The 55,319-nt window shown below is 61.6% G+C and carries 56 protein-coding genes (1 of these 56 running past the window's edge); 31 read left to right on the top strand and 25 right to left on the bottom strand.

Features of this window, described 5'->3' with window-relative positions; translation table 11 throughout:
* The 9 genes from proC to AAEZ10_RS23545 form a co-directional block, all read left to right on the top strand.
* On the top strand, nt 1-334 hold the 3' end of the coding sequence (gene proC, locus AAEZ10_RS23585; protein ID WP_073471036.1) for a pyrroline-5-carboxylate reductase. The gene continues 485 nt to the left of window position 1, outside the view; 334 of the gene's 819 nt are visible here — the last part of the coding sequence; its start codon lies off the left edge, out of view; it ends in the stop codon at nt 332-334.
* Nucleotides 335-345: 11 nt separating this feature from the next.
* A complete protein-coding gene (locus AAEZ10_RS23580) occupies nt 346-936 on the top strand; it encodes a YggT family protein (protein WP_016772729.1) in 591 nt (196 codons plus the stop codon).
* Between the two features lie 254 nt (nt 937-1,190).
* Nucleotides 1,191-2,330: a homoserine O-succinyltransferase MetX gene (metX, locus tag AAEZ10_RS23575; RefSeq protein WP_064364749.1), complete on the top strand. Its 1,140-nt coding sequence runs from the start codon at nt 1,191-1,193 to the stop codon at nt 2,328-2,330.
* Between the two features lie 7 nt (nt 2,331-2,337).
* Nucleotides 2,338-2,958 (top strand): methionine biosynthesis protein MetW, encoded by a 621-nt coding sequence (gene metW, locus AAEZ10_RS23570; protein WP_024014659.1) that lies wholly within the window; start codon nt 2,338-2,340, stop codon nt 2,956-2,958.
* 26 nt (nt 2,959-2,984) lie between these two features.
* Nucleotides 2,985-3,419: a DUF4426 domain-containing protein gene (locus AAEZ10_RS23565; protein WP_071172222.1), complete on the top strand. Its 435-nt coding sequence runs from the start codon at nt 2,985-2,987 to the stop codon at nt 3,417-3,419.
* Entirely contained in the window at nt 3,416-4,012 is a 597-nt protein-coding gene (rdgB, locus tag AAEZ10_RS23560; RefSeq protein ID WP_243243040.1) for an RdgB/HAM1 family non-canonical purine NTP pyrophosphatase, read from the top strand. Before AAEZ10_RS23565 ends, rdgB begins: the two co-directional genes overlap by 4 nt.
* The gene (gene hemW / locus AAEZ10_RS23555) at nt 4,009-5,214 is read left to right on the top strand and encodes a radical SAM family heme chaperone HemW (RefSeq protein WP_350571214.1); all 1,206 of its coding nucleotides are present in this window, start codon (nt 4,009-4,011) and stop codon (nt 5,212-5,214) included. Before rdgB ends, hemW begins: the two co-directional genes overlap by 4 nt.
* A 22-nt stretch (nt 5,215-5,236) precedes the next feature.
* Complete coding sequence (locus AAEZ10_RS23550) at nt 5,237-5,560, top strand: DUF3392 domain-containing protein (RefSeq protein WP_008083808.1); 324 nt, start codon at nt 5,237-5,239, stop codon at nt 5,558-5,560.
* A 139-nt stretch (nt 5,561-5,699) separates the two neighbouring features.
* Nucleotides 5,700-6,248, top strand: coding sequence for an RNA 2'-phosphotransferase (locus tag AAEZ10_RS23545; RefSeq protein WP_350571212.1), 549 nt, complete (start codon nt 5,700-5,702; stop codon nt 6,246-6,248).
* A gap of 129 nt (nt 6,249-6,377) precedes the next feature.
* On the opposite strand, the gene trmB is transcribed toward AAEZ10_RS23545, so the two are convergent.
* The 4 genes from trmB to AAEZ10_RS23525 form a co-directional block, all read right to left on the bottom strand.
* Nucleotides 6,378-7,103: a tRNA (guanosine(46)-N7)-methyltransferase TrmB gene (trmB, locus tag AAEZ10_RS23540; RefSeq protein ID WP_350571210.1), complete on the bottom strand. Its 726-nt coding sequence runs from the start codon at nt 7,101-7,103 to the stop codon at nt 6,378-6,380.
* 9 nt (nt 7,104-7,112) lie between these two features.
* Nucleotides 7,113-7,907: a thiazole synthase gene (locus tag AAEZ10_RS23535; protein ID WP_007964131.1), complete on the bottom strand. Its 795-nt coding sequence runs from the start codon at nt 7,905-7,907 to the stop codon at nt 7,113-7,115.
* Nucleotides 7,908-7,967: 60 nt separating this feature from the next.
* Nucleotides 7,968-8,168, bottom strand: a complete 201-nt coding sequence (thiS, locus tag AAEZ10_RS23530; RefSeq protein ID WP_038861193.1) for a sulfur carrier protein ThiS — start codon at nt 8,166-8,168, stop codon at nt 7,968-7,970.
* A 71-nt stretch (nt 8,169-8,239) separates the two neighbouring features.
* Nucleotides 8,240-8,620: a DUF423 domain-containing protein gene (locus tag AAEZ10_RS23525; RefSeq protein ID WP_122506141.1), complete on the bottom strand. Its 381-nt coding sequence runs from the start codon at nt 8,618-8,620 to the stop codon at nt 8,240-8,242.
* Between the two features lie 74 nt (nt 8,621-8,694).
* On the opposite strand from AAEZ10_RS23525, the gene mtgA reads away from it, so the two are divergent.
* Nucleotides 8,695-9,417, top strand: coding sequence for a monofunctional biosynthetic peptidoglycan transglycosylase (gene mtgA / locus AAEZ10_RS23520; protein WP_024014666.1), 723 nt, complete (start codon nt 8,695-8,697; stop codon nt 9,415-9,417).
* 181 nt (nt 9,418-9,598) lie between these two features.
* Here mtgA and rpoH read toward each other — a convergent pair whose 3' ends face one another.
* The 4 genes from rpoH to ftsY all read right to left on the bottom strand — a co-directional run bounded on the left by rpoH (nt 9,599) and on the right by ftsY (nt 13,725).
* Nucleotides 9,599-10,453, bottom strand: coding sequence for an RNA polymerase sigma factor RpoH (rpoH, locus tag AAEZ10_RS23515; protein WP_016772717.1), 855 nt, complete (start codon nt 10,451-10,453; stop codon nt 9,599-9,601).
* A gap of 115 nt (nt 10,454-10,568) precedes the next feature.
* Entirely contained in the window at nt 10,569-11,594 is a 1,026-nt protein-coding gene (gene ftsX / locus AAEZ10_RS23510) for a permease-like cell division protein FtsX (RefSeq protein WP_016772716.1), read from the bottom strand.
* Entirely contained in the window at nt 11,591-12,262 is a 672-nt protein-coding gene (gene ftsE, locus AAEZ10_RS23505; protein WP_016772715.1) for a cell division ATP-binding protein FtsE, read from the bottom strand. Before ftsE ends, ftsX begins: the two co-directional genes overlap by 4 nt.
* On the bottom strand, nt 12,259-13,725 hold the full coding sequence (gene ftsY / locus AAEZ10_RS23500; RefSeq protein WP_350571205.1) for a signal recognition particle-docking protein FtsY: 1,467 nt from the start codon (nt 13,723-13,725) through the stop codon (nt 12,259-12,261). The genes ftsE and ftsY overlap by 4 nt, the downstream gene beginning before the upstream one ends.
* On the opposite strand from ftsY, the gene AAEZ10_RS23495 reads away from it, so the two are divergent.
* From AAEZ10_RS23495 to AAEZ10_RS23475, 5 genes are all read left to right on the top strand, one after another.
* A complete protein-coding gene (locus AAEZ10_RS23495; RefSeq protein WP_016772713.1) occupies nt 13,724-13,918 on the top strand; it encodes a hypothetical protein in 195 nt (64 codons plus the stop codon). The genes ftsY and AAEZ10_RS23495 overlap by 2 nt on opposite strands.
* A 151-nt stretch (nt 13,919-14,069) precedes the next feature.
* Nucleotides 14,070-15,425, top strand: coding sequence for a M16 family metallopeptidase (locus AAEZ10_RS23490; RefSeq protein WP_350571203.1), 1,356 nt, complete (start codon nt 14,070-14,072; stop codon nt 15,423-15,425).
* Nucleotides 15,418-16,908: a M16 family metallopeptidase gene (locus AAEZ10_RS23485; RefSeq protein WP_350571201.1), complete on the top strand. Its 1,491-nt coding sequence runs from the start codon at nt 15,418-15,420 to the stop codon at nt 16,906-16,908. The genes AAEZ10_RS23490 and AAEZ10_RS23485 overlap by 8 nt, the downstream gene beginning before the upstream one ends.
* Nucleotides 16,908-17,522 carry a 16S rRNA (guanine(966)-N(2))-methyltransferase RsmD gene (rsmD, locus tag AAEZ10_RS23480; RefSeq protein WP_016772711.1) on the top strand — a complete coding sequence of 205 codons (615 nt, stop codon included), beginning with the start codon at nt 16,908-16,910 and terminating at the stop codon, nt 17,520-17,522. Before AAEZ10_RS23485 ends, rsmD begins: the two co-directional genes overlap by 1 nt.
* Before the next feature lie 65 nt (nt 17,523-17,587).
* A complete protein-coding gene (locus AAEZ10_RS23475; RefSeq protein ID WP_350571199.1) occupies nt 17,588-18,583 on the top strand; it encodes a hydrolase in 996 nt (331 codons plus the stop codon).
* A gap of 118 nt (nt 18,584-18,701) precedes the next feature.
* Here the strand turns inward: AAEZ10_RS23475 and AAEZ10_RS23470 are convergent, their stop codons facing one another.
* Together AAEZ10_RS23470 and AAEZ10_RS23465 are read right to left on the bottom strand one after the other, a co-directional pair.
* Nucleotides 18,702-19,556 (bottom strand): sulfurtransferase, encoded by an 855-nt coding sequence (locus tag AAEZ10_RS23470; protein ID WP_110644438.1) that lies wholly within the window; start codon nt 19,554-19,556, stop codon nt 18,702-18,704.
* 31 nt (nt 19,557-19,587) lie between these two features.
* Nucleotides 19,588-20,259: a TetR/AcrR family transcriptional regulator gene (locus tag AAEZ10_RS23465; RefSeq protein ID WP_016772708.1), complete on the bottom strand. Its 672-nt coding sequence runs from the start codon at nt 20,257-20,259 to the stop codon at nt 19,588-19,590.
* A gap of 147 nt (nt 20,260-20,406) precedes the next feature.
* On the opposite strand from AAEZ10_RS23465, the gene AAEZ10_RS23460 reads away from it, so the two are divergent.
* From AAEZ10_RS23460 to AAEZ10_RS23440, 5 genes are all read left to right on the top strand, one after another.
* Nucleotides 20,407-21,837 (top strand): coniferyl aldehyde dehydrogenase, encoded by a 1,431-nt coding sequence (locus tag AAEZ10_RS23460; protein WP_350571197.1) that lies wholly within the window; start codon nt 20,407-20,409, stop codon nt 21,835-21,837.
* Nucleotides 21,838-21,866: 29 nt separating this feature from the next.
* Nucleotides 21,867-22,412: a twin-arginine translocation pathway signal protein gene (locus AAEZ10_RS23455; RefSeq protein ID WP_350571195.1), complete on the top strand. Its 546-nt coding sequence runs from the start codon at nt 21,867-21,869 to the stop codon at nt 22,410-22,412.
* A gap of 131 nt (nt 22,413-22,543) precedes the next feature.
* Nucleotides 22,544-24,139, top strand: a complete 1,596-nt coding sequence (locus AAEZ10_RS23450; RefSeq protein ID WP_350571193.1) for a GMC family oxidoreductase — start codon at nt 22,544-22,546, stop codon at nt 24,137-24,139.
* Nucleotides 24,140-24,254: 115 nt separating this feature from the next.
* Complete coding sequence (coaD, locus tag AAEZ10_RS23445; protein ID WP_003229157.1) at nt 24,255-24,734, top strand: pantetheine-phosphate adenylyltransferase; 480 nt, start codon at nt 24,255-24,257, stop codon at nt 24,732-24,734.
* A gap of 145 nt (nt 24,735-24,879) precedes the next feature.
* Nucleotides 24,880-25,131: a YfhL family 4Fe-4S dicluster ferredoxin gene (locus AAEZ10_RS23440; protein ID WP_003195146.1), complete on the top strand. Its 252-nt coding sequence runs from the start codon at nt 24,880-24,882 to the stop codon at nt 25,129-25,131.
* Between the two features lie 151 nt (nt 25,132-25,282).
* Here AAEZ10_RS23440 and AAEZ10_RS23435 read toward each other — a convergent pair whose 3' ends face one another.
* From AAEZ10_RS23435 to AAEZ10_RS23425, 3 genes are read right to left on the bottom strand one after another with little or no spacing between them, the layout of a single operon-like run.
* Nucleotides 25,283-25,615, bottom strand: a complete 333-nt coding sequence (locus tag AAEZ10_RS23435; RefSeq protein WP_071172205.1) for a multidrug transporter — start codon at nt 25,613-25,615, stop codon at nt 25,283-25,285.
* Nucleotides 25,616-25,671: 56 nt separating this feature from the next.
* Nucleotides 25,672-26,484: a bifunctional DNA-formamidopyrimidine glycosylase/DNA-(apurinic or apyrimidinic site) lyase gene (gene mutM, locus AAEZ10_RS23430; RefSeq protein ID WP_071172204.1), complete on the bottom strand. Its 813-nt coding sequence runs from the start codon at nt 26,482-26,484 to the stop codon at nt 25,672-25,674.
* Nucleotides 26,485-26,496: 12 nt separating this feature from the next.
* Nucleotides 26,497-27,309, bottom strand: a complete 813-nt coding sequence (locus AAEZ10_RS23425) for an HDOD domain-containing protein (RefSeq protein ID WP_350571262.1) — start codon at nt 27,307-27,309, stop codon at nt 26,497-26,499.
* 228 nt (nt 27,310-27,537) lie between these two features.
* On the opposite strand from AAEZ10_RS23425, the gene AAEZ10_RS23420 reads away from it, so the two are divergent.
* From AAEZ10_RS23420 to ilvD, 6 genes are all read left to right on the top strand, one after another.
* Nucleotides 27,538-28,077: a type 1 glutamine amidotransferase domain-containing protein gene (locus AAEZ10_RS23420; protein WP_071172203.1), complete on the top strand. Its 540-nt coding sequence runs from the start codon at nt 27,538-27,540 to the stop codon at nt 28,075-28,077.
* A 162-nt stretch (nt 28,078-28,239) separates the two neighbouring features.
* A complete protein-coding gene (locus tag AAEZ10_RS23415) occupies nt 28,240-29,436 on the top strand; it encodes a class I SAM-dependent rRNA methyltransferase (protein WP_016772700.1) in 1,197 nt (398 codons plus the stop codon).
* Nucleotides 29,437-29,886: 450 nt separating this feature from the next.
* Entirely contained in the window at nt 29,887-30,960 is a 1,074-nt protein-coding gene (locus AAEZ10_RS23410) for a SagB family peptide dehydrogenase (RefSeq protein ID WP_130899337.1), read from the top strand.
* The gene (locus AAEZ10_RS23405; RefSeq protein WP_071172201.1) at nt 30,957-31,934 is read left to right on the top strand and encodes a diiron oxygenase; all 978 of its coding nucleotides are present in this window, start codon (nt 30,957-30,959) and stop codon (nt 31,932-31,934) included. The genes AAEZ10_RS23410 and AAEZ10_RS23405 overlap by 4 nt, the downstream gene beginning before the upstream one ends.
* Nucleotides 31,927-33,159, top strand: a complete 1,233-nt coding sequence (locus tag AAEZ10_RS23400) for an MFS transporter (RefSeq protein ID WP_160769636.1) — start codon at nt 31,927-31,929, stop codon at nt 33,157-33,159. Before AAEZ10_RS23405 ends, AAEZ10_RS23400 begins: the two co-directional genes overlap by 8 nt.
* Before the next feature lie 256 nt (nt 33,160-33,415).
* A complete protein-coding gene (gene ilvD, locus AAEZ10_RS23395) occupies nt 33,416-35,257 on the top strand; it encodes a dihydroxy-acid dehydratase (protein WP_350571188.1) in 1,842 nt (613 codons plus the stop codon).
* A gap of 188 nt (nt 35,258-35,445) precedes the next feature.
* Here the strand turns inward: ilvD and AAEZ10_RS23390 are convergent, their stop codons facing one another.
* The gene (locus tag AAEZ10_RS23390) at nt 35,446-36,501 is read right to left on the bottom strand and encodes an HAD family hydrolase (RefSeq protein ID WP_122706738.1); all 1,056 of its coding nucleotides are present in this window, start codon (nt 36,499-36,501) and stop codon (nt 35,446-35,448) included.
* A gap of 239 nt (nt 36,502-36,740) precedes the next feature.
* Here AAEZ10_RS23390 and AAEZ10_RS23385 point away from each other — a divergent pair, with 239 nt between their 5' ends.
* The gene (locus tag AAEZ10_RS23385) at nt 36,741-38,132 is read left to right on the top strand and encodes an L-cystine transporter (RefSeq protein ID WP_042606536.1); all 1,392 of its coding nucleotides are present in this window, start codon (nt 36,741-36,743) and stop codon (nt 38,130-38,132) included.
* A 108-nt stretch (nt 38,133-38,240) separates the two neighbouring features.
* Here AAEZ10_RS23385 and AAEZ10_RS23380 read toward each other — a convergent pair whose 3' ends face one another.
* A complete protein-coding gene (locus AAEZ10_RS23380; RefSeq protein WP_350571185.1) occupies nt 38,241-38,753 on the bottom strand; it encodes a dihydrofolate reductase in 513 nt (170 codons plus the stop codon).
* A gap of 85 nt (nt 38,754-38,838) precedes the next feature.
* Between AAEZ10_RS23380 and AAEZ10_RS23375 the strand changes: the two genes are divergently transcribed.
* Both AAEZ10_RS23375 and AAEZ10_RS23370 read left to right on the top strand, forming a co-directional pair.
* Nucleotides 38,839-40,212, top strand: a complete 1,374-nt coding sequence (locus AAEZ10_RS23375) for a DUF2868 domain-containing protein (protein ID WP_350571183.1) — start codon at nt 38,839-38,841, stop codon at nt 40,210-40,212.
* On the top strand, nt 40,205-41,590 hold the full coding sequence (locus tag AAEZ10_RS23370; protein WP_350571182.1) for a GTPase/DUF3482 domain-containing protein: 1,386 nt from the start codon (nt 40,205-40,207) through the stop codon (nt 41,588-41,590). The genes AAEZ10_RS23375 and AAEZ10_RS23370 overlap by 8 nt, the downstream gene beginning before the upstream one ends.
* 162 nt (nt 41,591-41,752) lie before the next feature.
* Here the strand turns inward: AAEZ10_RS23370 and AAEZ10_RS23365 are convergent, their stop codons facing one another.
* From AAEZ10_RS23365 to AAEZ10_RS23335, 7 genes are all read right to left on the bottom strand, one after another.
* A complete protein-coding gene (locus AAEZ10_RS23365; RefSeq protein ID WP_110644445.1) occupies nt 41,753-42,310 on the bottom strand; it encodes a phosphonate degradation HD-domain oxygenase in 558 nt (185 codons plus the stop codon).
* The gene (locus AAEZ10_RS23360; RefSeq protein WP_073471012.1) at nt 42,307-43,440 is read right to left on the bottom strand and encodes a TIGR03364 family FAD-dependent oxidoreductase; all 1,134 of its coding nucleotides are present in this window, start codon (nt 43,438-43,440) and stop codon (nt 42,307-42,309) included. The genes AAEZ10_RS23365 and AAEZ10_RS23360 overlap by 4 nt, the downstream gene beginning before the upstream one ends.
* Nucleotides 43,441-43,558: 118 nt before the next feature.
* On the bottom strand, nt 43,559-44,584 hold the full coding sequence (locus AAEZ10_RS23355; RefSeq protein WP_130900350.1) for a putative 2-aminoethylphosphonate ABC transporter substrate-binding protein: 1,026 nt from the start codon (nt 44,582-44,584) through the stop codon (nt 43,559-43,561).
* 37 nt (nt 44,585-44,621) lie between these two features.
* Nucleotides 44,622-46,346 carry a putative 2-aminoethylphosphonate ABC transporter permease subunit gene (locus AAEZ10_RS23350; protein ID WP_243243056.1) on the bottom strand — a complete coding sequence of 575 codons (1,725 nt, stop codon included), beginning with the start codon at nt 46,344-46,346 and terminating at the stop codon, nt 44,622-44,624.
* Nucleotides 46,346-47,422, bottom strand: a complete 1,077-nt coding sequence (locus tag AAEZ10_RS23345; RefSeq protein WP_350571178.1) for a putative 2-aminoethylphosphonate ABC transporter ATP-binding protein — start codon at nt 47,420-47,422, stop codon at nt 46,346-46,348. Before AAEZ10_RS23345 ends, AAEZ10_RS23350 begins: the two co-directional genes overlap by 1 nt.
* 221 nt (nt 47,423-47,643) lie before the next feature.
* Nucleotides 47,644-48,507 (bottom strand): LysR family transcriptional regulator, encoded by an 864-nt coding sequence (locus AAEZ10_RS23340; RefSeq protein WP_038861192.1) that lies wholly within the window; start codon nt 48,505-48,507, stop codon nt 47,644-47,646.
* A 15-nt stretch (nt 48,508-48,522) separates the two neighbouring features.
* Entirely contained in the window at nt 48,523-50,829 is a 2,307-nt protein-coding gene (locus AAEZ10_RS23335; RefSeq protein WP_350571176.1) for a heavy metal translocating P-type ATPase, read from the bottom strand.
* 84 nt (nt 50,830-50,913) lie between these two features.
* Here AAEZ10_RS23335 and cadR point away from each other — a divergent pair, with 84 nt between their 5' ends.
* Complete coding sequence (gene cadR / locus AAEZ10_RS23330; RefSeq protein WP_130928467.1) at nt 50,914-51,363, top strand: Cd(II)/Pb(II)-responsive transcriptional regulator; 450 nt, start codon at nt 50,914-50,916, stop codon at nt 51,361-51,363.
* A 120-nt stretch (nt 51,364-51,483) separates the two neighbouring features.
* Here cadR and AAEZ10_RS23325 read toward each other — a convergent pair whose 3' ends face one another.
* The 3 genes from AAEZ10_RS23325 to AAEZ10_RS23315 form a co-directional block, all read right to left on the bottom strand.
* Nucleotides 51,484-52,455, bottom strand: coding sequence for a thymidylate synthase (locus AAEZ10_RS23325; RefSeq protein WP_073471007.1), 972 nt, complete (start codon nt 52,453-52,455; stop codon nt 51,484-51,486).
* A gap of 50 nt (nt 52,456-52,505) precedes the next feature.
* Nucleotides 52,506-53,321, bottom strand: coding sequence for a prolipoprotein diacylglyceryl transferase (gene lgt, locus AAEZ10_RS23320; protein WP_016772683.1), 816 nt, complete (start codon nt 53,319-53,321; stop codon nt 52,506-52,508).
* A gap of 79 nt (nt 53,322-53,400) precedes the next feature.
* Entirely contained in the window at nt 53,401-54,183 is a 783-nt protein-coding gene (locus AAEZ10_RS23315; RefSeq protein WP_016772682.1) for a sulfite exporter TauE/SafE family protein, read from the bottom strand.
* 130 nt (nt 54,184-54,313) lie between these two features.
* Between AAEZ10_RS23315 and AAEZ10_RS23310 the strand changes: the two genes are divergently transcribed.
* Complete coding sequence (locus tag AAEZ10_RS23310) at nt 54,314-55,060, top strand: NRDE family protein (protein ID WP_350571173.1); 747 nt, start codon at nt 54,314-54,316, stop codon at nt 55,058-55,060.
* The last annotated feature ends 259 nt before the right edge of the window (nt 55,061-55,319 follow it).

Raw genomic sequence — 55,319 nt, 5'->3', positions numbered from 1 at the left:
ACAGCAACTGGACGCAGTCACCGCAGTGTCCGGCTCCGGCCCGGCGTACTTCTTCCTGCTGATCGAAGCGATGACCGCCGCCGGCGTCAAACTTGGCCTGCCAAAAGAGATCGCTGAGCAACTGACCGTGCAGACTGCTCTGGGCGCCGCGCACATGGCGGTGTCCAGCGATGTCGATGCAGCCGAACTGCGCCGCCGCGTGACCTCGCCGAATGGCACCACGGAAGCTGCGATCAAATCATTCCAGGCTGGCGGCTTCGAAGCGCTGGTTGAAACCGCACTCGGCGCCGCCGCGCACCGCTCGGCCGAAATGGCCGAACAACTGGGCAAATAAAGGAGCCTTACATGATCGGATTGAACACCGCAGCGGTTTACGTGCTGCAAACCCTCGGCAGCCTGTACCTGCTGATCGTGCTGCTGCGCTTCGTCCTGCAACTGGTGCGGGCGAACTTCTACAACCCGCTGTGCCAGTTCGTGGTCAAGGCCACCCAGCCGCTGCTCAAGCCTTTGCGCCGGATCATCCCGAGCCTGTTCGGCCTCGACATGTCGTCGCTGGTACTGGCGATTCTGGTGCAACTGCTGCTGATGGCGCTGACCCTGCTGCTGACCTACGGCACCACCGGCAACCCGCTGCAACTGGTGATCTGGTCGCTGATCGGCGTCACCGCGCTGTTCCTGAAGATCTTCTTCTTTGCCCTGATCATCAGCGTGATCCTGTCGTGGGTCGCGCCGGGCAGCCACAACCCGGGCGCTGAACTGGTCAACCAGATCTGTGAACCGGCGCTGGCACCGTTCCGTCGTTTCCTGCCGAACCTCGGCGGCCTGGACCTGTCGCCGATCTTCGCCTTCCTTGCGCTGAAATTGATCGACATGCTGGTGATCAACAATCTGGCGGCGATGACGATGATGCCGGAGATTCTGCGTTTGCTGATGTGAGGTGAGAGGGATCGGCGCTCGGCTTGATATGGCGTCGTCTGCGCCCCTCACCCCAGCCCTCTCCCAAGGGAGAGGGAGCCGATTTGTGTTGAGCTCAAGATTGGAGTTCGACTCGCAATTATCAGGTCGGCGCAGTTCGACAGAACACCTTGGTCAGTCCCCTCTCCCTCTGGGAGAGGGTTAGGGTGAGGGCTGCTTGCCGCTAACCCCCCCGGTCTTTAGACTTACGCCTCATTTCAACGAGAGCAGGGTCGATGCCAACTGCCTTTCCCGCCGATTCTGTTGGTCTGGTAACGCCGCAAACCGCGCATTTCAGCGAACCGCTGGCGCTGGCTTGTGGCCGTTCGCTGGCCGCTTATGACCTGATTTATGAAACCTACGGCACGCTGAACGCCCAGGCGAGCAACGCCGTGCTGATCTGCCACGCGCTGTCCGGTCATCATCACGCCGCTGGTTATCACAGCGTCGACGACCGCAAGCCCGGTTGGTGGGACAGCTGCATCGGCCCCGGCAAGCCGATCGACACCAACAAGTTCTTTGTGGTCAGCCTGAACAACCTCGGCGGCTGCAACGGTTCCACCGGCCCGAGCAGCGTCAATCCGGAGACCGGCAAGCCGTTCGGCGCCGATTTCCCGGTGCTCACCGTGGAAGACTGGGTGCACAGCCAGGCGCGTCTGGCTGACCTGCTCGGCATCGGCCAGTGGGCAGCGGTGATCGGCGGCAGCCTCGGCGGCATGCAAGCCCTGCAATGGACCATCACCTACCCGGATCGCGTGCGGCACTGCCTGGCGATCGCCTCGGCGCCTAAATTGTCGGCGCAGAACATCGCCTTCAACGAAGTCGCGCGTCAGGCGATCCTCACCGATCCGGAATTCCACGGCGGCTCGTTCCAGGAAGCCGGCGTGATCCCCAAGCGCGGGCTGATGCTGGCGCGCATGGTCGGCCACATTACCTATCTGTCCGACGACTCCATGGGTGAGAAATTCGGCCGTGGCCTGAAGAGCGAAAAGCTCAACTACGACTTCCACAGTGTCGAGTTCCAGGTCGAAAGCTACCTGCGTTATCAGGGCGAAGAGTTCTCCGGGCGCTTCGATGCCAACACTTATCTGTTGATGACCAAAGCGCTGGATTACTTCGATCCTGCGGCTAACTTCGACGATGACCTGGCGAAAACCTTCGAAAACGCCACGGCCAAGTTCTGCGTGATGTCGTTCACCACCGACTGGCGCTTTTCTCCTGCGCGTTCGCGGGAACTGGTGGATGCGCTGATGGCCGCGCGCAAGGACGTCAGTTATCTGGAAATTGACGCACCGCAGGGCCACGACGCCTTCCTGATTCCGATCCCGCGTTACTTGCAGGCGTTCGGCAATTACATGAACCGCATTTCGTTGTGAGAAAGCCATGAGAGCTGATCTGGAAATCATCCAGGAATGGATCCCCGCCGGCAGCCGCGTCCTCGACCTGGGTTGCGGTGACGGCGAGCTGCTGACCTGGCTGCGCGACAACAAGAACGTCACCGGTTATGGCCTGGAAAACGACGCCGACAATATTGCCGAGTGCGTGGCCAAGGGCATTAATGTCATCGAGCAGGATCTGGACAAGGGCCTGGGCAACTTCGCCAGCAACAGTTTCGACATCGTCGTCATGACCCAGGCCCTGCAAGCGGTGCATTACCCGGACAAGATCCTCGACGAAATGCTCCGGGTCGGCCGTCAGTGCATCATCACCTTCCCCAACTTCGGCCACTGGCGCTGCCGCTGGTATCTGGCGAGCAAGGGCCGCATGCCGGTCTCGGAATTCCTGCCCTACACCTGGTACAACACGCCGAACATCCACTTCTGCACCTTCGAGGATTTCGAAGAACTGTGCCGCGAACGTGATGCGAAGGTCATTGATCGGCTTGCCGTGGATCAACAGCACCGGCACGGGTGGGCCAGTAAGCTATGGCCTAATCTGTTAGGTGAAATCGGTATCTACCGCGTCAGCAGTCCGCAGTTGGCGGACCACCGAGTCGCGGTCTGAGCCTGGGCATTTGAAGGAGCACGAACATGAGTCGTCTAGCGTTGCTGTTACTCACCGCCTGCCTGAGCGCCAGCGCCGTGGCGGCGGACGTCATCAAAGGTGAACGCAAGGAAACCTTCGGCGACATCACGGTGCACTACAACACTTTCAACTCGACGTTCCTGCAACCGGACATCGCCAAGGCTGCCGAGCTGATCCGCAGCAAGAACCAGGGCGTGATCAACGTCTCGGTGGTCAAGGACGGCAAACCGGTGATCGCCAGCGTCACCGGCACGATCAAGGACCTGACCAGCAACAGCGTGGCGCTGAAATTCCGCCAGGTCACCGAACAGGGCGCAATCTACTACATCGCCCAGTACCCGGTGCCGCAGCAGGAAACCCGCACCTTTGAAATCAAGGTGCAGAACGGCGACAAGATCAACACCATCAATTTCAACCAAGAACTCTTTCCCGGCGAATGATGAACTTCAAGCAGCTCGTACTGGCCAGCCATAACGCCGGCAAACTCAAAGAACTCCAGGCCATGCTCGGCGACTCGGTGCAACTGCGCTCGATTGGCGAGTGGAGCAAGGTCGAACCGGAAGAAACCGGCCTGTCGTTTGTCGAAAACGCGATCCTCAAGGCCCGCAATGCCGCACGCATTTCCGGGCTGCCGGCACTGGCCGACGATTCCGGGCTGGCAGTGGACTTCCTCGGCGGCGCACCGGGCATCTATTCGGCGCGTTACGCCGACGGCCAGGGCGACGCGGCGAACAACGCCAAACTGCTCGATGCGCTGAAGGACGTGCCGCAAGCCGAGCGCGGCGCGCAGTTCGTCTGCGTGCTGGCACTGGTGCGCCACGCCGATGATCCGCTGCCGATCCTCTGCGAAGGCCTGTGGCACGGGCGCATCCTCACCGCTGCCAGCGGCGAGCACGGCTTCGGTTATGACCCACTGTTCTGGGTGCCGGAGCGCGACTGCTCCAGCGCCGAACTGAGTCCGGCCGACAAGAACCAGATCAGCCACCGCGCCCGTGCAATGGATCTGCTGCGCCAGCGCCTGGGCTTGAAATGACCACTGATTCTTGCGCGTCGTCGCTGATCATCGGCGGCGCCGCGTCCTCGCCTCGGGCACCGCTGCCAACCCTGCCGCCCCTGGCGCTGTACATCCACATTCCGTGGTGTGTGCGCAAATGCCCGTATTGCGATTTCAACTCGCACACCGCCAGCCCGGTGCTGCCGGAGCAGGAATACGTCGACGCGCTGCTGGCCGATCTCGATCAGGATCTGCATGCGGTGTATGGCCGTGAGCTGACCTCGATTTTCTTTGGTGGCGGGACGCCGAGCCTGTTCAGCGCCGAAGCCCTCGGGGGGTTGTTGCAGGGTGTCGAGCAGCGCATCCCGTTCGCCGCCGACATCGAAATCACCCTTGAGGCCAATCCGGGCACCTTCGAGCAAGAGAAGTTTGTTGCTTATCGCAAGCTGGGGATCAATCGCCTGTCGATCGGCATCCAGAGTTTCCAGCAGGAAAAGCTAGAAGCCCTCGGCCGCATCCACAACGGTGACGAAGCCGTGCGTGCGGCAGGCATGGCGCGGCAGGCCGGGTTCGATAACTTCAACTTGGACTTGATGCACGGTTTGCCCGATCAGTCGCTGGACGATGCCTTGAGCGATCTGCGCCAGGCCATCGCGCTGAAGCCGACGCACATTTCCTGGTATCAGCTGACGCTGGAGCCGAACACGGTGTTCTGGAATCAGCCGCCAGTGCTGCCGGAAGACGACACCCTGTGGGACATTCAGGAAGCTGGGCAGGCGCTGCTGGCCGAGCACGGTTACGCGCAGTACGAAGTGTCGGCGTATGCCCAGGCCGGTCGCCCGGCGCGGCATAACCTCAATTACTGGAGTTTTGGCGACTTCATCGGCATCGGCGCCGGCGCCCATGGCAAGCTGAGTCACCCGGACGGGCGCATCGTGCGCACATGGAAAACCCGCCTGCCGAAGGACTATCTGAACCCGGCGAAAAGCTTTCAGGCCGGCGAGAAATCGCTGAGCAATGACGAGATGCCGTTCGAGTTCCTGATGAACGCCCTGCGCCTGACTGCCGGGGTCGAATCGCGCCTGTATCCGGAGCGCACCGGCCTGTCGCTGGAGACCCTCGCCGAAGGCCGGCGCCAGGCCGAACAAAGCGGCCTGTTGCAGGTCGAACCGTCACGCCTGGCGGCGACCGAACGCGGCCAGCTGTTCCTCAACGACTTGCTGCAACAATTTCTGAACTGACTTCAGCTCAAAGGGAAAACGCATGGATTTGATACTCGACCTGCTGGCCACCGTCTCCCGCTGGAGCCGCAGCAATCTCTCGGAAATCGCTCTGGCGCTGGTCGGTTGCCTGCTGGTGCTGTTCGGCGCTGACTTCAAAGGCTGGGTCGAGCAACGCCTGGGCAGCATCGCCGGCGCCCTGCGCGTGCCCCTGATGGCCCTGCTCTGCCTGATCGGCAGCGGCGCCGCGCTGATCTACGCCACGCCGTGGGTGATCAAAGGCCTGAGCCAGTTCAACAACTACAGCCTGGCGCCGGTGCTGCTGGTGGTACTGGTACTGATCGGCGTGGTTGCCGACCGCCGCTGATCCCGCAAGCACCCCGAAACAAAATGTGGGAGCGAGCCTGCTCGCGAAGGCGTCTTAACATCCAACATCATCGTTGATTGTCAGACCGCTTTCGCGAGCAGGCTCGCTCCCACAGTTGATTGCAATGAAAGGGAAGTTCATGAGTAAAAAACTACTGGATGAGACGAGCAAATTTCTCAGCTTCGTGTTGCGTCACGAGCCTCAGGCGATTGGTCTTACGCTGGATTCGGATGGCTGGGCAAATATCGACGCACTGATCAGCGGCGCGGCGCGTGATGGCAGGCATTTAAGTCGTGAGCTGATTGAAAACGTCGTGACCAGCAGTGACAAGAAGCGTTTTACGATTTCCGCTGATGGCCACTGTATACGCGCTGCTCAAGGCCACTCGACGAAAAGCGTTGACCTGCAATTCGAGCAGAAACAGCCACCGCAAACGCTCTACCACGGAACAGCGACGCGTTTTCTCGACTCGATCCACGAACAAGGCTTGATTCCAGGACAACGCCATCAGGTGCATCTGTCCGACGAGATCGCCACCGCGTCGGCCGTGGGTCAACGCTACGGAACGCCAGTCGTTCTGAAGGTTGCCGCGAAGCAGATGGAAGAACAGGGCTTCAAGTTCTATCAGGCCGAAAATGGCGTCTGGTTGACAGAGCAGGTGCCCGCTCGATTTCTTGCCCCCCTGTAATCTCCTCATACACAAAACAATTGTGGGAGCGAGCCTGCTCGCGAAGGCGTCATGACATCCAACATCATCGTTGATTGTCAGACCGCTTTCGCGGGCAGGCTCGCTCCCACAGTTTTTATTGCGTGATGCTTAAGCGATCTTTTCGAACTTCAGATCCCACACGCCATGGCCAAGACGTTCGCCGCGGCGTTCGAACTTGGTGATCGGGCGTTCGGCCGGGCGTGGGACGCATTTGCCGTCTTCGGCAAGGTTGCGGTAGCCGGGGGCGACGTTCATCACTTCCAGCATGTACTCGGCGTACGGTTCCCAGTCGGTGGCCATGTGCAGAATGCCGCCAACCTTCAACTTGCTACGCACCAGTTCGGCGAACGAGGACTGGACGATGCGGCGCTTGTGGTGGCGGCTCTTGTGCCACGGATCCGGGAAAAACAGCATCAGGCGATCGAGGCTGTTGTCGGCGATGCAGCGGTTGAGCACTTCGATCGCGTCGCAATCGTAGACCCGCAGGTTGGTCAGCCCTTGGGTCAGCACGCCATTGAGCAGCGCGCCGACACCCGGACGGTGTACTTCAACACCGATGAAATCCTGCTCTGGAGCAGCAGCGGCCATTTCCAGCAGCGAGTGGCCCATGCCGAAACCGATTTCCAGCGAGCGCGGCGCCGAGCGGCCGAACACCTGGTCGTAATCGACCGGCGCATCGGCCAGCGGCAGCACGTACAGCGGCGCGCCCTGGTCCAGGCCGCGTTGCTGGCCTTCGGTCATGCGCCCGGCGCGCATCACGAAGCTCTTGATGCGGCGGTGTTGGCGCTCGTCGCCTTCGTCCGGCTGGACAGGCGTGTCGTTCGATTCAGTCATCAATGGCTCTTACTTGATCAGACCATCCAGCGGCGAAGAGGCGCTGGCATAGAGTTTTTTCGGCATGCGACCGGCGAGGTACGCCAGGCGACCGGCGACGATGGCGTGTTGCATGGCTTGCGCCATCATCACCGGTTGCTGGGCGTGGGCGATGGCCGAGTTCATCAGTACGGCGTCGCAACCCAGTTCCATGGCGATGGTCGCGTCGGAAGCGGTACCGACACCGGCATCCACCAGCACCGGGATCTTGGCTTCTTCGAGGATGATCTGCAGGTTGTACGGATTGCAGATACCCAGACCGGAGCCGATCAGACCGGCCAGCGGCATGACGGCGATGCAGCCGATTTCCGCCAGTTGCCGGGCGATGATCGGGTCATCGCTGGTGTAGACCATCACGTCGAAGCCTTCCTTGACCAGGGTTTCGGCGGCCTTGAGGGTTTCGATCACGTTGGGGAACAGGGTTTTCTGGTCGGCCAGCACTTCCAGCTTCACCAGATTGTGGCCATCGAGCAGCTCACGCGCCAGGCGGCAGGTGCGCACGGCTTCGATGGCGTCGTAGCAACCGGCGGTGTTCGGCAGAAAGGTGTAGCGATCCGGCGACAACACTTCAAGCAGGTTCGGCTCGCCTTCGATCTGGCCCAGGTTGGTGCGGCGTACGGCGAAGGTGACGATCTCGGCACCCGAGGCTTCGATGGCCTGGCGGGTTTCTTCCATGTCACGGTACTTGCCGGTACCGACCAGCAAACGCGACTGGTAAGTACGACCGGCCAGCACAAAAGGCTTGTCGCTACGAACGATGCTCATGGGGAATCCTCTTTAAGGGTGAGGGTCTTGCAGAATTCTGTGCCCTTGCGGGCCGGGCGATCAGCCGCCGCCGATGGCGTGGACCACTTCGACGTTGTCGCCGTCGTTCAACGTGGTGTCGGCATGCTGGCTGCGCGGGACGATGTCCAGATTGAGCTCGACCGCCACCCGACGTCCGGCCAGATCCAGACGGGTGATCAGGCCCGCAACGGTTTCACCGTCGGGCAATTCAAAGGACTCACCGTTCAACTGAATGCGCATGCACAACGCCGCCATCATTTTTAGGGGCTGGCATTCTAGCCCGATCATGACCTAAAGGTCAGTACCAAGCGTCAAGCGGTTAGCTGCAAGCGCCAGGCAGCGAGGCCGAGGCAGATCCAACCGACCAGAAATGCCAAGCCACCGAACGGCGTGATGATGCCGAGTTTGCTGATGCCGGTCATGGTCAGCAGATACAGGCTGCCGGAGAACAATACTATGCCGACGGTGAAGGACAGGCCGGCCCAAGTAATCAGGCGCCCCTGAATCTGCGTGGCCAGCAGCGCAACGCCGAACAGCGCGAGTGTGTGCACCAGTTGGTAGGTGACACCCGTGTGGAAAATCGTCAGGTATTCCGGCGTCAGACGGTTTTTCAGGCCGTGGGCGGCGAACGCACCCAGCGCAACACCGGTGAATCCGAAAAAAGCGGCCAGCATCAAAAAGCCACGCAGCATGGGGAACTCCAGTCAGACGCCATCGGCAGGGTCTGTATAATGGCCCGCTCCACGGGTTCGGCCAAGCCATCTCTATGCTGCGTTCAATTTTCCGTCGTCTCACGAAGGCTCTGCTCTGGTTCGCCGGCGGCAGTGTCTTGCTGGTGCTGGTGTTTCGCTTCGTGCCACCGCCGGGCACGGCGCTGATGGTCGAGCGCAAGGTCGAATCCTGGGTCGACGGCGAGCCGATTGATCTGCAGCGCACCTGGAAACCGTGGGACCAGATCTCCGATGACCTGAAAGTGGCGGTAATTGCTGGCGAAGACCAGAAATTCCCCGAGCACTGGGGCTTTGATCTGCGCGCGATTCAGGCCGCTCTGGCCCACAACGAGCTGGGCGGCTCGATTCGCGGCGCCAGCACCTTGAGCCAGCAGGTGTCGAAAAACCTCTTTCTGTGGTCGGGTCGCAGTTATCTGCGCAAAGGCCTGGAAGCGTGGTTTACCGCGCTGATCGAGGTGTTCTGGCCCAAGCAGCGGATTCTTGAGGTGTACCTGAACAGTGTCGAGTGGGATGACGGCGTGTTTGGCGCTGAAGCGGCGGCGCGGCATCACTTTGGCGTGAGCGCGAAGTCATTGTCGCGACAGCAGGCAAGTTATCTGGCTGCCGTACTGCCCAATCCACGGGTGTGGAGCGCGAGTCATCCGACCGGATATGTATCGCGCCGTGCCGGGTGGATTCGGCAGCAGATGAGTCAGTTGGGCGGGGACAGTTACTTGCTCGGGCTGAACGATTCGCGACGGGCGCCTTGGGCTGAATAACACCGAAATACCAATGCGGGAGCGAGCTTGCTCGCGAATGCGGTGGATCATTCAGCAGTGGCGGTGACTGACACTCCGCTTTCGCGAGCAAGCTCGCTCCCACATGGGTTTTGCGTGAAGCCAGAAATGAAAACGCCCCGATCATCGCTGATCGGGGCGTTTTTTATTGCTGATGCGCCGGTTACGCGGCGATCGACAACTTGAGCTTGTTCATCGCGCTCTTTTCGAGCTGACGGATTCGCTCAGCCGACACGTTGTACTTCTGCGCCAGGTCGTGCAGCGTGGCTTTTTCTTCCGCCAGCCAGCGCTGGTAGAGGATGTCGCGGCTACGCTCGTCCAGCACTTCCAGTGCTTCGTGCAGGTTGGTGTTCGAGTTGTCGCTCCAGTCGGCATCTTCCAGTTGACGGGCCGGGTCGTACCGGTGGTCTTCCAGGTAGTTGGCCGGAGACTGGAAAGCACTGTCATCGTCGGCTTCAGCAGCCGGGTCGAAGGCCATGTCGTGGCCGGTCAGGCGGCTTTCCATTTCGCGCACTTCACGTGGTTCGACGCCGAGGCTTTCCGCCACGCGGTGGACTTCCTCGTTGTTCAGCCACGCCAGACGCTTCTTCTGGCTGCGCAGGTTGAAGAACAGCTTGCGCTGAGCCTTGGTGGTCGCGACTTTCACAATGCGCCAGTTGCGCAGGATGAACTCGTGAATTTCCGCCTTGATCCAGTGCACGGCGAACGACACCAGACGCACGCCCATTTCCGGGTTGAAGCGCTTGACGGCCTTCATCAGGCCGACGTTGCCTTCCTGGATCAGGTCAGCCTGAGCCAGACCGTAGCCGGAATAGCTACGGGCAATGTGTACGACAAAACGCAGGTGGGCGAGCACCATCTGCCGAGCCGCCCCCAAATCCTGCTCATAGTAGAGACTCTCGGCCAGTTCACGCTCCTGCTCCGGCGTCAGCAATGGAATGCTGTTGACGGTGTGCACATAGGCTTCCAGGTTCGCACCCGGAACCAGCGCATAAGCAGGTTGCAAAGAATTGGTCATACGAAAAAACCTCCCACTCACATACTCGTGCCTCTCGGCACTGCGAAAAATTGACCGGGAACTCAGGTACAAGTTCCCATAAAAACCGCAAGGTCAATCACGCGCAAAAAAGATTCTACTTCGGCGCCAGCTCCCTGAGATGACGTGCGACTGCAATCCATGCACCGATATAACCCAACAGCACCGCGCCAAGCAAGAGCGACAGACCGTCGGCCACTGGCACGCCGGCCAGGGCGAAATCACTGCCGTACAAGCCGGCCAGTCCGACCACCGCATCGTTCAGCCAGTTCAGGCCGAACGCCAATACGCCCCAGGACAACAGCCCTGCACCGAAGCCATACAACGCGCCCATATAAAGGAAAGGGCGGCGCACATAACTGTCAGTGCCGCCGACGAGTTTAATCACTTCTATCTCGGTGCGGCGGTTTTCAATATGAAGACGAATGGTATTGCCTATCACCAAAAGTAATGCAGACACCAACAACACCGTCAGACCGAAGACAAAGCGGTCGCCAAGCTTGAGGATGGCGGCCAGACGCTCGACCCAGACTAGATCAAGTTGCGCCTGTTGTACCTTCGGCAGCTCGGAAAGTTTTTGTCTTAATGCTTCGAGTGTCGGCTTGTCGACTTCGTTCGGTGTCACCAGCACCACACCCGGCAACGGGTTGTCAGGCAGCTCACGCAGGGCTTCGCCCAGGCCGGACTGCTGCTGGAACTCTTCCAGCGCCTGATCGCGGCCGACATATTCGGCATCAGCGACGCCGGGCATGCCTTTGATCTGCTCACGCAGTGCTTCACCCTGCTCCGGGCTGGCGTCGAGTTGCAGGTACAGGGAAATCTGCGCCGCGCGCTGCCAGGAACCGCCAAGACGCTCGACATTGTTGAGCAACAGCGACAATCCCATCGGCAGACTCAACGCCACGGCCATCACCATGCAGGTGAAGAAGCTGCCGATCGGCTGCTTGCCGAGGCGGCGCAGGCTGTCGAGAAGGCTGGCGCGATGGCTTTCGATCCAGGCGCGAAACAGCGTGGCGAAGTCCGGGCCGTCGTCATCGTCGTGCTTTTTCTTTTTCTGCGGTTGCGGATCGGCGGCCTTCGGGGCCACGCGCTCGGAAACCTTCGGACTGCGTGTCGCACTCATACCCCGGCCTCCCCGTCGCCGATCAGGCGGCCGCGTTGCAGGGTCAGCATGCGATGACGCATGCGCGCGATCAGTGCCAGGTCGTGACTGGCGATCAGCACGCTGGTGCCCAAACGGTTGATGTCTTCGAACACGCCCATGATCTCCGCCGCCAGACGCGGGTCGAGGTTACCGGTCGGTTCGTCCGCCAGCAGCAAGGCCGGGCGATGGACGATGGCGCGGGCGATGCCGACGCGCTGTTGCTGACCGGTGGACAGGTCGCCCGGGTACAGATCGGATTTGTCCGACAGTGCCACGCGCTCCAGCGCCGAATCGACGCGCTTGGCGATCTCGACCTTGGACAGGCCGAGGATCTGCAGCGGCAAGGCGACGTTGTTGAACACCGTACGATCGAACAGCAACTGGTGATTCTGGAACACCACGCCGATCTGTCGGCGCAGGAACGGAATCTGCGCGTTGCTGATGGTGCTCAGGTCTTGCCCGGCGAGCAGCAGCTTGCCGCTGGTCGGCCGTTCCATCGCCAGCAACAGGCGCAACAGCGTGGATTTACCGGCACCGGAGTGACCGGTGACAAACAAGAACTCGCCACGACGGACTCGAAAGCTCAGCTCATGCAAGCCGACGTGACCGTTCGGGTAGCGTTTACCGACCTGTTCGAAACGAATCATGAACGCTCCCGCTCGGCAAACAGCGCCTGGACAAAGGGTTCGGCTTCAAAGGTGCGCAAATCGTCGATGCCTTCACCGACGCCGATGTAGCGGATCGGCAGGCCGAACTGCTTGGCCAGGGCGAAAATCACCCCGCCCTTGGCGGTGCCGTCGAGCTTGGTCAGCGCCAGGCCGGTCAGTTCGACGGTCTGGTTGAACTGCTTGGCCTGGTTGATGGCGTTCTGGCCAGTGCCGGCGTCGAGCACCAGCAGCACTTCGTGCGGCGCGTCGGCGTCGAGCTTGCCGATCACCCGGCGAACCTTTTTCAGCTCTTCCATCAGGTTGTCTTTGGTGTGCAGGCGACCGGCGGTGTCGGCGATCAGCACATCGATGCCACGGGCCTTGGCCGCTTGCACCGCATCGAAGATCACCGAAGCGGAATCAGCGCCGGTGTGCTGGGCGATCACCGGTATCTTGTTGCGCTCGCCCCAGACCTGCAATTGCTCTACCGCCGCTGCACGGAAGGTGTCACCAGCGGCCAGCATGACTTTCTTGCCTTCCAGTTGCAGCTTCTTCGCCAGTTTGCCGATGGTGGTGGTTTTGCCGGCGCCGTTGACGCCGACCACCAGGATCACGAAAGGCTTGTTCTGCGAGGCGATTTTCAGTGGCTGTTCAACCGGTTTGAGCATCGCTGCCAATTCGGCCTGCAGAGATTTGTACAGGGCGTCGGCGTCTGCCAGTTCCTTGCGTGCGACCTTCTGGGTCAGGCGCTGGATGATCTGCGTAGTGGCTTCGACGCCGACGTCGGCGGTGAGCAGACGGGTTTCGAGGTCGTCGAGCAGGTCATCATCAATGGTCTTGCGCCCGAGGAACAGACTGGCCATGCCCTCGCCGATGCTGGCGCTGGTCTTCGACAGGCCTTGCTTGAGGCGGGCGAAGAAACCGGCTTTGGTTTCTTCGGTGCGCGGGGTTTCGACGGGCGTTTCTACAGGCGCTTCGACCGGCACGATCGGAGCGACAACCGGCGCAGCGGCAAGCGGTGCGGGCTCAGGCTCGGATGGCTGGACGATCGGAGCAACCGGCTCGGTAACGACCGGCTCAGGCACAGGCTGCGCCGCAACCTCGGCAACCGGCGCAGGAATCACTGGCGTCACATGCGGCGCTGCTTCTTCAACCAGCGCGACCGGCTCTTCTGCCACCGGCAAGGTCAGCCACGGCTCGGCGGCGGGCGTCAGCGGCAGTTCGGGAGCGGCGGGCGCTTCCGGCTCGGCTTCAGCCTCCGGTTGCAGCACCGGCTCGGCGATCGGCAGCACAATCGGCGCCGGCTCTTCTTCTATTACAGGTGCTAGCGCGGGGGCCGGCTCAGGAATCGCGGGCGGCTGTTCGACGACGGGTTCCTGCGGTTTCTTCCGCAGCCATCCGAACAGGCTTTTCTTCTCGCCAGCCGCAGCTGGGCTCTTCTTGTCGTCGTTGGAACCAAACATGGAGGACGGCTATCTCACGGTAGCGACGCGCCAACAGGGCGCCCCGGCAAATAAATATTCGATGCAGAACAGACTGTGTTTCACCCAGCTTGTTCACGCGCAACATTTTGTCGAGGCACCGAAGGCACCTCAAACTTCAATTAACACGAAGGACTGGAGCGGCATCGTCGGCGAAAACGCGCAGTACAGATGAAAAACTGCTGTTATCCGCGACAAACCCATACAGCCTGACCGGGTATCGAAACCTGATAGGCGTGGCCGCCAGTAAAACGGATCAGTATCCTAGCACCCTCTCGCCCGCCGACGCTAAGACCAAGCGGGCAGCCCAACAGGTTGAAAAACGAATGAATGCTCTAGCCCGCCGCGCTGCTGGCCTGCTGCTCAGCGCAGTCTGCCTGCCCCTTTCGGCCCTGGCGGCCGACCCGCAACCGACCCATGAATTCACCCTCGACAACGGCCTCAAGGTCGTTGTGCGCGAAGACCATCGTGCGCCGGTGGTCGTTTCGCAGATCTGGTACAAGGTCGGCTCCAGCTACGAGACTCCGGGCCAGACTGGTCTGTCCCACGCGCTCGAGCACATGATGTTCAAGGGCAGCGAAAAGGTCGGCCCCGGCGAAGCTTCGCTGATCCTGCGCGACCTTGGCGCCGAAGAGAACGCGTTCACCAGCGACGACTTCACGGCTTATTACCAGGTGCTGGCCCGTGATCGTCTTGGCGTGGCCTTCGAGCTGGAAGCCGACCGCATGTCCAACCTGCGCCTGCCGGCCGACGAATTCGCCAAGGAAATCGAAGTCATCAAGGAAGAGCGCCGCCTGCGCACCGATGACAAGCCGATGTCCAAGGCCTACGAGCGCTACAAGGCCATGGCCTACCCGGCCAGCGGTTACCACACGCCGACCATCGGCTGGATGGCTGACCTCGACCGCATGAAAGTCGAGGAACTGCGCCACTGGTACCAATCCTGGTACGCGCCGAACAACGCCACGCTGGTGGTGGTCGGTGACGTCACTCCGGACGAAGTGAAAACCCTCGCCCAGCGCTATTTCGGCCCGGTCGCCAGACGCGACGTGCCACCGGCGAAAAAACCGCTGGAACTGGCCGAGCCCGGCGAACGCCAGATCACCCTGCGCGTGCAGACCCAACTGCCGAGCCTGATGCTTGGCTTCAACGTGCCGAGCATTGCTACCGCCGAAGACAAACGCTCGGTCAACGCCCTGCGCCTGATCTCGGCGCTGCTCGACGGCGGCTACAGCGGACGCATCCCGACGCAGCTGGAACGCGGCGAAGAGCTGGTCTCCGGCGGCTCGTCGGACTATGACGCCTACACCCGTGGCGACAGCCTGTTCACCCTGTCGGCCACGCCGAATACGCAGAAGAAAAAGACCATCGCCCAGGCCGAAGCCGGCTTGTGGAAACTGCTTGAGCAACTGAAAACCACCGCGCCGTCTGCCGAAGAGCTGGAACGCGTCCGCGCTCAAGTCATCGCCGGCCTGGTCTACGAGCGTGACTCGATCACCAGCCAGGCCACCGCGATCGGTCAACTGGAGACGGTCGGTCTGTCGTGGAAACTGATGGACACCGAACTGGCCGATCTGGAAAGCGTGACTCCGCAAGACATCCAGAATGCCGCGAAAAAGTACTTCACCCGCGAACGTCTCAGCGTCGCCCACGTCCTGCCTTTGGAGACGACTCATGAGTGAGCGCAAAACCCCACGCCTGATGCTGCTTGGCCTGATTGCTGTCGCGGTGATCGGCTCCGCAGCGGTTTATTTGTCGCCAAGCGCTGACAGCAAGGCCAGCGAAGCACTGGATAACGCCAAGTCCAGCCAGAAACTGCAATCGCTGGCCGAACTCGACGGCAAGGCCCCGGCCAGCCGCAAGCTTGATGTGCAGACCTGGAACACTGCTGAAGGCGCGAAAGTGCTGTTCGTCGAAGCCCATGAGTTGCCGATGTTCGATATGCGCCTGATCTTCGCCGCTGGCAGCAGCCAGGACGGCAACGTCCCCGGCCTCGCGGTGCTGACCAACGCCATGCTCAACGAAGGCATCGCCGGCAAAGACGTCGGCGCCATCGCTCAAGGGTTTGAAGGCCTCGGCGCCGACTTCGGCAACGGTGCGTTCAAGGACATGGCGCTGGCTTCGCTGCGCAGCCTGAGCGCACCTGAGCAGCGTGAACCGGCGTTGAAGCTGTTCGCCGATGTGGTCGGCAAACCGACCTTCCCCGCCGACTCCTTCGCGCGCATCAAGAACCAACTGCTCGCCGGTTTCGAATACCAGAAACAGAACCCCGGCAAACTGGCCAGCCTGGAGCTGATGAAGCGTCTGTACGGCGAGCACCCGTACGCGCATTCCAGCGATGGCAATGCGCAGAGCGTGCCGAAGATCACCGTCGCGCAATTGCGCGAGTTTCATGCCAAGGCCTACGCCGCAGGCAACGCTGTGATTGCACTGGTCGGCGACCTGTCGCGAGCCGAAGCCGAGGCGATCGCCAATCAGGTCTCCTCTGCCCTGCCGAAAGGCCCGGCACTGGCGAAAATCGCCGCACCGCAGGAACCGCAAGCCAGCGTCAACCACATCGAGTTTCCGTCGAAACAGACCAACCTGATGCTCGCGCAACTGGGCATCGATCGCGACGATCCGGATTACGCCGCGCTGTCGCTGGGCAATCAGATCCTCGGCGGCGGTGGTTTCGGTACGCGCCTGATGAGCGAAGTGCGCGAGAAGCGTGGCCTGACCTACGGTGTTTATTCGGCGTTCAGTCCGATGCAGGCCCGTGGCCCGTTCATGATCAACCTGCAGACCCGCGCCGAGATGAGCGAAGGCACCCTGAAACTGGTGCAGGACGTGCTCGCCGACTACCTGAAAACCGGGCCGACGCAGAAAGAACTCGACGATGCCAAGCGCGAACTGGCCGGCAGCTTCCCGCTGTCCACCGCGAGCAACGCCGACATCGTTGGCCAGCTCGGCGCGATGGGCTTCTATAATCTGCCGCTGAGCTATCTCGACGACTTCATGCGTCAGTCGCAGAGTCTGACTGTGGAGCAGGTCCGCGCTGCGCTGAACAAACACCTGAGCACGGAGAAAATGGTCATCGTCACCGCTGGCCCGACCGTGCCGCAAAAGCCGTTACCGGCCCCATCTGATAAACCTGCCGAGCAACCGCTCGGGGTTCCGGAGCATTAATGGCCACTCGAGCACCGAAAAAACCCGTGCAAAACGTGCACAACGGCGTGAACCAGCTGCGCATCATTGGCGGCCAGTGGCGCAGCCGCAAGCTGAGCTTCCCAGACGCACCGGGCCTGCGCCCGACCCCGGATCGCGTGCGTGAAACCTTGTTCAACTGGCTCGCGCCGTATGTCGAAGGGGCGAAAGTGCTCGACCCGTTCGCCGGCAGCGGCGCGCTGTTTCTCGAAGCCCTGTCCCGTGGCGCGGCCACGGCCCAGGCGCTGGACGCCAGCAACGTTGCGGTTTCCAGCCTGAAAGAACACCTCGGCACCCTGCGTTGCAGCAACGGCCAGGTGCAAACCGCCGATGCGCTGCGCTACCTGGAAACCCAGACCGCGACGCCGTTCGACCTGGTGTTCCTCGACCCGCCGTTCAACCAGAACCTGTTGCCAGCGGTTTGTACCTTGCTGGAAGAGCGCCAATGGCTGGCGGCCGATTCGTGGATCTACACTGAAAGCGAAACAGCGCCATCGACGCTGGGCCTGCCGGGCAACTGGCGCCTGCATCGTGAACAGAAATCCGGTCGGGTTTTTTACGCGCTGTGGCAGCGCACGGCGGACATCGCCGGCTGACAAGGTCGCAAGCAACCTGCGGCGAGGGGGCGAGCTTCCTCGCCACAAGCCCATCGAGAATCATCGTGCCCCCTTCGCCAGAACGCTTCATCCCCGCCTTCGGCCTCGGCAATCCGCATCTGCAAACCCTGTGGGGGCCGCTGTGGCGCAAGACCGTGCACATCGAGCGCGAACGCGAACGCCTGTGGCTCGAGGACGGCGACTTCCTCGACCTCGACTGGCACGGCCCGCACAGCGCCGAGGCGCCGTTGGTACTGGTGCTGCACGGTTTGACCGGCTCATCCAATTCGCCCTATGTGGCGGGCATTCAAAAGGCCTTGGCCGAGCAGGGCTGGGCCAGCGTCGCGCTGAACTGGCGCGGTTGTTCCGGCGATCCGAATCTGTTGCCGCGCAGCTACCACTCCGGCGCCAGCGAAGACCTTGCCGAAGCCATCCAGCACCTGCGCGCGAAACGACCGTTGGCGCCGTTGTACGCGGTCGGCTATTCACTGGGCGGCAACGTGCTGCTCAAGCATCTGGGTGAAACCGGCAGCAACAGCGGTGTGCTCGGCGCGGTGGCGGTGTCGGTACCGTTCCGTCTCGATCAATGTGCCGATCGTATCGGCCAAGGGTTTTCGCGGGTGTATCAGGCGCACTTCATGCGAGAGATGGTCGCCTACATCAGGAACAAGCAGCGTCAGTTCCAGCATGACGGGCGCGAAGACGGCCTGGCGAAACTGGCCGCGCTCGGCTCGCTGGAGAACATGCGTACGTTTTGGGATTTCGACGGCCGGGTTACCGCGCCATTGCACGGTTTCAATGACGCCGAGGATTACTACCGCCGCGCCTCGAGCCGCTACTACCTCGGCGAGATCCGCACGCCGACGCTGATCATTCAGGCAGCGGATGATCCGTTCGTATTTCCCCACAGCCTGCCGCAAGCCGACGAGTTGTCAGCCTGCACCCGGTTCGAATTGCAGGCGCGTGGCGGTCATGTCGGTTTCGTCGACGGCTCGGTGCGCAGGCCCGGGTATTACCTCGAGCGGCGTATCCCGCAATGGCTGGCCGCACTCGGTCAATGAGCGCCGCATATCCCTTGCAGGAGTGAGCCTGCTCACGATGGCGCTGTCTCAGTCGACACGATGCTGGATGTGCCGGCGCCATCGCGAGCAGGCTCACTCCTACAGGAGATCGCTGTGTTTATTCGCCGGTGGCAATGCCGCGCGACGGTTCGTTGATCCACTCGCTCCACGATCCGGCATACAGCGCACCCAGCGGGTAGCCGGCCAGGCAAAGTGCAAACAGGTTGTGACAAGCCGTCACCCCGGAGCCGCAGTAAGCGACCAGTTCCGACGGTGAGCGATCACCCAGTTTCTCGGCAAAGCGCTGCTTGAGCTGCTCCGCCGGCAAAAAACGTCCATCACTGCCGAGGTTGTCGGTGAACGCCGCGCACTGCGCGCCGGGAATGTGCCCGGCGACCGGATCGATCGGTTCCATTTCGCCCTTGAAGCGCGGCAAGGCGCGGGCGTCGAGCAGGGTCAGCGTTGGCTGGCCGAGGCGCTGCTGCAATTGCTCGGCGCTGAGCAGCAGGCTCATGTCCGGCTGACCGCTGAAGTGGCCCGGGGTCATGCTCGGCGGATCCAGGCTCAGCGGCAGGCCGGCCGCGTGCCAGGCCTTGAGCCCGCCATCGAGAATGAACACGCCGTCGCGCTTGCCCAGCCATGCCAGCAACCACCACGCCCGCGCCGCGTATGCACCCGGGCCGTCGTCGTACAAAACCACATCGCTGTCGTTGCTGATGCCCCAGGCTTGCAGGCGTTCGATCAGCGCCGCCGGCTCGGGCAACGGATGACGCCCGGTCACGCCCTTCTCGACTTTACCGCTCAGATCCCGTTCCAGATCGGCGAAACTCGCTCCGGCAATGTGCCCTTCGGCGTAGCTGCGCTGACCGTAATCCGGATCTTCGAGGGCAAAACGACAATCGAGAATCACCAGCCCCGGCTGCTCTTTGCGAGCGTCCAGTGCTTGTGGGCTGATCAACTGCGCAATCGACATAACGGGCTCCTGTGGAATTCGGCTGAACGGTTTATTTCACGTCTTCAAGGGCCTGCGCCAGCGGCACGTAGAACTCGTCGAACAGTGCGTTGACTTCATCCCGCGCCTGATCGGTAACAAACCCTGCTTCCAGCACCAGCACCTGATACACGCCACGCTTCACGGCCTGTTCGCTGAGGTGGTTGGAGTTTTCCCGGGTGGTGCACAGAAAACGCACCCACGAGGTCAGGATGATCCACGCGTTGAGGGTCAGCGACTCGATCTGCACGCGATCCATTTTCAGAATGCCGGCGGCGACAAAACCTTCGTAAATTGCGGCCCCCTGGATCACGCAGCGCTGGGAAAAACGCCGATAACGCGCGGCCAGTTCCGCATCGCTGTCGAGCAGATGCTCGAGGTCGCGGTGCAGAAAGCGGTAGCGCCACATGGCCGAAAGCAGTTCCTTCAAATAGAAACGCTTGTCCTCGACGGTCGCCGGGCGGCCCTGAGGCGGACGCAAAAAGCTGTCCACCAGGGCTTCGTACTCACTGAACAACACGGCGATGATCGCCTGCTTGTTGGGGAAGTGGTAGTACAGGTTGCCCGGAGAAATCTCCATGTGCGCGGCGATGTGGTTGGTGCTGACGCTGCGCTCGCCCTGCTGATTGAACAGCTCCAGGCTGTTCTGAACGATGCGCTCGCTGGTTTTTATTCGTGGGGCCATGGCTTGAGCTTTAATTCAGAGTGCGTTGACGGCGCATCTTACGACCTAACCGGAAATGGATAAAACACTGACGTGCGCGGAAGTCGTTTGACTTTCTAGAGCTTGGACTCTAAAAAGTGCCCACTACAATAAAATCCGGAGCCCGCGATGACTGCCGACATTGCCTACCTGCAAACGCTGCAACAGCCTCTTGAAACCCTCGATCGGCAGTTCCAGGCACAACGGGCCGCGTACGCCGCCAACCCGATGCCGCCGGCCGCGCAACGTCAGCAATGGCTCAAGGCTTTGCGCGATCTGCTCAGCGCTGAGCGGCAGGCATTGATCGAGGCGATCAGCGCCGATTTCAGTCACCGCAGCGCCGACGAAACCCTGCTCGCCGAACTGATGCCGAGCCTGCACGGCATTCACTACGCCAGTCGTCACCTGAAAAACTGGATGAAGCCCTCGCGGCGCAAGGTAGGCATGGCGTTCCAGCCTGCTTCGGCGAAGGTGGTTTATCAGCCGCTGGGCGTGGTCGGCGTGATCGTGCCGTGGAACTACCCGCTGTATCTGGCCGTGGGGCCGATGGTCGGCGCCCTGGCTGCCGGCAATCGGGTGATGCTCAAGCTCAGCGAATCGACCCCGGCTACCGGCCTGCTGCTCAAAGAACTGCTGGCGCGGATCTTTCCCGAAGACTTGGTTTGCGTGGTGCTGGGCGAAGCGGATGTCGGCGTGGCGTTCTCGCGTCTACCTTTCGATCATCTGCTGTTCACCGGCTCCACCAGCGTCGGCAAGCACGTCATGCGCGCTGCCGCGGAAAACCTCACGCCGGTCACCTTGGAACTGGGCGGCAAGTCGCCGGCCATCGTCTCCAGAGACGTACCGCTCAAGGACGCCGCCGAACGCATCGCCTTCGGCAAGACCCTGAACGCCGGGCAGACCTGCGTCGCGCCTGACTATGTGCTGGTGCCGGAAGACCGCGTCGGCGCTTTCGTCGAGGCCTATCGTCAGGCTGTGAAAGGCTTCTACCCGACCCTGGCCGACAACGCCGACTACACCGCGATCATCAACGAACGCCAACTGGCCCGGCTGAACGGATACGTCAGCGACGCGACCAGCAAGGGCGCGCTACTGATCCCGCTGTTCGAACAAGGCCAGGGCCGACGCATGCCGCACAGCGTGCTGCTCAATGTCAGCGATGAGATGACCGTGATGCAGGACGAAATCTTCGGCCCGTTGCTGCCAATCGTGCCTTATCGCGATCTGGAGCAGGCATTCGCTTACATCAATCAGCGGCCTCGTCCTCTGGCTCTTTACTACTTTGGCTACGACAAACGCGAACAGCATCGCGTACTGCACGAGACCCATTCCGGCGGCGTATGCCTGAACGACACTTTGTTGCATGTCGCTCAGGACGATATGCCCTTCGGTGGCATCGGCCCCTCGGGCATGGGCCATTACCACGGCCACGAAGGTTTCCTGACCTTCAGCAAGGCCAAGGGTGTGCTGATCAAACAGCGCTTCAACGCGGCCCGGCTGATCTACCCGCCCTACGGCAGATCGATTCAGAAACTGATTCAGAAGCTGTTCATTCGCTAAACGTTCGTCGACGCCGGGTAATAAAAACAATGCACCCAATCCTGACCGAAACACCTGCGCTGTCGCGCCGTGGCCTGCTGAAATTCAGCCTCGGCGCCAGCGCGTTTCTCGCCACCGCCGGCCTTGGCGCCAGCCTCACTGGCTGCTCGTCGAGCGTCAGCGCCAACGGCTTTGTCGTTTTGCGCGACGGCGATCTGCTGTTCCTGCGCGCGCTGATCCCGGTGATGCTCGACGGCGCCGTCGCCGCCGGGGAAATGCCCGCAGCGGTCGACGGCACGCTGAAGTCGCTGGACTACAGCCTCGATCACGTGTCGCCGGAAATGCTCAAGCTCACTCGGCAACTGTTCGACGTGCTGGGCATGGCCGTGACCCGTGGCCCGCTTACCGGCATCTGGGGCAGTTGGGAAAACGCCAGCGCTGAAGCGATGGGGCATTTCCTCGAACGCTGGGAGAACAGTTCATTGAGCTTGCTGCGCATGGGCCATAGCTCATTGCAGCAGATGGTGATGATGGCCTGGTACACCCGCGCCGAATCCTGGGCGCATTGCGGTTATCCCGGGCCGCCTAAGGTCTGAAACCGGGGCGCGGCCTTCGCGAGCAGGCTCGCTCCCACATTTGAAATGCATGTCCCTGTGGGAGCGAGCCTGCTCGCGAAGGGGCCAACTGCATCACCTCAGCATCCAGAATAATAAAGAGAACCTGACCGATGCCCGTACCCGATCCCTTCCGCGAAGGCCTCGCCCGAGGCTGGAAAACCTACAACGGCGCGCAACTGAGCGACAACCTCACCCTCGAAGCCGACGTGGCGATCATCGGCAGTGGCGCCGGCGGCGGCACCACGGCGGAGATCCTCAGCGCGGCCGGCTACAAAGTCCTGCTGATCGAAGAAGGCCCGCTGAAGACCAGTTCGGATTTCAAACTGCTCGAAGACGAGGCCTACAGCAGCCTCTACCAGGAAGGCATCGGGCGCATGAGCAAGGACGCCGCGATCACTATCCTGCAGGGCCGCGCGGTCGGCGGCACGACGCTGATCAACTGGACCTCGAGCTTCCGCACTCCCGAGCCGACCCTCGAACACTGGGCCAGCGAGCACAACGTCAAAGGCCATAGTCCGGCAGAGATGGCGCCTTGGTTCGAAAAAATGGAGCAGCGCCTCGGGGTCGCGCCGTGGATGGTGCCGCCCAATGCCAACAACGATGTGATCCGCAAAGGCTGCGAGCAACTCGGCTACAGCTGGCACGTGATCCCGCGCAACGTGCGCGGCTGCTGGAATCTCGGCTATTGCGGCATGGGCTGCCCGAGCAATGCCAAGCAATCGATGATGGTCACGACCATCCCGGCGACGCTGGAAAAGGGCGGCGAGCTGCTGTATCTCGCGCGGGTGGAGAAACTGCTGATCAGTGGCGACAAGGTTACCGGGCTGCATTGCGTGGCGATGGACGAACGCTGCGTCGAGCCGACCGGGCGCAGCGTCAGCGTCAAGGCGCGGCATTACGTGCTGGCCGGCGGCGGCATCAACAGCCCGGCGCTGTTGCTGCGCTCCGACGCGCCGGATCCGCATGAGCGCGTGGGCAAGCGTACTTTTCTGCATCCGGTGAACATGTCCGCCGCGCGTTTCGCCGAGGTGGTCAATCCGTTTTACGGCGCGCCGCAGTCGATCTATTCCGACCATTTTCAGTGGAAGGACGGCACCACCGGGCCGATGGCTTTCAAACTCGAAGTGCCGCCGCTGCACCCGGCGCTGGCTGCCACACTGCTCGGTGGTTTCGGCAAGGAAAACGCCCAGCATATGGCCGACCTGCCCCACACCCACGCGATGCTGGCGCTGCTGCGCGATGGCTTTCACCCGGACAGCAGCGGTGGCTCGGTGGAGCTGCGCGGTGATGGCTCGCCGGTGCTCGACTATCAGGTTTCGCAGTACGCCTGGGACGGTTTGCGCCGAGCCTTTCACGTCATGGCCGACATTCAGTTCGCCGGCGGCGCGCAATCGGTGATGCCGATGCACGCCGACGGCCGCTATGTGAAGACCCTGGCCGAGGCGCGCTCAATGATCGATGGACTGAGCCTGGAGCTGTACAGCACGCGACTCGGTAGCGCCCATGTGATGGGTGGCTGTGCGATGGGTGAAGATCCGCAAAGCGCGGTCGCTGACAGCCTCGGTCGCCATCATCAACTGCGCAATCTGTCGATTCACGACGGCTCGCTGTTCCCCACCAGCATCGGCGCCAACCCGCAGCTGTCGGTGTATGGCCTGACCGCGCAACTGGCGACAGCCTTGGCTGATCGGCTGAAAAATCCATGAAAAAGCAGAATATTCCTATCGTCTATAGTGCTTTCTTACCCAACAGGCGACTTGGCCGACCGGGAAGGCTGCGATACCATCCGACTCCCCAACGGACTCCCGCCAGGACGACGCGATGAACCGAGTGTTGTACCCAGGTACCTTCGACCCTATTACCAAGGGCCATGGCGATCTGGTCGAACGCGCCTCGCGCCTGTTCGATCACGTGATCATTGCGGTCGCCGCCAGCCCGAAAAAGAACCCGCTGTTCCCGCTGGAACAACGGGTCGAACTGGCTCGCGAGGTCACCAAACACCTGCCTAACGTGGAAGTGGTCGGTTTCTCGACGCTGCTCGCGCATTTCGCCAAAGAGCAGAACGCCAATGTGTTCCTGCGTGGTCTGCGTGCGGTGTCGGACTTCGAATACGAATTCCAGCTGGCCAATATGAACCGCCAACTGGCACCGGATGTGGAGAGCCTGTTTCTCACGCCGTCGGAGCGTTATTCGTTCATTTCCTCGACGCTGGTGCGGGAAATTGCTGCGCTGGGCGGCGATATCAGCAAGTTCGTCCACCCGGCCGTGGCCGACGCGCTGACCCTGCGCTTCAAGAAGTAGGAGCTGCCGCAGGCTGCGATCTTTGCTTTTAAAGATTGCAGTCTCGTGCCCTTGATCGCCCCCGCGTGCACTGCGCTCGCCAATGCGGCACAATTGCGCGCATTGATTTATAGCGCCCGGGCCTGCCGCCCCGGCTGGAGTTAGCATGTCCCTGATCATCACCGACGATTGCATCAACTGCGACGTCTGCGAACCCGAGTGCCCGAACGCCGCCATTTCCCAAGGCGAAGAGATCTACGTGATCGACCCGAACCTGTGCACCCAGTGCGTCGGCCACTACGACGAGCCGCAGTGCCAGCAGGTCTGCCCGGTGGATTGCATTCCACTGGACGAAGCCCATCCGGAGACTGAAGAACAGTTGATGGAGAAGTACCGCAAGATCACCGGCAAGGCCTGATCACATCAGCGCCAGTACCGAAGCCATCGCGGGCAAGCCCGCTCCCACAGAGTCTGTGGTGAAACACAAATTTGTGTGAACACCAAAACCCAAGTGGGAGCGAGCCTGCTCGCGAATGGGCCATCAGCCACACCACTGAAACCCGATCAGCTCACTCGCGCTGCTCAAACCCCTCCCCTGTACACCCCAGACACCGCACAAACGCCGCTTTCGCCGGGTCGACCACCAGCGCCTGACCGGCATCGCCAACACCGCCGCCCAGCGCGGTAAACGGCAACGACACCACAAACGCTCCCGCACCGATCACCGTGGCCACCACCAGCAAGGGCCGGGCAATCAGCAGGTCGCCAAGCATGGCGTAGGCCGGGGGATTCTGGATGGTGTAACGCGGATCACCGCTGCCGGTTTCCGAGGCCTGCGAGGCCTGAACGGCCAGGCTGGAACACAACAGCAGCGTGACGAAGAAGACTTGCAGGACTTTCATGGCACGATCCTTCGGGCTGAGCAGTAAGACTTCTCACTATAGACCGAAGGATTTTTTCAGGTCTGGCAGCGCGGGCAAAACACGCTGGCGCGCTGGCCCAGCTTCACTTCGCGTAGGCCGCTACCGCAGACCTTGCAGTGCTGCCCTCCCCGGCCGTAGACAAACAGCTCCTGCTGGAAATAGCCCGGCTGACCGTCGCCGCCAATGAAATCGCGCAATGTCGTGCCGCCACGCTCAATGGCGGCGGCAAGGATGCGTTTGATCTCGATTGCCAGTTTCAAGTAACGCCCGCGAGAAATGCTCCCGGCTTCGCGGCGCGGGTCGATGCCGGCGGCGAACAGCGCTTCGGTCGCGTAGATATTGCCGACCCCGACCACCACCGCGTTGTCCATGATGAACGGCTTGACCGCCATCGAGCGCCCGCGTGACAGCTGGAACAGGCGCTCGCCATCGAACAGATCGGTCAGCGGCTCCGGCCCGAGGCGAATCAGTAATTCGTGATTAAGCGGGTCGTTGCTCCACAGCATCGCGCCGAACCGTCGCGGGTCGGTGTAGCGCAGGGCCAGACCCGATTCCAGTTCGATATCGACGTGCTCGTGCTTCAACGCCGGCAACCCGGCCTCGACCAGACGCAGATTGCCCGACATGCCCAGATGGCTGATCAGTGTGCCGATCTCGGCGTTGATCAACAGGTACTTGGCGCGCCGCTCCACCAGCACGATGCGCTGCCCGGACAGGCGCACATCGAGATCTTCGGGGATCGGCCAGCGCAGGCGCCGGTCGCGGACGATGACCCGGCTGACCCGCTGGCCTTCCAGGTGCGGGGCGATCCCGCGACGGGTGGTTTCGACTTCCGGCAGTTCAGGCATGGTGTCCTCGGATCAATGCGCGCCGAGGTCGCGAATCGTTTGTTTGAGTGTTTCGAAGTCGTAGTCCGACAGACCGACGTAATCGAGCACCAGCGGGCCGACCGCGTTCCACTCGAAATCTTCGCTCTGGTTGCCCAGCACGCGAAAAGAGGCGCAGATGTGCTCGGCCATTTTCAGAATCGCCAGCAAGTTTTTCAGTTGGCTGTTCTTCGACGATTCGTCGCTGAAAATCGCCAGCGCGTTGTGGTGGTTGGCAATGGCGGCGCTGACATGCTCCGGCAGGCGCCAGGACTTGGCGGTGTAGTAACCGACCACAGCGTGGTTGGTGTTGAACACACGGTTTTCCGTATCGACCACGCGGCATTCCGGGCTGGCGCTGGCGTAGGCCTCTTCCAGCACGGTCATGTAATTGGGGAAACGCTGCAGCATCAATGGCACGCCGCAATCGTGGAACAGGCCCAACGCATAGGCTTCGTCACCGGCCTGGGTGCCGATGCGCTTGGCCAGGGTCAGGCAGGTCATCGCCACATCCTGCGCGGTGTCCCAGAAACGGTTGAGGGTGACGATGGTGTCGTCGTTCATCTCGCCCTTGATCGACTGCGCGTTGATCAGGTTGATGATCGAACGGCTGCCCAACAGGTTCACCGCACGCTGGATCGAGGTGATCTTGTTGCTCAGGCCGTAATACGGCGAGTTGACGATTTTCAGCAGCGCGCCGGACAGACCGGGGTCCTGGGAGATCAGTTTGGCGATCACCTCCAGGTCCGGGTCGGGCATGTACTGCTCCATTTGCAGATCCACCATGATCTGCGGTTGCGCCGGCACACTGATGCCTTGCAGCGATTGTTGAATCTGTTCGGTGGTCAGCTCTTGGGACATAAGTACACACTCCGGGGCAGGCGGCGATTCTAACCGCTGAAACGGCAGGGCGACACACCGATGGGCACATCGTCGGAACTTTCATCTGTGCCCAGGCTTCGGAATCTGTAGGGCGCATCGGACCTCATAGGTCCGCTGCGAAGGCAAAATCTCCACAGACTCAGGAGCTTACCGATGGCAACTTCCCTCAATGGCAAACGCGTCGCTATTTTGGTTACCGATGGTTTCGAACAGGTCGAAATGACCGGCCCCAAGGATGCCCTGGAGCAGGCCGGCGTGCAGGTCGATATCCTCTCGGCCGAGGCCGGCACCGTCAAAGGCTGGAACCATGACAAACCGGCCGACGACTTCCCCGTCACCAACACTTTCCAGGCTGTGAGCGTCGATCAATACGATGCCGTGCTGCTGCCGGGCGGTGTGCAGAATTCCGACACCATCCGTATCGATCAGGATGCTCAGCATCTGGTCAAGACTGCCGCTTCGGCGGGCAAGCCGATTGCCGTGATCTGCCACGGCAGCTGGCTGCTGATCTCGGCAGGACTGGTCAATGGCAAGACCATGACCAGCTACAAGACGGTCAAGGACGATCTGGTCAATGCCGGGGTCAACTGGGTCGACCAGGAAGTGGTCAAGGACGGCAACCTGATCAGCAGCCGCCAGCCGGATGATGTGCCGGCGTTCAGTCAGGCCCTGATTGACGCACTGGCTGCGTAAGCGCCGAAATCCTTTCGCGAGCAGGCTCGCTCCCACAATGGTTTGGTGTTCACCTGTGGGAGCGAGCCTGCTCGCGAAGGCATCATCAGCGTTTCATCGCATCCTCAGCCCTGCGCAAACCTCAACACGCTATACTCCCGCTCTTTTTTCCGGAGCGACGTCATGTCCCTGCCTAGCCTGCGCCTCAAAGCCAACGCCGACCGTCGCCTGCGCAACGGCCACTTGTGGGTCTACAGCAACGAAATCGACGTGGCCGCCACGCCTCTGCACGGCTTCAAGGCCGGCGATCAGGCGGTGCTCGAAGCCGCTGGCGGCAAGCCGTTGGGCATCGTCGCCATGAGCCCGAACAACCTGATCTGCGCGCGCCTGCTGTCGCGCGACATCAAACTGGCCCTCGACAAGTCGCTGCTGGTGCATCGCCTGAATGTCGCACTGTCGTTGCGCGAGCGTCTGTTCGACAAGCCGTTCTATCGTCTGGTCTACGGCGACTCCGACCTGCTGCCGGGTCTGGTGGTCGATCGTTTCGGCGACATTCTTGTGGTGCAGATCGCCTCGGCGACCATGGAAGCGCATAAAGACGACGTGATCGCCGCGTTGACCCAGGTGCTCAAGCCAAGCGGCATCCTGTTCAAGAACGACTCCGCCGCCCGCGACGCCGAAGGCCTCAACCGCTACGTCGAAACCGTGTTCGGTCTGGTACCGGAATGGGTCGCGCTGGAAGAGAACGGCGTCAAGTTCGAAGCGCCGGTCATTCAAGGGCAGAAAACCGGCTGGTTTTACGATCACCGCATGAACCGCGCGCGCCTGGCACCCTACGCCAAGGGCAAACGCGTACTTGATCTCTATAGCTACATCGGTGGCTGGGGCGTGCAGGCCGCTGCGTTCGGCGCCAGCGAAGTGTTCTGCGTCGACGCCTCTGCATTCGCCCTCGACGGCGTCGAGCGCAACGCCGCGCTGAACGGCTTCGCTGACAAGATGACCTGCATCGAAGGCGACGTCTTCGAAGCCTTGAAGGAACTCAAAGCCAGCGAAGAACGCTTCGACGTGATCGTTGCCGATCCGCCGGCCTTCATCAAACGCAAGAAAGACATGAAGAACGGCGAAGGCGCCTACCGTCGTCTCAACGAGCAAGCCATGCGCCTGCTGACCAAGGACGGCATTCTGGTCAGTGCTTCGTGCTCCATGCACCTGCCGGAAGACGATCTGCAGAACATCCTGCTGACCAGCGCCCGTCATCTGGACCGCAACATCCAGATGCTCGAACGTGGCGGTCAGGGTCCGGATCATCCGGTGCATCCGGCCATCGCTGAAACCCGCTACATCAAAAGCATCACCTGCCGTCTACTGCCCAACAGCTGATTGCGCTTGAACACCGGGGAGCCACTGAGCTCCCCGTTTTTTTGCGCCCCCCCGCCCGTTTTTTTCACACTCGACATGAGTGCCTTGCTCTCTTCCTACAACTTCTTTCTCGCCGCCTTGCAGGAAGTTTCGTCATGCCTGTAAAACATGGAAACTAAACCTACACAGTAAGTCTCCTGCAAAAGATCACTCCGACAAAATTACTGGAATATTCCTACCTAATATCCGCTTGCCAATATTCGATTACAAACTAATATGAAGTTGTCGCAACGAAGCGACTCCAACTACCAACGAACAAGGAGTTCACATCATGAAAACCATTTATCTCGAAACAGACAAACTCGCCAACCTGGCCTTTCTGGTTGCAGCCACCGGCCGCTAAGTAGCCTGGACGCTGGAGAGTGCCGGCACTCTGGCGTCCATCAGACTTTTCCTGAGTGATCTGAACCCATGTATATCAATCCTTTTCTTTTTATATTGCCGCGCCCGCCCGGACAAGTAGTCTGGAACTACAAGAACCATACTCAACACGAACTTGATCTTGAATACTCCCATCGCCTCGCCAGCCTTATACACAACCCTGATATATTTGACCCGAACAACGTAATAGACAGACAACTTCTGGATGCAGGCATTCTAACAACTTCAAAAATAGACACCCCGGATTGGGGCTGGGATGAACTATCGAAGATTTATCACATCGGCACACAAAATATACCTTGCGCACATACGCCTCGGAATATTCACGAGTGGTCCAGGCAATATCTGGCGCACTGCAGCGAAGTGCTGGCGAAGCCGGAACCTGCGAACACCCCGGCGCCGCGATCAGTGCAGCCCTTGATTACCCTGCCCGTACCAGGCGCCATTAATGATGACAGCCTGACTCAGGCCCTGATGAGGCGCAAAACCTGTCGTTCCTACACCGGTGCGGCGGTGACACTGAACGAGGTCGGCACGCTGCTCTATCTGACCCTCGGCTATCTTCCCCCGCGCGAAGATGCCCACGCCGATCCGGTCGCGCCGGGTCTCGAGGCCCGCCGGAGCTGCCCGTCCGGCGGCGGATTGAACGCCTGTGAGGGATTTGTCCTGGCGCAAAATGTCAGCGGGCTGGAACCCGGCATCTACGCCTACCACCCTGCCGAACACGCTCTGAGTCGGATCAATGCGCTGCCGGATCCGGAACTGGGCCAACTGCTCGGCGGCCAGCACTTCATCAACAACCTGCCGCTGGGCGTGTTCATCACCGCCAGGTTTGATCGTCTCTGGTGGAAGTACGAACACTCGCGCGCCTATCGCATGGCATTCATCGAGGCCGGTCATCTCTCGCAAACCTTTCAACTGGTAGCAACAACGCTGGGGCTGAACACCTGGCTGACCGGCGCATTTGCCGACGCACAGGTTGAAACCCTGCTCGGCATCGCGGGCAGCGCCGAGCAACCGCTGTTCTTTGTCGGTTGCGGCGAAAGCGATGGTCACGCCATGTGCCAGGAAATGCGTGATCTGCTCAGCGGAGCACAGTCATGATTCCCACGGCGATGGACGAGAGCGAAGCCCCGGTGTCATGGTCGCTGAAATTCACGCTTCCAGACTGGGAGAGCCGTGCATCGGTACGCAGCAGTACCCATGACTACCGGTTACCGGGCGATGTCGAGCAGCAATTGCAAACCCGCTACTGGTTCCCCCCGGCCTTCGTGCCCTATCTGGCGCATCCGGCCATCCAGGCCAAAGGGCGCGAAACCCTGCACCGCCTTACCGCCAATCATCTGGTGTATTTCCTCGACTACACCACCCTGCTCGAACACCGCATCGTCAACCGCGCCGTGGAAGTCATCGCGCACCGCGAACTGCCCATCTACATACCGCTGCCGATGAAACATGCGGCACTGCAGCTGTATACCGACGAGGGCTACCACGCGCTGTTTTCCAACCAGATTGCCGAGCAGATCGCTGCGTATTACAGCATCACCCGGCGTCCGGTCATTCCGAAGCGGATCAGCCGCATGAACGCCTTGATCGCGCGCACGCCGGAGAAAAACCGCGCTCTGGCCTGGTTCCTGCTGGGATTTGTCTCGGAAACGATCATTGCCCGCGAGTTGCTGGAGGTCTGTCGCGACACGCTGGTGTCCAGCGTGAACGACATGCTGCGTGATCACCTTGCCGACGAAGCCCGGCACAGCCGTTATTTCGCCGAAGCCTTCCATTACTTCTGGATTGCGATGAACAGTCGTCAGCGCCTGTTCGCCAGCAAGACCCTCGTGGAGATCATTTCCATTTTCTTCGAAGCAGATGAAAGCTGGCTGCAACAAAGCCTGCGTTCGGCCGGCATTGCCGAGATCGACGTGATGGAGATTGTCGGCAGCACGGTAACGGTGCAGGCCAACCGCGCTCGTGCACGCGCTGGCTGCAAACCTACGGTGGAGGCCTTGCACAAGGCCGGCTTCTTTGCATTGCCCCACAACCAGACACTCTTCGCCAAAGCAGGATTGATCGATGGATAAACACAGCCGTGCAACCACCCGCCGACAACAGCGCGGAGCAATCAGCCTGTTGTTGGCGATGATCCTGCTTGGCGTGTTTCCGCTGGATGTGCTGCTGCCTTCCTTTCCGGCATTGGCAGCCCACTTTGGCCGATCGTCAAACGACATCGCGCTGTCAATCAGTCTGTTTGCCGTGGGCATCGCATTTGCCCAGTTATTGATCGGCCCGTTGTCCGATGTGATCGGGCGCAAAGGTCTGCTGCTCGCCGGCATGAGCGTGTCGCTGCTCGGCGCACTGGGCTGCGTGCTGAGCAATGACTACACGCTGTTCCTGATTTTCCGGGTGATGCAGGCGCTGGGATGCGGTTGCTTCGTGTTGTCCCAGGCACTGGTGCAGGATCTGTTCGAAGGCAACGAGCGTGATCGCCTGCGGATCCTGATGGTCACCGCCACGGGCATCTTCATTTCGGTATCACCATTGGCGGGCACGTTTCTGCAGGCCACGCTCGGCTGGCGCGGCAGCTTTTGGGTGTTCATCGCCCTGGCCGCAGCAGTTCTGATCAAGACCTGGCGATTGCTCGATAACAGCCGTCCTCCTCATGATCCCAGCCGCCTTGGCTTCATCCAGTCCTATCAGCGCGTCCTGGGCAATTTCGAATTCGTCGGCTGCTGGCTGATTTCTGCATTCGCTTTCGCCTGCCACTTTTCCTTCATTGTCATTTCCCCGCTGATCTTCATGGAGCAGCTGCAGATGGCACCTTACGATTTCGCCTTGATCCTGCTGATCTACGGCGCCGCCTATGTCTTTGGCGGCCTGTTCGCCAGCGTGCTGAATCGGCATATCAATGCGCAACAGCAGATTTTCACCGGGCTGAGTCTGATCCTGCTCTCGGGGCTGGTGATGCTCTATCTGGCGGCCAGTCATGATCTGTCAGCGGCGACGGTGCTGATTCCGATGCTGATCTGCACGGTAGGCACGACCATTTCACGCCCGCCGGCTACCTCCCGCGCCATGAGCCTGTTCGCCGAAAATGCCGGCGCATCGGCGTCCGCCGGCAGCACCATCATCTTTATCTGTGGCGGGCTGGTCAGCGCCTTGATCAGCCTCGGCCCGGCCAACCTGCAAGCGACGCTGGGTTACGGCTTCGTGGTGTTGAGCGGCGTATCGCTGTTGCTCAACAGCGTGATTGGCCGTCGCGTCAGCAACCTGCGCAGCAATCCGGTGATGCCGGGAGGCGACCACTGATCCTGCCAGTCGTCATCCCGCGTGCCTCTTCAGCGGGGGAACAACGCTTTGCGCCATTCCCTCGCGACGCCAGCGGTGTAGAATCGCCTCATTCATCGCCATTCATCCCCGGCGGGTTTATGAGCTCAGGCTGAGACCAGCGGCGATCCCGCAACGTCATCGGCAGCTTCCGGACACACGGCCATTTTTCGGGTGTTTCAGAGGTCAACAGAAGCTCACTCCCCTTTAGTACGTGATTAGCCGCCCGGAGTGCTCCATGCCAGATTACCGCTCGAAAACATCCACCCACGGCCGCAACATGGCCGGCGCCCGCGCACTGTGGCGCGCCACCGGCATGAAAGATGACGACTTCAAGAAGCCGATCATTGCCATCGCCAACTCGTTCACCCAGTTCGTCCCGGGGCATGTGCACCTGAAGGACCTGGGTCAACTGGTCGCCCGCGAAATCGAACGCGCCGGTGGCGTGGCCAAGGAATTCAACACCATTGCTGTCGATGACGGCATTGCCATGGGCCACGACGGCATGCTGTATTCGCTGCCGAGTCGCGAGATCATCGCCGACTCCGTCGAGTACATGGTCAATGCCCACTGCGCCGACGCCATCGTGTGCATTTCCAACTGCGACAAGATCACCCCGGGCATGCTGATGGCTGCACTGCGCCTGAACATCCCGGTGATCTTCGTTTCCGGTGGCCCGATGGAAGCCGGCAAGACCAAACTCGCTTCCCACGGCCTCGACCTCGTCGACGCCATGGTGATCGCTGCCGACTCCAGCGCTTCTGACGAGAAAGTCGCCGAGTACGAGCGCAGCGCCTGCCCGACCTGCGGTTCGTGCTCCGGCATGTTCACCGCCAACTCGATGAACTGCCTGACCGAAGCACTGGGTCTGGCCTTGCCGGGCAACGGTTCGACTCTGGCCACCCACAGCGACCGCGAACAGCTGTTCCTCCAGGCCGGTCGCACCATCGTCGAGCTGTGCAAGCGTTACTACGGCGAGAACGATGACTCCGTGCTGCCGCGCAACATCGCCAACTTCAAGGCGTTCGAAAACGCGATGATGCTCGACATCGCCATGGGCGGTTCGACCAACACCATCCTGCACTTGCTCGCAGCTGCCCAGGAAGCCGAGATCGATTTCGACCTGCGCGACATCGACCGTCTCTCGCGCAGCGTGCCGCAGCTGTGCAAAGTCGCACCGAACATCCAGAAGTACCACATGGAAGACGTGCACCGCGCCGGCGGCATTTTCAGCATCCTCGGTTCGCTGGCCCGTGGCGGCCTGCTGCACACCGACCTGCCGACCGTGCACAGCCGCAGCATGGAAGAAGCCATCGCCAAGTGGGACATCACCCAGACCAGCGACGAAGCCGTGCATCAATTCTTCAAGGCAGGCCCTGCGGGCATTCCGACCCAGACTGCGTTCAGCCAGTCGACCCGTTGGGAAACCCTCGACGACGACCGTGAAAACGGCTGCATCCGCAGCTTCGAGCACGCCTATTCGAAAGAAGGCGGCCTCGCCGTGCTGTACGGCAACATCGCGCAGGACGGCTGCGTGGTGAAAACCGCCGGGGTCGATGAGTCGATCCACGTCTTCGAAGGCAACGCGAAGATTTTCGAAAGCCAGGACAGCGCCGTGCGCGGCATCCTCGCCGACGAAGTGAAGGAAGGCGACATCGTAATCATTCGCTACGAAGGCCCGAAAGGCGGCCCGGGCATGCAGGAAATGCTCTACCCGACGTCCTACCTGAAATCCAAAGGTCTGGGCAAAGCCTGTGCGCTGCTCACCGACGGGCGTTTCTCCGGCGGTACTTCCGGCCTGTCGATCGGTCACGCTTCGCCAGAGGCTGCGGCCGGTGGCGCGATCGGTCTGGTGCAGGATGGCGACAAGGTGCTGATCGACATTCCGAACCGCTCGATCAACCTGTTGGTCAGCGACGAAGAACTGGCGGCACGCCGCGCCGAGCAGGACAAGAAAGGCTGGAAACCGGTCGAGGTGCGCCCACGCAAAGTGACCACCGCCCTCAAGGCCTACGCCCTGCTGGCGACCAGTGCAGATAAAGGCGCGGTGCGCAACAAGGCGATGCTCGACGGGCTGTAACCGTCAAATCACCGACGCAAAAATGCCCCGCCAAGTGCGGGGCTGATCGTTCCCACGCTCTGCGTGGGAATGTCTCAAGGGACGCTCCGCGTCCAGTGACGCGGAGCGTCACGGGCTGCATTCCCACGCAGAGCGTGGGAACGATCAGCCTGTAGAGTGAGCCTGCTCGCGATGGGAGCAACCCGGGTTTACTGGATTTCCTCAGGCTTGACGATCACCCAGTTCTTGTCCGCCGTCACCGGCAAGCCTTCCTTGGCCTGGGCCGCTGCGTGTTTGGCCATCATGCCGTTGATTTGTGTCATGTACTTGTCCTTGCGGTTGATCCACAAGTGAATGCCGCCCTTGGCCACGTCGACATCGTGGAACAGCATGTAACCGTCGCTCGTCGGGGTATCGCCGCCGACCAGTACCGGTTTTTTCCATTCATCGATATAGGTCAGGATCGCCGCGTGCTTGCCGGCCATCCAGGTTGCCGGGGTCCACAGGTACGGCGTCAGCTCCAGGCCGAGGTTGGCCTTCTCGTCATATTTGCCGGCAGTGATCTGTTTGCGCGCGGTGGTCAGCTCGCCGGTCTTCTGATCCTTGAGCAGCAGTGAAACGCCAATGACGTTCTGCGGTTTGACGTTGTAGCCATACTTGGGATCCGCCGCGACCATACGCACCAGCTCCTCTGAAGCGGCGGTCATCACGTAAACCTCGATGCCGTTCTCCATCAGCTTGTTGTACAGCTCCTGCTGGCCAGTGAAGATCTTCGGCGGATTGACATCGAGCTTCTTCACCACATCGCCTTCGTAATACGTCGCCGGCACCGGTTTGCCCGAAGCCATCAGTTCGTCAACGTAGCCCTTGAGCTCCTTGAGGGTGAAGCCGGAGAACACCTGCGCCACCCATGGGTAGCAGACCATGTCGTCGACTTCGCAGAGCCGGTAGTAATAACTGAACAGGCTTTCCTTGTGCTCGGCGGTGTCCTTGAACGGCATCAGTTTCAGCGAGGGGTCGAGCTTGTCGCGGGTAATAAGGCCCTTGTTTTCCATGAACGGCAGCAAGGATTCTTCGAGGTCGTAGCGGTAACTGGTGTTGTCCATGTCGAACACCGCGTAATTACCCTTGTTGGCGTTGGCAGCGATCATCGCGTCCAGCGCCTTGGCCTGATCTGCCGGCCAATGCTTGAGGTCCGTGGCCAATGCATGGCCGGCGAGGCCAGCCGCCAGTGCTACAGCCAACAACGTGCGTGCAATTCTCATAGCGCTACTCCCCGATGCAAAGAGTTCGACGCTAACAAATCAGTGTGACAACCCTCGTCTGTCAGCGACCGCTTGCGTCCCCTGCGCGTCAGTTACATTGCCGACAGCGACACGCGCTTATTCCAAAAACGACGGACGCCCTGCCATTTCGGTATTAAATCATTGCAAATCAAGCTGTTAGGCTTGCCGGTTCGCAGCAGCCCCGGATGGCTGTTGGCACAGTCTTTACTGGAGTTCTCATGAATCTACCGCTGATTCTCAACTTGCTGGTGTTCCTCGCCTTGCTCTTCGGTCTGGCGCAGACGCGCCACACCACCTGGAGCCTGGCGAAAAAAGTCCTGCTTGCACTGGTCCTCGGCGTGGCGTTCGGCGTTGCGCTGCACACGATTTACGGTGCCGGCAACCCGGTGCTGAAAGCCTCGATCGGCTGGTTCGATCTGGTGGGTAACGGTTACGTGCAGTTGCTGCAAATGATCGTGATCCCGCTGGTGTTTGCTTCGATCCTCAGCGCCGTGGCCCGCCTGCACAACGCTTCATCGCTGGGCAAAATCAGTTTCCTGACCATCGGCACGCTGCTGTTCACCACCGCCATCGCGGCGTTGATCGGCATCGGCCTGACCAACCTGTTCGGCCTTACCGCTGAAGGTCTGGTCGCCGGCACTCAGGAAATGGCGCGCCTGCAAACCATTCAGAACGACTACGCCGGCAAGGTTGCCGACCTGAATGTGCCGCAATTGCTGCTGTCGTTCATTCCGCAGAACCCGTTCGCCGACCTGGCCCGGGCCAAGCCGACCTCGATCATCAGTGTGGTGATCTTCGCCGCGTTCCTCGGGGTCGCCGCACTGCAACTGCTCAAGGACGACGTCGAGAAGGGTCAGAAAGTGATCAACGCCATCGACACCCTGCAAGCCTGGGTGATGCGTCTGGTGCGTCTGGTGATGAAGCTGACCCCGTACGGCGTGCTGGCGCTGATGACCAAAGTGGTCGCCGGTTCCAACCTGCAGGACATCATCAAGCTCGGCAGTTTTGTCGTGGTCTCGTATATCGGCCTGGGCCTGATGTTCGTCGTGCACGGCGTGCTGGTGTCGGCAGCCGGGATCAACCCGCTGCGCTTCTTCCGCAAGATCTGGCCGGTGCTGACGTTTGCTTTCACCAGTCGCTCCAGCGCGGCGACCATCCCGCTGAGCATTGAAGCGCAGACCCGCCGCCTGGGTATTCCGTCGTCGGTCGCCAGTTTCGCTGCCTCGTTTGGTGCGACCATCGGCCAGAACGGGTGTGCCGGCCTGTACCCGGCGATGTTGGCCGTGATGGTCGCGCCAACGGTCGGCATCAACCCGCTGGATCCGTTGTGGATAGCGACGCTGGTGGCGATTGTCACGTTGAGTTCGGCCGGTGTCGCCGGAGTTGGCGGCGGCGCAACGTTCGCCGCACTGATCGTGCTGCCGGCGATGGGCCTGCCGGTGTCACTGGTGGCCCTGCTGATTTCGGTCGAACCGCTGATCGATATGGGCCGCACCGCGTTGAACGTGAGTGGCTCGATTACCGCCGGGGCGATTACCAGTCAGGTCATGCAGCAGACGGATAAAGCGCTGCTGGATGCCGATGAGCACGCAGAGTTGGCCCAGGCATAGTTTCAAAGGATCGTTCCCACGCTCTGCGTGGGAATGCAGCCCGTGACGCTCCGCGTCACTGGACGCGGAGCGTCCCTTGAGGCGTTACCACGCAGAGCGTGGGAACGATCATGCGCGCTCCCAGACTTCGAAGTTGTACGCGGGTTTATCTTCAACCGCCGGGTTTTCAACATCCGACACCAGCTTCCATTCGCTCAGATCAAACTCCGGAAACCACGCATCCCCTTGCGGGCTCAGCGCCACGCGGGTCAGGTACAGACGATCGGCCTGCGCCAGTCCCTGCGCATACAACTGCGCGCCGCCAATCAGCATCAGCTCATCAACGCCCTGGGCTTTCGCCCATTCCTCGGCGCGGGCCACGGCGGCTTCCAGCGACGGATAGACCTCGGCACCTTCGAGCTGCAGATCGGTCTGGCGGCTGACCACGATGTTCAAGCGCCCCGGCAGCGGCCGGCCGAGCGAATCCCAGGTCTTGCGACCCATGATGATCGGCTTGCCGAGCGTGGTCGCCTTGAAGTATTTGAAGTCCCCCGGCAGGTGCCAGGGCATGCTGTTGTCGACGCCGATCACGCGGTTTTCACCGAGGGCTGCGATCAGGCTGAGGGGCAGTGATTTAGTCATGCCAGCGAGGATACCAGAGCCGCGCTTACCCCGATAAGCGCCACAGCGGTTATGCTCAGCGCTCGATTTAGCGACGGGACGCCGCGTGACTGAACTGACTCCACTGCAAAACCTCTGGCTCACCGAAACCATCCGCCTGCGCGAAGAACACGCGGGGCCGCTGGATGACCTGGAAGCCAATCGTCTGGCCCGCGCCGCTGGCGGCGATCTGCCGAGCCGCATTGCGCGCCGGGCGCTATGGCTGGCCGAGCGCGACGGGCTCACCGCCGCCCTCAAGCACTGGCTGCAAGGCGCGCGCCTGGCGCTGGTGCTGTTGATGATTTTCGCCGTGCTCAGCGGCGCCGGCCTGGCTTTCGCCGCACTTGGCCAAACGCCGGTGAATGTCTTCTGGGCGCTGGGCAGTCTGCTCGGGATCAATCTGATTTTGCTGCTGAGTTGGGCGCTGGGCTTGATTTTCGCTGGCGAACACGGCGCCACCCTTGGGCGCTTGTGGCTGTGGCTCAGCGAAAAATTCGCCCGCGACGCCAAAGCCGCGCAACTGGCGCCGGCCCTGCTGTTGCTGCTGCAACGCAAGAAACTCAACCGCTGGGCACTCGGCGCGTTGGTCAATGGCCTGTGGCTGCTGGCGATGCTCAGCGCGCTGATTCTGTTGCTGACGCTGATGGCCACGCGACGCTACGGCTTTGTCTGGGAAACCACGATCCTCGGTGCCGACACCTTTATCCATGTCACCCAGGCCCTTGGCTATCTGCCCTCGCTGCTCGGCTTCAACGTGCCGACCGAGGAAATGATCCGCGCCAGCGGCGCCGGCGCACTGGATATCGAAAGCGCACGACAGGCCTGGGCGACCTGGCTGGTCGGCGTGCTGGTGGTCTACGGCGTGCTGCCGCGCCTGCTGCTCGCGCTGTTCTGCCTGTGGCGCTGGAACAGCGGCAAAGCCGCGCTGCGCCTGGATCTGAATCTGCCCGGCTACGCGCAACTGCGCGAACGGTTGATGCCAACCAGCGAGCGCCTTGGTGTCAACGACCCGGAGCCGGCGCAACTGCATCGCGTCGAAAGCAACGTCGGCGAACTGGCCAGTGAAGGCGCGCTGCTGGTGGCGATCGAGTTGGACGAACAGCGCCCATGGCCACCCGCGCTGCCGAAAAACGTCAGCAACGCGGGCATCCTCGACAGCCGCGAATCGCGGCACAAGCTGCTCGAACAACTCAGTCGTTTCCCGCCGGCGCGGCTGGCCATCGCCTGTGATCCGCGACGTTCGCCGGATCGCGGCAGCCTTGCGCTGATCGCCGAACTCGCGCGCAACGCTGGCGCCACTCGCATCTGGCTGCTGCAAGCGCCGCCTGGCGAAGCGCTGGACGGGCAACGTCTGGGTGACTGGCACGCGGCGCTGCAACAACTGAACCTGCCGTTTGCCGATTGCGCGCCGATGAACTGGCTGGAGAGCGGACATGACTGATGCACGCAAAGCCCCGCTGAAACTCGCGGTGGTCGGCCACACCAACGTCGGCAAGACCTCGCTGCTGCGCACGCTGACCCGAGACGTCGGCTTCGGCGAAGTCTCGCACCGGCCGAGCACCACCCGGCATGTCGAAGGCGCGCGGTTGTCGGTGGATGGCGAGCCGTTGCTCGATCTGTACGACACGCCGGGGCTGGAAGATGCGATCGCCCTGCTGGATTTTCTCGAGCGTCTGGAACGCCCCGGCGAACGCCTCGACGGCCCGGCACGGCTGGCACGGTTTCTCGACGGCAGCGAGGCGCGCCAGCGGTTCGAACAGGAAGCCAAGGTACTGCGGCAGTTGCTCGCCTCCGACGCTGGTCTGTATGTGATCGACGCCCGCGAACCGGTGCTGGCCAAGTACCGCGACGAACTGGAAGTGCTCGCCAGTTGCGGCAAACCGCTGCTGCCAGTGCTGAATTTCGTCAGCAGCGCCAACCATCGCGAACCCGATTGGCGCGAGGCGCTGGCGCGGTTGGGGCTGCATGCGTTGGTACGTTTCGACAGCGTCGCACCGCCCGAGGATGGCGAGCGGCGCTTGTACGAGAGCCTCGCCCTGCTATTGGAAAACGCCCGGCCGCAGCTGGAGCGGTTGATCGCCGACCAGCAGGCGCAACGCCTCGCCCGTCAGCAAAGCGCCGCACGCCTGATTGCCGAATTGCTCATCGACTGCGCTGCGTGCCGGCGCAGTGTGGTCAGCGAAGCCGAGCAGGAACAGCAGGCGATCAGCGAGCTGCGCAAAGCCGTGCGCCAGCGTGAGCAGAAGTGCGTTGAGGCGCTGCTCAAGCTCTACGCGTTTCGCCCGCAGGACGCGGCGGCCAGTGATTTGCCGTTGCTCGACGGGCGCTGGGGCGATGACCTGTTCAACCCGGAAACCCTGAAGCAACTCGGCGTGCGCGTCGGCGGCGGCATTGCTGCCGGTGCAGCGGCTGGGGCTGGTGTGGATTTGCTGGTCGGCGGAATTACCCTCGGCGCGGCAGCACTGGCCGGCGCGATTGCCGGTGGCGCACTGCAAACCGCGCGCAGTTATGGCAGTCGCCTGCTCGGCAAGATCAAAGGCCAGCGGGAATTGACAGTGGATGACGCCGTGCTGCGCCTGTTGGCGTTGCGCCAGCGCCAGTTGTTGCTGGCGCTGGATCAGCGTGGGCATGCGGCGATGGACAGCATTCAGGTGGCCACACCTGTGGACAAGACCTGGCGCGAAGGCAAATTGCCGGAAGCGCTGAACAAGGCCCGTGCGCATCCGCAGTGGTCGTCGCTCAATCCGCAGGCGAAGTTGGATCAGGCGGAAAGGCAGGAGCAGGTTGAGGCGTTGGTTGATCGGGTGCTTGAGCTTTAGATCGCTACCCCCTCACCCCAGCCCTCTCCCGGAGGGAGAGGGGGCCGACTGTGTTGCTCTTGGGTCATACACCGACCTGAGATATCCAGTCGAACTCAGGTTTGAAAAGCATGGAGATCAGCTCCCTCTCCCTCCGGGAGAGGGCTGGGGTGAGGGCTGCAATCACTCAGCCGACAACAATTTCTCAGCCTTGCGCTTTAACACACTCAGATCCACCAGCGGCACCGCAACCTCCTTCGCCAACTCATCCCAGCGCCGCATGCGCAAACTCAGCGCACACAACGGATCAGCCCCGAACGCATCCGCCTCAGCCGCGCTCATTATCCCGCCCTGATATTCCAGCGTCCGCCGACTCGCCTCACTCAACCGCGCGTAATAGCCTGGCTCGCGCAAGGTCAGATAGCGTTTAGCCTGAACGTGATACTCCACCAGTCGCGCCAGCCGTTCGCTGAAACCTGCCTCACGCAGATAATCGGCACCGAGCCGTTCATGGCTGACCACGCCATAACCGCCCATGTTTTCCGCGCCCTCGGCACACAAATGGCCGATGTCATGAAAGAACGCCGCCAGCACCACTTCATCGTCACAGCCTTCAGCCATGGCCAGTTCTGCGGCCTGGGACATGTGCTCGAGTTGCGACACCGGTTCGCCGATGTAATCGCTGGCGCCGAAGCGTTCATACAGGCCGAACACCCGGGCGATCACCTGTTCTTGATTCATGCTTGCTCCAGTAACTGCGCGATGTTGCGTTCGGCCAGCGCCGGCCCGACGCTCATGCCGACGCCGGTGTGCATCAGCGCCACGCTCAGGCCCGGTGCCGGGCGCAGGAATGAAAACGGCCCTGGCCCCCGAGAACCATAGACGCCCTGCCAGCGTTCGACCACCTGCACCTGGCAGCCCAGCGTCTGCTCGGCAAGTTCGAGCATCCAGTTGTCGACCTGTTCGGCGTTGAACGGTGACGCATCGCTGCCGTAATGATGCGAATCGCCAATGATCAGTTCGCCATACGGCGTCGGGCTGATCAGCAGGTGAATGCCGTTGGCGTGCAGGTGCGGTTGCTCACGGAGGATCTGCGCCTGCACCGCTGCGGCTTGCGGCAGATCGGCGAAAGCGCCGTAGTGCACGCAGCTCAGGCCGGTGAGCACGGCGTGTTGCAGATCGAGATTGATCTGCGGTCTGGCCCGCAGCATTTGCAAGCGGCAGACTTGCGGCTCAAGCGCAGCAATCGGCTCGGCCAGCAGGGTCTGATAATCGTGGCCGGAGCAGACGATGATCTGCTTGCCGGTAAAACTGCCAGCGGTGCTGTGCAAATGCCCCGGCTCGACGTCGCGCACCAGCGTGGAAAAATGAAACTCGACACCAAGGTCGCGGCGCAGATAGTCGATCAGCGCCGGAATCGCTTCGCGCGAGTACAGCTGCTGATCATCGACACCGTGCAGCGCGGCACGGTGATGGCTGAACTGGCCGCCATACAGATCACGCAACGCTGCGCCGCGCAGCAGCTCGACGTTGTAGCCATGCTCGACCGCGCGGCCGGCGCAGAAGGCTTCGAGCAGGTGTTCTTCGGCCTCGCTGCGGGCGAACAGGTATGAGCCGTTGCGCTTGACCTGCAGGCCGGCAAGTTGCGCCCAGTCACCCCAGATCTCGCGGCTGGCCTTGGCCAGTTCGAGCATGATGCCGGGCGGCTGACCGGTGACCAGCGCCTGGCCGAAGTTGCGCACCGAAGCGCCAAGGGGCGTGGCGGTGCGTTCGAATACCGCGACTTTCAGGCCGCGTTTGGCAGCGGCATAGGCGTGGGACAGACCGAGGATGCCGGCGCCGATGATGAGCAGGTCTTTGGGTTGTGTCATGTAGAGGTGCTCTGAATGAGAAACCGCTTTCGCGAGCAGGCTCGCTCCCACAGGGGACAGCATTGCAACTGTGGGAGCGAGCCTGCTCGCGAAGGGGCCTTGTCAGTCGATAAAGATCTTACTTGGCGACAACTTTTTCGGACTTGCCGTCATACCGCTTGCGCCATTCAGCCAGGATCTCGTCGCGATTCTTCGAGGCCCAGGCAAAGTCGTTCTTGATCAGACGCTGCTCATAGTCGGCTGGCAATTCGGTTTGTGGCTTGGCAATCCCCGGCTGCGCAAGAACAGCGAAGTTCTCCTTGTACAGATCCATCGCCTCGGCGCTGGCGGAGAAATCAGCGAGTTTCTTCGCCGCTTCTTCATGCGGTGTGCCTTTGATCACCGCTGTCGCTTCGATCTCCCAGCCCAGGCCTTCCTTCGGCAGGATGATGTCCAGTGGCGCGCCCTGGCGCTTCAGCTGTACGGCTGGATATTCAAAGGAAATCCCGATCGGAAACTCCCCCGCCGCCGCCAGCTTGCAAGGCTTGGAACCGGAGTGAACGTACTGGCCGATGTTCTGGTGCAGACCGTCCATATACGCCCAGCCCTGCTTCTCGCCGAAGGTTTGCAGCCAGGCGCTGACGTCAAGGAAACCGGTGCCGGACGACGCCGGATTGGGCATGACGATCTTGCCCTTGTACTCCGGCTTGGTCAGGTCCTGCCAACTGACCGGTTTGCTCAGCCCCTGCTTCTCGGCTTCGACAGTGTTGAAGCAAATGGTCGCGGCCCAGACGTCCATGCCGACCCAGGCTGGCGGGTTGGCGGCGTCGCGGTAGTTCGCGCCGATCTTGCCGAGATCCTTCGGTGCATAGCTTTGCAGCATGCCTTGCTGATCGAGAATCGCCAGGCTCGACGCGGCGAGGCCCCACACCGCGTCAGCCTGCGGACGAGCCTTTTCGGCGAGCAGCTTGGCGGTGATGATCCCGGTCGAATCGCGCACCCATTTGATCTCGACGTCCGGGTTGGCCTTTTCGAAGGCGTCCTTGTAGGACTTCAGTTGCTCGGCTTCGAGGGCGGTGTACACCGTCAACTCGGTTTTTGCCGCGAAGGCATTCAGGCTGAAAGTCGCGAGCACAGCAGCGGCCAGGGCCATAGGCTTGAACATGAGCGTTTTCCTGTAGATGAGTTGATCGGGTTTGCAATCAGTGACCTGGCGCGGTTTGCCGCCAGGCCTGGGAACGGCGCAACAGGCCGCGCGAAGCCCACGCCAGCAACAGCGACACGCCGGCCGAAGTGAACAGGATCAGGGTCGACATCGCCGCCGCGCCGCCAACGTTGCCGGCGTCATCCATGTTCAGCACCGCCACCGCCGCGAGGATGGTGTCGGGGCTGTAAAGGAAGATCGCAGCGGAAACCGTGGTCATCGCCGAGACGAACAGGTAGCGCACGATGTCCAGCAGCGCCGGCAGGCAGATCGGCACGGTGACGCGCAGGTAATGCCGGTACAGCGGCGCCTTCAACGACAGCGCGGCGGCTTCGAATTCAGCATCGAGCTGGCGCAGCGCGGTGGTCGCGGTCATTTGTGCGGTGGTCAGGTAGTGCGCAATGGTGCAGACGATCAGCAGCGTCATCGTCCCGTACAGCACGTGCAGCGGATTGCCGCTGAGGTTGAAGAAGAAGACGTAGCCCAGGCCCAGCACCAGCCCCGGCACCGCCATCGGCACGAAGCTGAGCATACGCAAAGCCAGGTTGAGCCCGCGCTGAGTGCGGGTTTTCTCCATCAGATAGGCGCCAGTGAAAATCAGCACGCTGCCGATCAACGCGGTGCCCAGCGCCATCTTCAGACTGTTGCCGTAGGCGAGCCAGCCACCGCCGGCGGTCTCGTTGAACTGATAGTGGTTGAGCGACAGCGACAGGTTGTACGGCCAGAACTTCACCAGCGACGAAAACACCGCCATGCCGAACACCAGGATCAACGCCGCACTGATCAGCAAAACGATCGCCAGATAGCAGCCGTCGCGCAGCCTGGACGGCAGCGGTTTGAACACCTGCGCGCGCCCGCTCATGGAGTCGCCGTGACGCCGACGCAGCCAGGCATCGACACCAAAGCTGAACAGCGCCGGCAGCAACAACACCATGCCGATCAACGCGCCGCGACCGAATTGCTGCTGGCCGACCACGGCTTTGTAGGCTTCCAGCGCCAGCACTTGATAGTCGCCACCGACCACCACCGGCACACCGAAATCAGTGATGGTCAGGGTGAATACCAGACAGAACGCAGCGAATACCGCCTGGCGGGTCGCCGGCCAAGTGATGCTGCGAAACGCTTTGGCCGGACTGGCGCCCATGCTCGATGCGGCGTCGAACAGCCGCGCATCGGCCAGCGACAATGCCGAGAGCAAAATCATCAGCGCATGGGGAAAGGTGTAGATCACCTCGCCCAGCACAATGCCCCAGAAGCCATAGATATTGTCCGAGAGCAGCCCACGCAGCATGCCCTGGTTGCCGAACAGATAAACCAGCGCAATCCCCGGCAGCATCGACGGCGCCATCAGTGGCAGCAGGGAGATTCCGCGCCAGATGCCTTTGCCCGGAATCAGCGTGCGTTGCAGTGCGTAGGCAAACAGGTAGGCCAGCGGTACGACAATGGCCGCAACGCTGAGGGACACTTTCAGGCTGTTGCCGAGCAGCCAATGGAAATTGGCACTGGTCACCAACTCTTTCGCCGCGAGCCAGCCGCCGCCCTGCCCGGCGTCGTTGCTGAAGCCGCGCCAGAAGATCGCCAGCAACGGCAGCAGCACCGCGAGGCCGAGCAACACCAGCAGGAGGACTTTGCCGCCGAGCACGAACAGGCGATCGCCGATCTCGGCTTTCGAGGACTGTCGCACCTGCTTGTGCGGTAGCGGCAGCGCGAGGTTGCTGTTCATCAGGCGAACACCTGCAAACTGCGCGGCGGCAAGGCGACCATGATCTGCTGGGCGCCGAGGCGCGGCATGGCTTCTGGAGCGATTTCGGCGAGCAGTGCGTGGCCCGGCAATTGATCAAGTTCGAAGCTCATCCGGCAGCGGTTGCCGAGAAAAGTGATTTCGCGAACCCTGGCCGGGAACAAGTTCTCTTCGTGCACCAGCGGGTTGACGTTGATCGCCTCCGGGCGGCAGAACAGTCGACCCGAAGCGCTGTGTACGCTGCCCTCGGCCAAGCGCAGATTCATCCCGCCAACCTTGGCGTGACTGTCGCTGCTGCGCTGAAACGGCAGCCAGTTGCCCTGACCGACAAACTCGGCCACGAACGGCGTGGCCGGGCGGTTGTAGATTTCCTGCGGGGTGGCGTACTGCTCGACGCGGCCGTTATTCATGACCGCGATGCGATCGGCCATCAGCATCGCTTCGTCCTGATTGTGCGTGACCATCAGCGTGGTGATGCCGAGGTTGCGTTGCAGCTGACGCAGCTCGGTGCACAGATGCTCGCGCACCCGCGCGTCGAGGGCCGACATCGGTTCGTCGAGCAACAGCAGCGACGGTGCCGGCGCCAATGCCCGAGCCAGCGCCACCCGCTGTTGCTGACCGCCGGACAATTGACCGGGGTACTTTTTCTCACTGCCGGTGAGACCGACCAGTTCCAGCATCTGACCGACACGCCGGCGCACTTCATCGCGCCCGCTGCCGGCGAGGCCGTAGGCAATGTTCGCCTCGACCGTCAGATTGGGAAACAACGCGTAGGACTGGAACAGAATCCCGTAATCCCGCGCTTGCGGGGCAAGATGCGAGACATCGCGATCGCCCAGATACAACTCGCCGCTGTCCTGCTGCTCCAGCCCGGCAATGCAGCGCAACAATGTGGTCTTGCCACAGCCCGACGGGCCGAGCAGGCACACCAGTTCGCCGGCGGCGACATCGAGGGAAACGTTATCCAGCGCATTGAACGCGCCGAAACGCTTGTGCACGCCGCGCACTTTCATCGGCGCGCCGGGGTTGGTCAGGGCAGTTGCGATGGCAGGATTCATGGACGGACCTCAGCAAACGGATGAGGCCAATCCTAGAGTTGTAATGCGTCCGTCATGTGGCAGCGAGGCAAAAACCGCTGATAGTGGTATTCGAGGATTTTGGTTCACTGCAGATCGTTCCCACGCTCCGCGTGGGAATGCCTCATCGGACGCTCCGCGTTCGGCTTTTGGGACGCAGAGCGTCCCGGGCTGCATTCCCACGCGGAGCGTGGGAACGATCATTACGCAGGAGACATCTCTTGTGCCAAGCCGAGGAACGCCGCCGGCAACCGCGCACCCTTCCTCTCTTTGAGGCAATACAGATACTCCGGAATCTGCGGCGCATTCTCGATGGTCAGCACCCTCAGTTGCGGATCATGCGGCACCTCCTGCCGCGCAATGATGCTGATACCGATATTGCGCAGCACGGCTTCACGAATGGACTCACGGCTGCCGATCTCCAGCAACGGCCCGAAACTGACCCCGGCGCTGGCCAGCAACTCTTCGGTCAACCGCCGCGTGGTCGAACCCGGCTCGCGCATCAGCAATGTATGCCCGGCCAGCGCATTCAACGTCACATGTTCCTGCGCCGCCAACGGATGATTGCGATGCACCGCCAGCACCAGCGGATCGGTGCCGAGCACCCGGCGAATCAACCGCGCATCGTCGAGCAACTGCGACGATGCCGCGACATCCACGCGGTAATCCTCCAGCGCTTCCAGCACTTGCTGCGAATTGCCGATTTCCACCGACACTTCCACCTGCGGCAAACGCTCGCGGAAGGTCTTCACCAGATCGAGGATGTAATATGGCGCCGTCGCGGCAATGCGCAGCGTGCCCTGCACCTGACCGCTGTTGCGCAGGAAGAACTCGATGTCGGCCTCTTGCTGCAACAGGGTCTTGACCATCGGCAGCAGCCGCGCGCCTTCGTCACTGACGCTTAAACGGCGCCCGCCACGGTAGAACAGTTCCACCGAATACTGACTCTCCAGATTGCGGATTTGCGTGGTCACGGTCGGTTGGCTGAGGCCGAGCTTTTTCGCCGCCAGCGTGATGCTGCCCAGGCGGGCGACCATGTAAAACGCTTTCAGCTCGGCACTCAGCACAACCTTCCCTCACGTTTACTTGCGCAGCAGGCGCAAACCGTTGAACACCACCAGCAGGCTCACGCCCATATCGGCAAACACCGCCATCCACATGGTGGCAAGCCCGGCAAAGGTTACCGCAAGAAATATCGCCTTGATCACCAGCGCCAGTGCGATGTTCTGTTTGAGGATGCTCGCGGTATTGCGCGACAGGCTGATGAACGCAGGAATCTTGCGCAGATCGTCGTCCATCAGGGCGACATCGGCGGTTTCGATCGCGGTGTCGGTGCCGGCGGCGGCCATGGCGAAACCGATCTCGGCGCGGGCCAGTGCCGGGGCGTCGTTGATGCCATCGCCGACCATACCGACCCGGTGGCCCTGCTTGTACAGATCTTCAATGGCTTGCAGCTTGTCGGTCGGCAGCAAGTCGCCGCGCGCCTCGTCGATGCCGACCTGGGCGGCAATCGCTTGCGCGGTGTGGACGTTGTCGCCGGTCAGCATCAGGGTTTTCACCCCGAGTTCATGCAACTGACGAATCGCTTCGCGGCTGGTTTCCTTGACCGTGTCGGCCACGGCGAACAGCGCCAGCGGGCCTGATTTGTCGAGCAGCAACACCACGGATTTGCCCTGCTTTTCCAGCGCGAACAGCTTCTCTTCCAGCTGCGGTGAGCACAGGCCAAGCTCTTCGACCAGACGATGGTTGCCCAAATGATAAGTCTGGCCGTTGATGTCGCCTTTGACGCCCCGCCCGCCCAACGCGGCGAAGTTATCCACAGTCGGCGCGGCGAAGTTTTTATCCACAGCGGCACTGGCAATCGCCAGCGACACCGGGTGATCGGAGCGCCCGGCCAGCGCGGCGGCGATGGCCGGTGCCGTGGCGTCTGCGGTCGGCTCGAGCGAAAGGTAATCGGTCTGCACTGGTTTGCCGTGGGTGATCGTGCCGGTCTTGTCCAGCGCCAGATAATCGAGCTTGAAGCCGCCTTCCAGGTACACGCCGCCCTTGACCAGAATGCCCTTGCGCGCCGCCGCCGCGAGGCCGCTGACGATGGTCACCGGGGTGGAAATCACCAGTGCGCACGGGCAGGCAACCACCAGCAACACCAGCGCGCGGTAGATCCAGTCGAACCACGCCGCGCCCATGAACAACGGCGGGATGATCGCCACGGCCAAGGCGAAGACGAAGACCGCCGGGGTGTAGATTTTCGAGAATTGGTCAACGAAACGCTGCGTGGGTGCCCGCGCGCCCTGGGCCTGTTCGACGGCGTGAATGATCCGCGCCAGGGTCGAGTTGTTCGCCGCAGCGGTGACCGTGTATTCCAGCGAGCCGGCCTGATTGATGGTGCCAGCGAAGACTTTATCGCCGACAGCTTTTTCCACCGGCAGGCTTTCACCGGTGATCGGCGCCTGGTCGATGGTCGAATTGCCGCTGACCACCGCGCCGTCCAGCGCGATGCGCTCGCCTGGCTTCACCCGCACGCGGGCGCCGAGTTCGACGCTTTTCACCTCTTGTTCGCGCCAGTTGCCGTCAGCCTGCAAGACCGTGGCTTGCTCGGGGGTCATCTGCATCAAGCCGCTGATCGCATTGCGCGCGCGGTCCAGCGAGCGTGCCTCGATCAACTCGGCGACGGTGAAAAGGAACATCACCATCGCCGCTTCCGGCCACTGACCGATGAGGATGGCGCCGGTTACGGCGATGCTCATCAGCGCATTGATGTTGAGGTTAAGGTTCTTCAGGGCAATCCAGCCCTTTTTGTAGGTGCCGAGGCCGCCGCTGAGGATCGACACCAGCGCAACAATCGCCACCACCCAGTCGGGGGCAGCGCTGGTGAAGTGGATGACTTCGGCGCCCAGCGCGGTCACACCGGACAGCGCCAGTGGCCACCAGTGTTTTTTCACCGCAGCCGGGGCCGGAGCATCGACACCCGCCTCTAGCGGCTCGGCGTGCATGCCGAGGGATTTGATCGCCTCGGTGATCGGCTCGGTGCCCGGCAGATTATGGGTCACGCCAAGCACGCGATTGATCAGATTGAATTCCAGCTGCTGCACGCCGGCCAGTTTGCCGAGCTTGTTCTGGATCAGCGTCTGCTCGGTCGGGCAGTCCATTGCCTCGATGCGGAAGCTGCTCAGGCGCGCGTCGGCGCTGGTCTTTTCGCTCAGTTGCACCAGGGCAGGCGCTGCGGCTTTCGACGAGCAGCAGGAATCTTCGTGCGAATGAACCGGGGCCGGCGCAGCTTTCGAAGCGCAGCAGGAATCGCCGCCGTGCGAATGTTTATGCACCGGCTGCAATTCATGACTGTGATCGTGGCCGTCGCCGGGCTTGTGGGTGTGCAGGGAATCACTCATTGGTCGCGTCCATGAAGGTGCCTGTTGCCAAGTAAAGACCCTGTAGCCACTATAGGGTCAAGCACCCTTTTGGAGATGGCCGTCATGAAGATCGGCGAACTGGCGAAACTCACCGACTGCGCCGTGGAAACCATCCGCTACTACGAGCGCGAAAACCTCCTGCCGGAACCGGCGCGCAGCGACGGCAACTACCGCGTCTACACCCAGGCCCACGCCGAGCGCCTGACCTTCATCCGCAACTGCCGCACCCTCGACATGACCCTCGAAGAAATCCGCAGCCTCCTCGCCCTGCGCGACAGCCCGCAGGATCAGTGCGAGAGCGTCAATGCGCTGATCGACGAACATATTCAGCACGTGAAGGCGCGAATTGATGGGTTATTGGCGTTGCAGACACAACTGCTCGACCTGCGCCAACGCTGTGGCGAAGGGCCGGAGGCGGATCAATGCGGAATCTTGCAACGGCTGGAGGTGAGTGGCGGGGTTGTCGCGGCCGAAGTCGAACACTCCCATGTGGGCCGCAGCCACGGCCACTGACGGGCGAAGCTCGTTCCCACGCTCCGCGTGGGAATGCCGCCATGGACGCTCCGCGTCCAAAGTGACGCAGAGCGTCACGGGATTCATTCCCACGCGGAGCGTGGGAACGATCAATGGTGACTAGACCGCCATCGGCGCGGTCATCGGCGGATGGTGCTCATAGCCTTCCAGCGAGAAATCGCTCGGCTCGACCAATTCCAGCCACTCCGGCTGATATACGCCAGTCTTGGCAAACTCCGGCACGCGATCGGAGATCTTCAGTTTCGGCATGGCAAACGGCTCGCGCTTGAGCTGTTCGTTGAGCATGTCCAGGTGGTTTTCGTAGACGTGCGCATCGCCGATGAAATAGGTGAACCAGCGCGGCGTGTAGCCGGTCAGGCGACCGATCAGGCTCAGCAGTGCGGCGCCTTCGGTGAGGTTGAACGGCGTGCCCAGTCCCAGATCATTGGAGCGGATGTACAGGGTCAGCGAGATCTCTTTGGTCTCGACGTTCGGGTGGAACTGGTACAGCAGATGGCATGGCGGCAGGGCCATTTCATCGAGCTGGGCGACGTTCCAGCCGTGGAACAGAATGCGCCGGCTGCCCGGATCGTTGATGATCGTGTCGACGCACTGGCGCACCTGATCGATGGCTTTGTACAGCACCACGTAGGCCTGGCCGTCTTCTTCGCCCTGAGCGATCTGCTTGTAGCCGTTGGCCAGGGTCTGTTCGATGGCGGCGGTGTTGCTCAGCGGGATCTGCTTGTACGCCGGCCACTTGCGCCACTGCACGCCGTAGATTTCACCGAGGTCGTCGTCGCCCTGACGGAACGGGTTGGCCAGCCATTGTGCGTTTTCGTTGGCGTTCTGGTCCCAGACCTTGCAGCCCAGCGCGCGGAATTCAGCGGCGTTGTTCACGCCACGCAGAAACCCGCACATCTCGCCGATGGCCGATTTGAAAGCCATTTTGCGCGTGGTGATCGCCGGGAAACCTTCCTGCAGATCGAAACGCAGCATTGCTCCCGGAAAACTGATGGTGTTGATGCCGGTGCGGTTGGCCTGCTTGGTGCCGTTCTTTATGACGTGCGAGACCAGTTCGAGATATTGCTTCATGAGTTACCTGTGTCCTTGGAGCCCCGGCGTCGCGCGCCGGGGTTCGTAGTTTAAGCCGTCGGCGCGAGCGGTGCTGCCGGGGCGCGACGATAGGCCAGCCAGATCAGCAACAGCCCGCCGACAATCATCGGCACGCAGAGCACCTGACCCATGGTCAGCCAGTTCCACGCCAAGTAGCCCAACTGCGCATCCGGGACGCGAACGAACTCGACGATGAAACGGAAGATGCCGTAGAACAACGCGAACATGCCGGAGACCGCCATGGTCGGACGCGGTTTGCGCGAGAAGATCCACAGGATCAGGAACAGCGCCACGCCTTCGAGGGCAAACTGATACAGCTGCGACGGGTGGCGCGGCAACTGCGCCGGATCGCTGAACGGCGGGAACACCATCGCCCATGGCACGTCGGTGGCCTTGCCCCACAGCTCGGCGTTGATGAAATTGCCGATGCGCCCGGCGCCCAGACCGATCGGCACCATCGGCGCGACGAAGTCCATCAGCTGGAAGAACGACTTGCCATTGCGCTTGCCGAACCACAAGGCCGCGAGCATCACGCCGATGAATCCGCCGTGGAACGACATGCCGCCCTTCCACACTTCGAAAATCAGCGTCGGGTTGGCCAGGTACGCGCTCAGGTCATAGAACAGCACGTAACCCAGACGGCCGCCGACGATCACGCCCATCGATAGCCAGAACACCAGATCGGAGAGTTTCTCCTTGGTCCAGGTCGGGTCGAAGCGGTTGAGCCGGCGCGACGCCAACAGCCACGCGCCGCCGATGCCGATCAGGTACATCAGACCGTACCAGTGGATTTTCAGCGGACCGATGGCCAGGGCCACCGGGTCGATCTGCGGGTAAGGCAGCATTGCGACTCCTTGTTAGAGTTGAAAGCGAAATTCCCGGGCGACGCTGCCACCTCAGGATTAAGCCAGGATTGCCACGCGGTCAGAGCAGAAAGCTCAAACCCACGCAGAACAGCAAAGCGGCGAACAGCCTTTTCAGCAAGCGCGGCGACAACCTGTGTGCCAGACGCGCGCCGAGCCGGGCGAAGACCATGCTGGTCAGGGCGATGCCCAACAATGCCGGCAAATACACAAAACCGAGACTATGGGCCGGCAACAACGGATCGTGCCACCCCAGAATCATGAAACTTGCTGCACTGGCCAGAGCGATCGGCAAGCCACAGGCCGACGAGGTCGCCACCGCCTGCTGCATCGGCACGCTGCGCCAGGTCAGAAACGGCACGGTCAGCGAGCCGCCGCCAATGCCGAAAATCGCCGAGGCCCAGCCAATCACCGTACCGGCAGCGGTCAGACCGAGTTTGCCCGGCACCGTTCGGCTGGCCTTGGGTTTGACATCCAGCGCCAGTTGCACGGCGATCACCAGGGCAAATACGCCGATGATCTTTTGCAGGTTCGGCCCGGAGATCGCTTCTGCGGTCAGCGCCCCGAAACCGGCACCGAGCAGGATACCCACGGTCATCCAGCGAAAAATCGCCCAGCGCACCGCGCCACGGCGGTGATGCTCACGCACGGCGTTGACCGAGGTGAAAATGATCGTCGCCAGCGACGTGCCCACCGCCAAGTGCGTAAGAATCGACTGATCGAAACCCTGCAGGGTGAAGCTGAACACCAGCACCGGGACGATGATGATCCCGCCGCCAACGCCAAACAGCCCGGCGAGCACGCCCGCACAGGCGCCGAGCGCCAGGTAGAGCAGAAATTCCATGACCGTCTCCAGCACGCATCGGCAAAACAGGAGCGGCATGTTAACGGATGCGCAGCGTTCTGCTCCACTGGCGATGGATGCACGGACGCCGGATGCGTAGAGTGGGCAAAAAACACACAAGGACCACCTTATGTGCCTGATTGTTTTCGCCTGGCGCCCGGACCATGCCCAGCCGCTGATCGTCGCGGCCAACCGCGACGAATTCTACGCCCGCCCCAGCCTGCCATTGGCGCAGTGGCCCGAGGCGCCGCACGTACATGCCGGGCGCGATCTTGAGGCTGGCGGCACCTGGCTGGGGATCGGCGCCAACAGACGCTTCGCCGCACTGACCAATATTCGCGATCCGCAACAGCCGCCGGCCACCAAATCCCGGGGCGAGCTGGTGGCGCGGTTTCTTGCGGGCGATCTGTCGATTGATGATTATTTGAGCGATGTAGTGGCCCGTGCCGCCGAATATGCCGGGTTCAATCTGCTGCTGGGCAATGCCCATGAGTTGTGGCACTTGAATGCGCGGGCGTCAGAGCCGGTGATGTTGCAGCCTGGGGTTTATGGTTTATCCAACGCGGGGCTGGATACGCCTTGGCCGAAACTGCTAAAGGCCAGGGCTGCGTTGAGCGCGGTGCTGGATGATCCGCAGCCTGAGCGTTTGTTGACCTTGCTCAGCGATGCACAGACCGCACCCGAGGCCGAGTTGCCGGATACCGGGGTGGGCATGGCGACGGAGTCGTTGCTGTCGAGCGTGTTTATTGCCAGCCAGAGTTACGGGACGCGGGCGAGTACAGCGTTGGTTGTACAGGCGGACGGCACGCGGCGGATGGTAGAGCGCAGTTTTGGGCCGTATGGTGGGCATCTCGGGGAAGTTGAGGTTTGTGTCTAGCAGCAGCCCCTCACCCCAGCCCTCTCCCGGAGGGAGAGGGGGCCGACCGAAGTGTCTTGCGGTATACATCGACCTGAAAGATCGAGTCGATTATGGATTCAGCAAAGCACTTACAGGTCGACGGAGTTCTGCAGCATCCCCCAATCAGTCGCCTCTCCCTCTGGGAGAGGGGGCCGACCGAGGTGTCTTGCGGTATACATCGACCTGAAAGATCGAGTCGATTATGGATTCAGCAAAGCACTTACAGGTCGACGGAGTT

Source organism: Pseudomonas sp. H26/SER47-MNA-CIBAN-0231 (assembly GCF_040310465.1).
Taxonomy (GTDB): domain Bacteria; phylum Pseudomonadota; class Gammaproteobacteria; order Pseudomonadales; family Pseudomonadaceae; genus Aquipseudomonas; species Aquipseudomonas atacamensis.
This window is presented reverse-complemented; position numbering and strand designations above follow the sequence as displayed.

Bases quoted from the DNA above. Each gene is read 5' to 3' on its own strand.
- AAEZ10_RS23365 (WP_110644445.1), bottom strand. From the start codon at position 42,310: ATGAATCAAGAACAGGTGATCGCCCGGGTGTTCGGCCTGTATGAACGC.
- coaD (WP_003229157.1), top strand. From the start codon at position 24,255: ATGAACCGAGTGTTGTACCCAGGTACCTTCGACCCTATTACCAAGGGC.
- AAEZ10_RS23435 (WP_071172205.1), bottom strand. From the start codon at position 25,615: ATGAAAGTCCTGCAAGTCTTCTTCGTCACGCTGCTGTTGTGTTCCAGC.
- AAEZ10_RS23580 (WP_016772729.1), top strand. From the start codon at position 346: ATGATCGGATTGAACACCGCAGCGGTTTACGTGCTGCAAACCCTCGGC.
- AAEZ10_RS23420 (WP_071172203.1), top strand. From the start codon at position 27,538: ATGGCAACTTCCCTCAATGGCAAACGCGTCGCTATTTTGGTTACCGAT.
- AAEZ10_RS23400 (WP_160769636.1), top strand. From the start codon at position 31,927: ATGGATAAACACAGCCGTGCAACCACCCGCCGACAACAGCGCGGAGCA.
- ftsX (WP_016772716.1), bottom strand. From the start codon at position 11,594: ATGAGTGCGACACGCAGTCCGAAGGTTTCCGAGCGCGTGGCCCCGAAG.
- metW (WP_024014659.1), top strand. From the start codon at position 2,338: ATGAGAGCTGATCTGGAAATCATCCAGGAATGGATCCCCGCCGGCAGC.
- AAEZ10_RS23550 (WP_008083808.1), top strand. From the start codon at position 5,237: ATGGATTTGATACTCGACCTGCTGGCCACCGTCTCCCGCTGGAGCCGC.
- AAEZ10_RS23325 (WP_073471007.1), bottom strand. From the start codon at position 52,455: ATGAAGCAATATCTCGAACTGGTCTCGCACGTCATAAAGAACGGCACC.
- AAEZ10_RS23440 (WP_003195146.1), top strand. From the start codon at position 24,880: ATGTCCCTGATCATCACCGACGATTGCATCAACTGCGACGTCTGCGAA.
- AAEZ10_RS23315 (WP_016772682.1), bottom strand. From the start codon at position 54,183: ATGGAATTTCTGCTCTACCTGGCGCTCGGCGCCTGTGCGGGCGTGCTC.
- AAEZ10_RS23450 (WP_350571193.1), top strand. From the start codon at position 22,544: ATGCCCGTACCCGATCCCTTCCGCGAAGGCCTCGCCCGAGGCTGGAAA.
- mutM (WP_071172204.1), bottom strand. From the start codon at position 26,484: ATGCCTGAACTGCCGGAAGTCGAAACCACCCGTCGCGGGATCGCCCCG.
- AAEZ10_RS23385 (WP_042606536.1), top strand. From the start codon at position 36,741: ATGAATCTACCGCTGATTCTCAACTTGCTGGTGTTCCTCGCCTTGCTC.
- AAEZ10_RS23460 (WP_350571197.1), top strand. From the start codon at position 20,407: ATGACTGCCGACATTGCCTACCTGCAAACGCTGCAACAGCCTCTTGAA.
- AAEZ10_RS23470 (WP_110644438.1), bottom strand. From the start codon at position 19,556: ATGTCGATTGCGCAGTTGATCAGCCCACAAGCACTGGACGCTCGCAAA.
- AAEZ10_RS23490 (WP_350571203.1), top strand. From the start codon at position 14,070: ATGAATGCTCTAGCCCGCCGCGCTGCTGGCCTGCTGCTCAGCGCAGTC.
- AAEZ10_RS23345 (WP_350571178.1), bottom strand. From the start codon at position 47,422: ATGAATCCTGCCATCGCAACTGCCCTGACCAACCCCGGCGCGCCGATG.
- thiS (WP_038861193.1), bottom strand. From the start codon at position 8,168: ATGCGCATTCAGTTGAACGGTGAGTCCTTTGAATTGCCCGACGGTGAA.
- ftsE (WP_016772715.1), bottom strand. From the start codon at position 12,262: ATGATTCGTTTCGAACAGGTCGGTAAACGCTACCCGAACGGTCACGTC.
- lgt (WP_016772683.1), bottom strand. From the start codon at position 53,321: ATGCTGCCTTACCCGCAGATCGACCCGGTGGCCCTGGCCATCGGTCCG.
- AAEZ10_RS23465 (WP_016772708.1), bottom strand. From the start codon at position 20,259: ATGGCCCCACGAATAAAAACCAGCGAGCGCATCGTTCAGAACAGCCTG.
- AAEZ10_RS23335 (WP_350571176.1), bottom strand. From the start codon at position 50,829: ATGAGTGATTCCCTGCACACCCACAAGCCCGGCGACGGCCACGATCAC.
- ilvD (WP_350571188.1), top strand. From the start codon at position 33,416: ATGCCAGATTACCGCTCGAAAACATCCACCCACGGCCGCAACATGGCC.
- AAEZ10_RS23455 (WP_350571195.1), top strand. From the start codon at position 21,867: ATGCACCCAATCCTGACCGAAACACCTGCGCTGTCGCGCCGTGGCCTG.
- AAEZ10_RS23485 (WP_350571201.1), top strand. From the start codon at position 15,418: ATGAGTGAGCGCAAAACCCCACGCCTGATGCTGCTTGGCCTGATTGCT.
- rsmD (WP_016772711.1), top strand. From the start codon at position 16,908: ATGGCCACTCGAGCACCGAAAAAACCCGTGCAAAACGTGCACAACGGC.
- AAEZ10_RS23535 (WP_007964131.1), bottom strand. From the start codon at position 7,907: ATGAGCATCGTTCGTAGCGACAAGCCTTTTGTGCTGGCCGGTCGTACT.
- AAEZ10_RS23525 (WP_122506141.1), bottom strand. From the start codon at position 8,620: ATGCTGCGTGGCTTTTTGATGCTGGCCGCTTTTTTCGGATTCACCGGT.
- AAEZ10_RS23310 (WP_350571173.1), top strand. From the start codon at position 54,314: ATGTGCCTGATTGTTTTCGCCTGGCGCCCGGACCATGCCCAGCCGCTG.
- AAEZ10_RS23355 (WP_130900350.1), bottom strand. From the start codon at position 44,584: ATGTTCAAGCCTATGGCCCTGGCCGCTGCTGTGCTCGCGACTTTCAGC.
- AAEZ10_RS23390 (WP_122706738.1), bottom strand. From the start codon at position 36,501: ATGAGAATTGCACGCACGTTGTTGGCTGTAGCACTGGCGGCTGGCCTC.
- trmB (WP_350571210.1), bottom strand. From the start codon at position 7,103: ATGACTGAATCGAACGACACGCCTGTCCAGCCGGACGAAGGCGACGAG.
- ftsY (WP_350571205.1), bottom strand. From the start codon at position 13,725: ATGTTTGGTTCCAACGACGACAAGAAGAGCCCAGCTGCGGCTGGCGAG.
- rpoH (WP_016772717.1), bottom strand. From the start codon at position 10,453: ATGACCAATTCTTTGCAACCTGCTTATGCGCTGGTTCCGGGTGCGAAC.
- AAEZ10_RS23410 (WP_130899337.1), top strand. From the start codon at position 29,887: ATGTATATCAATCCTTTTCTTTTTATATTGCCGCGCCCGCCCGGACAA.
- AAEZ10_RS23380 (WP_350571185.1), bottom strand. From the start codon at position 38,753: ATGACTAAATCACTGCCCCTCAGCCTGATCGCAGCCCTCGGTGAAAAC.
- AAEZ10_RS23360 (WP_073471012.1), bottom strand. From the start codon at position 43,440: ATGACACAACCCAAAGACCTGCTCATCATCGGCGCCGGCATCCTCGGT.
- mtgA (WP_024014666.1), top strand. From the start codon at position 8,695: ATGCTGCGTTCAATTTTCCGTCGTCTCACGAAGGCTCTGCTCTGGTTC.
- AAEZ10_RS23405 (WP_071172201.1), top strand. From the start codon at position 30,957: ATGATTCCCACGGCGATGGACGAGAGCGAAGCCCCGGTGTCATGGTCG.
- metX (WP_064364749.1), top strand. From the start codon at position 1,191: ATGCCAACTGCCTTTCCCGCCGATTCTGTTGGTCTGGTAACGCCGCAA.
- AAEZ10_RS23350 (WP_243243056.1), bottom strand. From the start codon at position 46,346: ATGAACAGCAACCTCGCGCTGCCGCTACCGCACAAGCAGGTGCGACAG.
- rdgB (WP_243243040.1), top strand. From the start codon at position 3,416: ATGATGAACTTCAAGCAGCTCGTACTGGCCAGCCATAACGCCGGCAAA.
- AAEZ10_RS23415 (WP_016772700.1), top strand. From the start codon at position 28,240: ATGTCCCTGCCTAGCCTGCGCCTCAAAGCCAACGCCGACCGTCGCCTG.
- cadR (WP_130928467.1), top strand. From the start codon at position 50,914: ATGAAGATCGGCGAACTGGCGAAACTCACCGACTGCGCCGTGGAAACC.
- hemW (WP_350571214.1), top strand. From the start codon at position 4,009: ATGACCACTGATTCTTGCGCGTCGTCGCTGATCATCGGCGGCGCCGCG.
- AAEZ10_RS23370 (WP_350571182.1), top strand. From the start codon at position 40,205: ATGACTGATGCACGCAAAGCCCCGCTGAAACTCGCGGTGGTCGGCCAC.
- AAEZ10_RS23565 (WP_071172222.1), top strand. From the start codon at position 2,985: ATGAGTCGTCTAGCGTTGCTGTTACTCACCGCCTGCCTGAGCGCCAGC.
- AAEZ10_RS23545 (WP_350571212.1), top strand. From the start codon at position 5,700: ATGAGTAAAAAACTACTGGATGAGACGAGCAAATTTCTCAGCTTCGTG.
- AAEZ10_RS23495 (WP_016772713.1), top strand. From the start codon at position 13,724: ATGGAGGACGGCTATCTCACGGTAGCGACGCGCCAACAGGGCGCCCCG.